Here is a 55,531-nt window from a genome sequence, read left to right as displayed (position 1 = left end):
TTCTCGTGGTCGATCTTGGCGGTGCCGAAGGTCTCCACGAACAGACCCACCGGCTCGGCCTTGCCGATCGCGTACGCGACCTGCACCTCGCAGCGCGAGGCGAGACCCGCGGCGACGACGTTCTTGGCCACCCAGCGCATCGCGTACGCCGCCGAACGGTCCACCTTGGACGGGTCCTTGCCGGAGAAGGCGCCGCCGCCGTGCCGGGCCATGCCGCCGTACGTGTCGATGATGATCTTCCGGCCGGTCAGGCCCGCGTCGCCCATCGGGCCGCCGATCTCGAAGCGACCGGTCGGGTTGACCAGGAGACGGTAGTTCTCCGTGTCGAGCTTGATGCCCTCGTCCAGCAGCGCCTTCAGCTCCGGCTCCACGACGAACTCGCGGACGTCGGGGGCGAGCAGGGAGTCCAGGTCGATGTCGCTCGCGTGCTGGGAGGAGACGACGACCGTGTCGAGGCGGACGGCCTTGTCGCCGTCGTACTCGATGGTGACCTGCGTCTTGCCGTCGGGGCGCAGGTAGGGGATGGTGCCGTTCTTGCGGACCTCGGACAGGCGCTTGGCCAGCCGGTGCGCCAGGAAGATCGGCAGCGGCATCAGGGTGGGCGTCTCGTCGGACGCGTACCCGAACATCAGGCCCTGGTCACCGGCACCCTGACGGTCCAGCTCGTCCTCGTCGCCCTCGACCCGGGACTCGTACGCCGTGTCGACGCCCTGGGCGATGTCCGGCGACTGCGCGCCGATCGACACCGAGACACCACAGGAGGCGCCGTCGAAGCCCTTCTTGGAGGAGTCGTAACCGATCTCGAGGATCTTGCTGCGGACGAGGGTCGCGATGTCCGCGTAGGTCTTGGTGGTGACCTCGCCGGCCACGTGCACCAGGCCGGTGGTGATCAGCGTCTCGACGGCGACCCGGGAGGTCGGGTCCTCCTTGAGCAGCGCGTCGAGAATGGTGTCGCTGATCTGGTCAGCGATCTTGTCGGGGTGACCCTCGGTCACGGACTCCGAGGTGAACAGGCGACGGGACACAACGCTCCCTGGGGTTGCAGCGGCTGCTGGCTGATCATGGGCGGACGGGCTCGGGGGCTGCGCCCGGCTCCGTCCGAGAACAGTTTATCGGTCGTACTCGGCCAAGGGCCTCCCTGTCTCGCCTCTCGGGAGGGCCGTGACCTGCGGCACGGGCATTCTGCCCAATGCACCGGCGCCTTGACCAGGGTCGCCACGCCCGTGTGGCAGAGGTTTGAGGGGACCGAGAAGCGAATGACACATTCACGTGAGGCGCTCCGCCACCAGGTCCCAGACGATTTCGGCCAGATGCTCCTTCGGGCCGTGGGGTACGGGCGTCTCGCTGCCGTCGGCGCCCAGCACCACCGCCTCGTTCTCCTCGGAGCCGAAGGTCTTGCGTTCCCCCACCTCGTTGACGACGAGCAGGTCGCAGCCCTTGCGCGCGAGCTTGGCCCGCCCGTTGGCGAGGACGTCGTCGGTCTCGGCGGCGAAGCCGACGACGAGCTGTCCGGGCCGGGCGCGGTCGGCGGAGATCTCCGCGAGAATGTCCGGATTCCGTACGAGGACGATGGGATCGGGGTCCCGGTCGTCCTTCTTCTTGATCTTCCCGGTCGCATAGGTCTCCGGCCGGAAGTCGGCGACCGCGGCGGCCATGACGACCGCGTCGGCCTCCGCCGCGGCCTTCAGCACCGCCTCGCGCAGCTGTACGGCGGTGCCCACCTGGACGACGTCGACGCCCGCCGGGTCGGGCAGGCCGGTGTTGGCGGCGATCAGGGTGACCCGGGCACCGCGGGCGGCGGCGGTGCGGGCCAGGGCGTAGCCCTGCTTGCCGGAGGAGCGGTTGCCGAGGAAGCGCACGGGGTCGAGCGGCTCGCGGGTGCCGCCGGCGCTGACGACGACGTGCCGGCCGACGAGGTCGGGCTCCGTCACGCCCCGGGCGAGGACGCGGCGGCAGACCTCGAAGATCTCGGCGGGGTCGGGGAGCCGGCCCTTGCCGGTGTCGACACCGGTGAGACGGCCGACGGCGGGCTCGATGACGACGGCGCCGCGGAGGCGCAGCGTGGCCACGTTCTCCTGGGTGGCCGGGTGCTCCCACATCTCGGTGTGCATCGCGGGTGCGAAGACGACCGGGCAGCGGGCGGTCAGGAGCGTGTTGGTGAGCAGGTCGTCCGCCAGGCCGTGGGCGGCCCTGGCCAGCGTGTCCGCGGTCGCGGGGGCGACGACGACCAGGTCGGCGTGCTGTCCGATACGGACGTGCGGGACCTCGTGGACGTCGTCCCAGACCTCGGTGGAGACGGGGTTGCCGGAGAGGGCGGACCAGGTGGCGGCGCCGACGAAGTGCAGCGCGGAGGCGGTGGGGACGACGCGGACGTCGTGGCCCGACTCGGTGAACCTGCGCAGCAGCTCACAGGCCTTGTAGGCGGCGATGCCGCCGCTGACCCCCAGCACGACCTTGGGCTTGTCCACCGTCTCTCCCCGGCTCGGCAACGTACGGGTCCATCACACACCACAGGCCCGACAGTCGCGCTGCCGGGCCTGTGGAAAAGCCAACTGCAATGTGAAAGTACTACTGCGCGGGGCCCTCGACGGCCTCGGACGTCAGCAGACCCGCGTTGATCTCGCGCAGGGCGATCGAGAGCGGCTTCTCGTGCACGTGGGTGTCGACGAGCGGACCGACGTACTCGAGGAGGCCCTCGCCGAGCTGCGAGTAGTACGCGTTGATCTGGCGGGCACGCTTGGCCGCGTAGATCACGAGGCTGTACTTCGAGTCGGTGGCCTCGAGGAGCTCGTCGATCGGCGGGTTGATGATGCCCTCGGGCGCGGAGATGGAAGAGGACACGCTCTACCTTCCGATGGATGGGAAAGAATCAGTGCGGATGATCACACCTGAACGATCAGGCACGATCACACGACATCCATCAAGGCTAGCAGCTCGCGCGCCACGTCCTCGACGGAGGTGTTGACCAAGGTCATGTCGAACTCCGGCTCGGCCGCCAGTTCGACCTTCGCCGCGTCGAGGCGACGCTCGATCACCTCGGGCGGCTCGGTGCCACGTCCCGTGAGCCTGCGTACGAGCTCCTCCCAGGAGGGAGGAGCCAGGAACACCAGCTGGGCGTCAGCCATCGACTCCCGGACCTGCCGGGCCCCCTGGAGGTCGATCTCCAGCAGGACGGGCTCACCCGCCTCCAGGCGCTCCAGCACGGCCGTACGCGGCGTGCCGTAGCGGTTGCCGGCGAACTCGGCCCACTCCAGCAGCTCTCCGTTGGCGATCAGCTTGTCCATCTCCTCGTCGGTGACGAAGAAGTAGTGGACTCCGTGCCTCTCGCCCGGGCGGGGTCTGCGGGTCGTCGCCGACACCGAGAGCCAGACCTCGGGGTGTTCCTTGCGCATATGGGCGACGACCGTGCTCTTGCCGACCCCGGAGGGGCCGGAGAGCACGGTCAGCCGCGGACGTTCACTCATGCAGCGATTATTCCAGCAATCCCGGAGTGCCCGGGACTCCCGGTCCGGAGGTTCCGGACCTCAGGAGCCGGTGCTGCCGAACTCACGCTCCAGGGAAGCGATCTGGTTGGAACCGAGACCGCGCACACGGCGGCTCTCGGAGATGCCGAGTCGCTCCATGATCTGCTTGGCGCGGACCTTGCCCACGCCCGGCAGGGACTCGAGCAGCGCGGAGACCTTCATCTTGCCGATGACGTCGTTCTCCTGGCCCTGCTTGATGACCTCGTGCAGGGAGGCGCCGGAGTGCTTGAGTCGATTCTTGACCTCGGCCCGCTCCCGGCGAGCCGCGGCGGCCTTTTCGAGCGCGGCTGCGCGCTGTTCAGGGGTAAGGGGCGGAAGAGCCACGCCTACGTCACCTCGGATGTCGAACTGTCGGATACGGACCGGTGAGGAACCTAGTCGCCCCACACCTGGGGAGCCACGAGCAACACGCTCGCCCGGTGACTCTCGTCGGAGACTAGCGGCCAACTCCGCCAGAGTCAGCGAGAACAGCGGAAAAGTCCTGGTCAGCCTCCGCCAGGCCGGACATTTAGGACATAATGCCCCGGATTTGAGGATGTATTCAGACTCAAGCGGGCCTCGAACCACTCGTCGGAGGACTCGATCGAGCGGCTCGAACACCCCTGACGGTGGTCAGGAGGCCGTCACAGCGGTCCGGATCTCGTCCGCGAAACGGTCCGAGACGGAACGCAGCGCGGCGACGTCCGGACCGTGCCGCAGCACACCCCGGCTGACGTTCGGGACGACGTTGCGGACGGCCGCGCCGAACACGCCGGGAAGATCGGCGGCTGTCGCCCCCTGCGCGCCGACTCCGGGCGCGAGGAGCGGGCCGTTGATGGCCAGGTCGTACGACGACAGGTCGCCCAGCGTGGCGCCGACGACCGCTCCGAACGACCCCAGGGGCTCCTCCCCGGTGTTCTCGGCCGCCAGGTGGCCCAGCATCGTCGCTCCGACGTTCCGGCCGTCCGCCCGGACCGCGTGCTGCACCTCGCCGCCCTCCGGGTTGGAGGTCAGGGCGAGCACGAACAGCCCCGAGCCGCTCTCGCGCGCGAGGGCGATCGCCGGCGAGAGCGAGCCGTAGCCGAGGTACGGCGAGACGGTCAGCGCGTCCGAGAACAGCGGGGAGTCCTTGCGCAGGAAGGCCTCGGCGTACGCGGCCATGGTGGAGCCGATGTCGCCGCGCTTGGCGTCCATCAGGACGAGTGCGCCGGCCGCCCGGGCCTCCTCCACGGTCCTCTCCAGTACGGCGACGCCCCGGGACCCGAACCGCTCGAAGAACGCGCTCTGCGGCTTGACGACGGCGACCCGGTCGGCGAGCGCCTCCACGACCGTGCGGCTGAACCGCTCCAGGCCCGCCACGTCGTCGTTCAGGCCCCACTCGGTGAGCAGGGAGGCATGCGGGTCGATGCCGACGCACAGCGGCCCACGCTCGTCCATGGCGCGGCGCAGCCGGGCGCCGAAGGGCTCGTACGAGGTCATACGGTCTTCCTCACGTCGGCGCCGACCGCGTCGGCGAGGGTGGCGTAGGGACTCGTGCGCAAGCGGGCGACGAGTCCCTTGTGAATGGCCCGGCTCCAGAAGGGCCCCTGGTAGACGAACGCGCTGTAGCCCTGCACGAGGGTGGCCCCGGCGAGGATGCGCTGCCAGGCGTCCTCGGCGTTCTCGATGCCGCCGACGCCCACCAGGGTGATGCGGTCGCCCACGCGCGCGTAGAGGCGGCGCAGCACCTCCAGGGAGCGCGCCTTCAGGGGTGCGCCGGACAGGCCGCCCGTCTCCTTCACGAGGGTGGGTTCGGATCTCAGACCGAGGCCCTCGCGCGCGATGGTGGTGTTGGTGGCGATGATCCCGTCCAGGCCGAGCTCGACGGCCAGGTCGGCGACGGCGTCCACGTCCTCGTCCGCCAGGTCCGGGGCGATCTTCACCAGGAGCGGCACGCGACGGCTGCGCACCACCCGGTCCGCGGCCTCGCGGACGGCGCTCAGCAGGGGCCGCAGCGCCTCGGTGGCCTGCAGGTTGCGCAGGCCGGGCGTGTTCGGCGACGAGACGTTCACGACCAGGTAGTCGGCGTACGGCGCCAGACGCTCGGTCGACTTCACGTAGTCGTCGGCCGCCTCCGCCTCCGGGACGACCTTGGTCTTGCCGATGTTGACGCCCACGACGGTCCTGAAGACCGGCTCACGGGCCGCCAGACGGGCCGCCACGGCCAGCGAGCCCTCGTTGTTGAAGCCCATGCGGTTGATGAGCGCCCGGTCCTTCACGAGCCGGAACAGCCGCTTCTTGGGGTTGCCCGGCTGGGCCTCCCCCGTCACCGTGCCGATCTCGACGTGGTCGAAGCCGAGCATCGACATGCCGTCGACGGCGACGGCGTTCTTGTCGAAGCCGGCGGCGAGCCCGAAGGGGCCGTGCATGCGCAGCCCGAAGGCCTCGGTGCGCAGCTCCTTGTGGCGGGGGGCCAGGGCGGCGGCGACGAAGGTGCGCAGCACGGGAACGCGGGCGGCGAGGCGGATCCAGCGGAAGGCCAGGTAATGGGCCTGCTCCGGGTCCATCCGTGTGAAAACCAGACGGAAGAAAAGCTTGTACATCTCAGGCGTGTCCTCGGATGGGTCCTCATACAGAGGGGGACACCGTTTCCGGTGTCCCCCTCGTCGGCTGCTAGTCGCGGGCCGCGGTCAGGTGCTCCGCGTGTTCCTGGAGCGAACGGACGCCCACGTCACCGTGGTTGAGGGCGTCGATGCCCTGGACGGCCGCGGCGAGCGCCTGGACCGTCGTCAGGCACGGGACCGACCGCGCCACGGCCGCCGTACGGATCTCGTAGCCGTCGAGGCGGCCGCCGGTGCCGTACGGGGTGTTGACGATGAGGTCGACCTCGCCGTCGTGGATGAGCTGGACGATGGTCTTCTCACCGTTCGGGCCGGTGCCCTCGAACTGCTTGCGCACCACCGTGGCCTTGATGCCGTTGCGCTTGAGGACCTCTGCCGTGCCGGAGGTGGCGAGCAGCTCGAAGCCGTGCGCCACCAGCTCGCGCGCCGGGAAGATCATCGAGCGCTTGTCGCGGTTGGCGACCGAGATGAACGCGCGGCCCTTGGTGGGCAGCGGGCCGTAGGCGCCGGCCTGCGACTTGGCGTACGCCGTGCCGAAGACCGAGTCGATGCCCATGACCTCACCGGTGGAGCGCATCTCCGGGCCGAGGACGGTGTCGACGCCGCGTCCCTGGATGTCCCGGAAGCGCGACCAGGGCATGACCGCCTCCTTGACGGAGATCGGCGCGTCGAGCGGGAGCTCGCCGCCGTCACCGTTGGCCGGAAGCAGACCCTCCGCCCGCAGCTCGGCCACGGTCGCGCCGAGGGAGATACGGGCGGCGGCCTTGGCGAGCGGCACCGCGGTCGCCTTGGAGGTGAAGGGGACCGTACGGGACGCGCGCGGATTGGCCTCCAGGACGTACAGGATGTCGCCGGCCAGCGCGAACTGGATGTTGATCAGGCCGCGCACGCCGACCCCGCGCGCGATGGCCTCCGTCGAGGCCCGCAGCCGCTTGATGTCGAAGCCGCCCAGTGTGATCGGCGGCAGCGCGCAGGCCGAGTCGCCGGAGTGGATGCCGGCCTCCTCGATGTGCTCCATGACGCCACCGAGGTAGAGCTCCTCGCCGTCGTACAGCGCGTCGACGTCGATCTCGATGGCGTCGTCGAGGAAGCGGTCGACCAGGACCGGCCGGGAAGGGCTGATCTCGGTCGACTCGGCGATGTAGGTCGCGAGCCGGGTCTCGTCGTAGACGATCTCCATGCCGCGCCCGCCGAGGACGTACGACGGCCGCACGAGGACCGGATAGCCGATCTCGTCGGCGATGGCCTTGGCCTCGGCGAAGGTGGTGGCGGTGCCGTGCTTGGGGGCCGGCAGGCCCGCCTCGGCGAGCACGCGTCCGAAGGCGCCGCGGTCCTCGGCGGCGTGGATCGCCTCCGGGGAGGTGCCGACGATCGGCACGCCGTTGTCCTTGAGGGCCTGCGAGAGGCCGAGCGGGGTCTGGCCGCCCAGCTGGACGACGACACCGGCCACCGGGCCGGCCTGCTGCTCGGCGTGGACGATCTCCAGCACGTCCTCGAGCGTCAGCGGCTCGAAGTACAGGCGGTCGGAGGTGTCGTAGTCCGTGGAGACGGTCTCCGGGTTGCAGTTGACCATCACGGTCTCGTACCCGGCGTCGCTCAGCGCGAAGGAGGCGTGGACGCAGGAGTAGTCGAACTCGATGCCCTGGCCGATGCGGTTCGGACCGGAGCCCAGGATGATCACGGCCGGCTTCTCGCGCGCCGCGACCTCCGTCTCCTCGTCGTAGGAGGAGTAGAAGTACGGCGTCTTCGCCGCGAACTCGGCGGCGCAGGTGTCCACCGTCTTGTAGACCGGACGGATGCCCAGCGCGTGCCGCACCTCGCGCACGACGTCCTCGCGCAGGCCCCGGATCTCGCCGATCTGCTGGTCGGAAAACCCGTGCCGCTTGGCCTCTGCCAGCAGGCCGGGCGTGAGCTCCACCGCCTCGGCCAGCTCGTCGGCGATCTCCTTGATCAGGAAGAGCTGGTCGACGAACCAGGGGTCGATCTTCGTGTACTCGAAGACCTCCTCGGGCGTGGCGCCCGCGCGGATGGCCTGCATGACGGTGTTGATCCGGCCGTCGGTCGGGCGGACCGCCGCCTGCAGCAGCTGTCCCTTGTCGCCGGGCTCGCCGACGAAGGTGAACTGGCTGCCCTTCTTCTCCAGCGAGCGCAGCGCCTTCTGGAAGGCCTCGGTGAAGTTGCGGCCGATGGCCATGGCCTCGCCGACCGACTTCATGGTGGTGGTCAGCGTGGAGTCGGCCTGCGGGAACTTCTCGAAGGCGAATCGCGGGGCCTTGACGACCACGTAGTCGAGCGTGGGCTCGAAGGACGCCGGGGTCTCCTGGGTGATGTCGTTCGGGATCTCGTCGAGGGTGTAGCCGACGGCGAGCTTGGCGGCGATCTTGGCGATCGGGAAGCCGGTCGCCTTGGAGGCGAGGGCCGAGGAGCGCGACACGCGCGGGTTCATCTCGATGACGATCACGCGGCCGTCCTCGGGGTTCACCGCGAACTGGATGTTGCAGCCGCCGGTGTCGACGCCGACCTCGCGGATCACGGCGATGCCGATGTCCCGCAGGATCTGGTACTCGCGGTCGGTGAGCGTCATCGCGGGCGCGACGGTGATGGAGTCGCCGGTGTGCACGCCCATGGGGTCGAAGTTCTCGATGGAGCACACGACCACGACGTTGTCGTGCTTGTCGCGCATCAGCTCCAGCTCGTACTCCTTCCAGCCGAGGATGGACTCCTCCAGGAGCACCTCGGTGGTCGGCGAGAGGGTGAGGCCCTGGCCGGCGATGCGGCGCAGCTCCTCCTCGTCGTGCGCGAAGCCGGAGCCGGCGCCGCCCATGGTGAAGGACGGGCGGACGACCACCGGGTAGCCGCCGAGGGTGTCAACGCCCGCGAGGACGTCGTCCATGGAGTGGCAGATGACCGAGCGGGCGGACTCGCCGTGCCCGATCTTCTGGCGGACGGCCTCGACGACCAGCTTGAACTGGTCGCGGTCCTCGCCCTTGTGGATCGCCTCGACGTTGGCGCCGATCAGCTCGACGCCGTACTTGGCCAGGACGCCGTTCTCGTCCAGCGAGATGGCCGTGTTGAGGGCCGTCTGGCCGCCCAGCGTGGGCAGGAGGGCGTCGGGCCGCTCCTTGGCGATGATCTTCTCCACGAACTCCGGGGTGATCGGCTCGACGTAGGTGGCGTCGGCGATCTCCGGGTCGGTCATGATCGTCGCCGGGTTGGAGTTCACCAGGACGACCCGCAGGCCCTCGGACCGCAGGACGCGGCAGGCCTGGGTGCCGGAGTAGTCGAACTCGGCGGCCTGGCCGATGACGATCGGGCCGGAGCCGATGACCAGGACGGACTGGATATCGGTGCGCTTAGGCACGCTGGCCCTCCATCAGGGTTACGAAGCGGTCGAACAGGTACGCGGCGTCGTGCGGGCCGGCGGCCGCTTCGGGGTGGTACTGGACGCTGAAGGCAGGCTGGTCGAGCAGTTGCAGACCCTCGACCACGTCGTCGTTGAGGCAGACGTGGGAGACCTCGGCACGCCCGAACTTCGTCTCGCTGACCTTGTCGAGCGGCGCGTCGACGGCGAAGCCGTGGTTGTGCGCGGTGACCTCGACCTTGCCGGTCGTACGGTCCTGCACGGGCTGGTTGATGCCCCGGTGGCCGTACTTCAGCTTGTAGGTGCCGAAACCGAGGGCGCGGCCCAGGATCTGGTTGCCGAAGCAGATGCCGAACAGCGGCGTCCTGCGCTCCAGGACGGCGGTCATCAGCTCGACCGGCCCGTCGGCGGTGGCCGGGTCGCCGGGCCCGTTGGAGAAGAAGACCCCGTCGGGGTTGACGGCGTAGACCTCGTCGGCGGTGGCCGTGGCGGGCAGAACGTGCACCTCGATGCCGCGCTCGGCCATGCGGTGCGGGGTCATGCCCTTGATGCCGAGGTCGATCGCGGCGACGGTGAACTTCTTCTCGCCGACCGCCGGGACGACGTAGGCCTCCTGGGTGGCGACCTCCTCGTACAGCGAGGCGCCCTTCATGTGGGGCTGGGCCTGCACGCGCGCGAGGAGCTCGTCCTCGGCGGCGATCGCGTCCCCCGAGAAGATCCCGGCGCGCATGGAGCCGCGTTCGCGCAGATGGCGGGTGAGGGCGCGGGTGTCGATGCCGCTGATGCCCACGACGCCCTGCGCGAGAAGTTCGTCGTCCAGGGAGCGCTTGGCGCGCCAGTTGGACGGCACGCGGGCGGGGTCGCGGACGACGTAGCCGGAGACCCAGATCCGCTTGGACTCGTCGTCCTCGTCGTTCCAGCCGGTGTTGCCGATCTGCGGGGCGGTCGCGACGACGATCTGGCGGTCGTACGACGGATCGGTGAGAGTCTCCTGGTAGCCGGTCATGCCGGTCGAGAAGACCGCCTCGCCGAAGGTCACCCCCACGGCCCCGTAGGCGCGGCCGCGGAAGGTCCGGCCGTCCTCCAGGACGAGTACGGCGGGAACCCGGGTGGCTCCCCTGGTGGAGGTTGTCATCGTGCGCCTTCCGTCTTGTTGATCATCTGGTTCAGCGTGTCGACCCACTCGGTGTGCTCGGCCGCGTGGTCCGAGCGGAACCCTGAGTCGATCAGCCTCTCGCCGTGCGCCCACGTGACCACGAGCAGGCCGCCCTCGGTCAGCACCTTGCCGGCGATGCCCTTGTCGAGCCGGGCCTCGCGCAGCTGCGTCAGCGGGACGAAGAAGTCGGTCGCGCCGGGGCGTACGACGTCCAGTCCCGCGTCCGTCAGGGTGAGCTCGACCCGGCTGCGGGTGCCGAGGCCGTGCGCCACGATGCGGTCGAGCCACTGGCCGGCGGTCGTGGAGCCGTGGTAGCGGCCGCTCATCGTCAGTCTCGCCTCGCCGGGCTCCTCCGGCGACGCGGGCAGTTCGGGGATGTCCCCCTGGAGCGTGCCGCGCCATTTCCAGCCCTCGCGCATCAGCCAGTAGACGAGCGCGACGAAGAGGGCGAGGCCGACCAGCCAGCCGACGCGCGCGGCCCAGTCGGTGACCTGGGCCGACTTCTTCTCGGCGGCGAGTGAGGCGGCGAGCAGGGTTACTGGTGTCACGTGAGCTTCCCGTCGACGAGCGTGGCCTTGCCCCGGAGCCACGTGTGCGTCACACGGCCCGGCAGCTCACGCCCCTCGTACGGGGTGTTCCGGCTGCGCGAGGCGAAGCCCGCGGGGTCCACCGACCCACGGTATGCCGTGTCGACGAGCGTGAGGTTGGCGGGCTCACCAGCCGAGACGGGACGCCCGTGTCCCTGCGCCCGCCCGATCCGCGCGGGCTTGAAGGACATGCGCTCGGCGACCCCGGCCCAGTCCAGCAGGCCCGTCTCCACCATGGTCTCCTGCACCACTGACAACGCGGTCTCCAGGCCCACCATCCCCATGGCGGCCGCGGCCCACTCGCAGTCCTTGTCCTCGTGCGGGTGCGGGGCGTGGTCGGTGGCGACGATGTCGATCGTGCCGTCGGCCAGCGCCTCGCGCAGGGCCAGCACGTCGCGCTCGGTGCGCAGCGGCGGGTTGACCTTGTAGACCGGGTTGTAGGTGCGCACCAGCTCGTCCGTGAGGAGCAGGTGGTGCGGGGTGACCTCGGCGGTGACGTCGATGCCGCGGGACTTGGCCCAGCGGACGATCTCGACCGAGCCCGCGGTCGACAGGTGGCAGATGTGCACGCGGGAGCCGACGTGCTCGGCGAGCAGGACGTCCCGGGCGATGACCGATTCCTCGGCCACCGCCGGCCAGCCCCCGAGCCCCAGCTCGGCGGAGACGATCCCCTCGTTCATCTGGGCGCCCTCGGTCAGCCGCGGCTCCTGCGCGTGCTGCGCGACGACCCCGCCGAAGGCCTTCACGTACTCCAGGGCGCGCCGCATGATCACCGCGTCGTCGACGCACTTGCCGTCGTCCGAGAAGACGGTGACCCCGGCGGCCGACTCGTGCATGGCGCCCAGCTCGGCGAGCTTCCTGCCCTCCAGGCCGACGGTCACGGCGCCGATGGGCTGTACGTCGCAGTAGCCGTGCTCCTGGCCGAGCCGGTAGACCTGCTCGACGACACCGGCGGTGTCGGCGACCGGGAAGGTGTTGGCCATGGCGAAGACGGCCGTGTAGCCGCCGCTCGCGGCCGCGCGCGTACCGGTCAGCACGGTCTCGGAGTCCTCGCGTCCCGGCTCGCGCAGATGCGTGTGCAGGTCGACGAGGCCGGGCAGCAGCACCTTGCCGTCGGCCTCGACGACCTCCGCCCCCTCGGCCGACAGCCCGATGCCGACCGCCTCGATGACGGCGCCGTCGATCAGGACGTCCTGCGCCTCGCCGCCGAGCACCTTCGCGCCACGGATCAGGATCTTGCTCATCTGTCTTACTTCTCCTCGATACGGGCGTGGGTGACGGCGGGCTCGGCGCCGCCGAGCAGCAGGTACAGGACGGCCATCCGGATGGAGACTCCGTTTGCGACCTGCTCGACGACGGTGCAGCGGTCGGAGTCGGCGACCTCGGCGGTGATCTCCATGCCGCGGACCATCGGACCGGGGTGCATCACGATGGCGTGCTCCGGCATCCGCGCCATGCGGTCGCCGTCGAGGCCGTAGCGGCGCGAGTACTCGCGCTCGGTCGGGAAGAAGGCCGCGTTCATGCGCTCGCGCTGGACCCGCAGCATCATCACCGCGTCGGACTTGGTGAGCGTGGAGTCGAGGTCGTACGACACCTCGCAGGGCCAGGTCTCGACGCCGACCGGCACCAGGGTGGGCGGGGCGACCAGGGTGACCTCGGCGCCGAGCGTGTGCAGCAGGTCGACGTTGGAGCGGGCGACCCGGCTGTGCAGGATGTCACCGACGATGGTGATGCGCCGGCCGGACAGGTCCTGCCCGAGCCCGGCGTCCCGGCCGACGAGCCGGCGGCGCATGGTGAACGCGTCCAGCAGGGCCTGGGTGGGGTGTTGGTGGGTGCCGTCGCCGGCGTTGATGACGGCGGCGTCGATCCAGCCGGAGTTGGCGAGGCGGTAGGGGGCGCCGGAGGCGCCGTGCCGGATGACCACGGCGTCGACGCCCATGGCCTCCAGGGTCTGGGCGGTGTCCTTCAGGGACTCGCCCTTGGAGACGCTGGAGCCCTTGGCGGAGAAGTTGATGACGTCGGCCGAGAGGCGCTTCTCGGCGGCTTCGAAGGAGATACGCGTGCGCGTGGAGTCCTCGAAGAAGAGGTTGACGATCGTACGGCCGCGCAGGGTCGGCAGTTTCTTGATCGGCCGGTCCGCGACCCGGGCCATCTCCTCGGCGGTGTCGAGGATCAGGACGGCGTCGTCGCGGGTGAGGTCGGCGGCCGAGATGAGATGACGCTGCATCTGTCAGGCTCCGTAAGGCAGTTCAGGATTCGGGAGATTCCGGGCAGATCAGGGCACGCCGAACGGAGGCGTGCCAAGCGGCCGCTACTGGGTCTGCTTCGCGCCGAGCAGCACGGTGTCGCGACCGTCCTCCTCGGCGAGCTGGACCTTGACCGTCTCCCGCAGCGACGTGGGGAGGTTCTTGCCGACGTAGTCGGCGCGGATGGGCAGTTCGCGGTGGCCCCGGTCGACCAGGACCGCCAGCTGCACCGCGCGCGGGCGCCCGACGTCGTTCAGGGCGTCGAGGGCGGCTCTGACGGTCCGGCCGGAGAACAGCACGTCGTCGACGAGGACGACCAGCTTGCCGTCGATGCCGTCACCGGGGATCTCGGTGCGGGCCAGCGCACGCGGCGGATGCATGCGCAGGTCGTCGCGGTACATGGTGATGTCGAGCGAACCGCACGGGATCTTGCGGTCGGTGATCTCCTCGAGCTTGGCGGCGAGCCGCTGGGCGAGGAAGACGCCTCGGGTCGGAATGCCGAGCAGCACCACGTCGTCGGCGCCCTTGGCGCGCTCGACGATCTCGTGGGCGATGCGGGTCAGTACCCGCGCGATGTCAGGGCCTTCGAGCACGGGCCGGGCATCGGACGCCGGAATCCCGGACGTGTCCTGCGTGTCCATACGAAACGGACCTCCTTCTCCGCCTCACGGGACGGACCTTAAAGGACGTCGGATTTGCGCCATCCACGGTAGCAGGCCTCCACGACACGCCTGATCACCCCCCTGGCCCAATCGGCCACCGCTACCACGGAAGAGTCGGGGTGGACCATTCGGCTTGACGCAGAAGAATCACGCTGCGTAACCTCACAGTGAGTTACCAGACGCGCGGCCGCGGAACCTCCGCAGCCGCGTCGACACAGTGTCCGGGGAGCTATATGTCCAGCGAATACGCCAAACAGCTCGGGGCCAAGCTCCGGGCCATCCGCACCCAGCAGGGCCTTTCCCTCCACGGTGTCGAGGAGAAGAGCCAGGGACGCTGGAAGGCGGTCGTGGTCGGTTCGTACGAGCGCGGTGACCGCGCGGTGACCGTACAGCGTCTTGCCGAACTGGCGGATTTCTATGGCGTTCCCGTCCAGGAGCTGCTGCCGGGCACCACGCCGGGCGGCGCGGCCGAGCCGCCGCCGAAGCTGGTCCTCGACCTGGAGCGGCTGGCCACCGTGCCGGCCGAGAAGGCGGGGCCCCTGCAGCGCTACGCTGCCACGATCCAGTCGCAGCGCGGTGACTACAACGGCAAGGTGCTCTCGATCCGCCAGGACGACCTGCGCACACTCGCCGTCATCTACGACCAGTCGCCCTCGGTCCTCACCGAGCAGTTGATCAGCTGGGGCGTACTGGATGCCGACGCGCGTCGCGCGGTGGCCTCCCACGAGGAGGGCTGAGCCGCACGGCTCCTCAGCAGAAACGTGCCGCCGGGGTGGCCGGGACTTCAGGTTCCGGCCACCCCGGCGGCTTTCTCAGCCTCTCGGAGGCCGCTTCGGCCCCGGAACGCCAGGGGGCCCGCAGCAGTCACGCTGCGGGCCCCCTGGCGATGCCGTACCTCTGTCACGCCTCTTCGCGGCGCAGCGAGGGCTTGAGCTCCTTGAGCCGGCCCAGCAGGCCGTTGACGAACGCCGGTGACTCGTCCGTGGAGAACTCCTTGGCGAGCTGCACCATCTCGTCGAGGACCACGGCGTCCGGGACCTCGTCGACCCAGATCAGCTCGTAGGCGCCCAGGCGAAGGATGTTGCGGTCCACGACCGGCATGCGGTCCAGCGTCCAGCCGACCGAGTACTGCGCGATCAGCTCGTCGATCCGCTTCGCCTGCTTGGCGTAGCCCTCGATCAGCTGCATCGTGTACTCGCTCACCGGCGGCTGCCGTGGGTCGTCCCGGGAGAGCCGGATCCAGTCCGCGAGGACCGTCAGGACGTCGACTCCGCGCTGGTCGCCTTCGAAGAGGATCTGGAAGGCGCGCTTGCGGGCCGTGTTGCGGGCGGCCACGGTTAGCTGTTCACCCGGCCGAGGTAGTCGCTGGTACGGGTGTCGACCTTGATCTTCTCACCGGTGGTGATGAAGAGCGGGACCTGGATCTGGTGGCCGGTCTCCAGGGTCGCGGGCTTGGTGCCGCCGGTGGAGCGGTCACCCTGCAGGCCCGGCTCGGTCTCCTGGACGACGAGTTCGACGGCGGCCGGCAGCTCGACGAAGAGCACCTCGCCCTCGTGCTGGGCGACGGTGGCGGTGAAGCCCTCGATGAGGAAGTTGGCGGCGTCGCCGACGGCCTTGCGGTCGACCATCAGCTGGTCGTAGGTCTCCATGTCCATGAAGACGAAGTACTCGCCGTCCATGTACGAGAACTGCATGTCGCGCTTGTCGACAGTGGCCGTCTCGACCTTGACGCCGGCGTTGAAGGTCTTGTCGACGACCTTGCCCGAGAGCACGTTCTTGAGCTTGGTGCGCACGAAGGCCGGGCCCTTGCCGGGCTTGACGTGCTGGAACTCGACGACGGACCAGAGCTGGCCGCCTTCGAGCTTGAGCACAAGGCCGTTCTTGAGGTCGTTCGTGGAAGCCACGGTTGCGGAATCTCCTGGACTGACGTGGACGACCCCGGCGCACGCACGTTGCCTATAGTGCGAGCAGCTCCTTGGTCGTGATGGTGAGTAGCTCGGGTCCGCCGTCCGCCTCGGGGCGGACGACGAGCGTGTCATCGATCCGGACGCCGCCCCGGCCCGGGAGGTGGACCCCCGGTTCGACGGTGACCGGCACGCAAGCGTCCAGTTTACCCATGGCTGAAGGGGCCAGCTGCGGGTCCTCGTCGATTTCGAGTCCGACACCGTGGCCGATCAGCGGGGGCAGGCCCTGGGTGTACCCCGCGGAGTCCAGCACCTGCCGAGCCGCCCGGTCCACGTCACGGTGGGCGGCTCCCGGCGCCAGCGCCTCGCGTCCGGCGCGCTGAGCGGCGAAGACGAGGTCGTAGAGCTGGATCTGCCAGTCGGCGGGTGAGGTGCCGATGACGAAGGTGCGGCCGATCTCGCAGCGGTATCCGCGGTAGGTCGCCCCGAGGCAGACGGAGAGGAAGTCGCCCTCCTCGACCCGGCGGTCGGTGGGGCGGTGGGCGCGACGGCCGGCGTTGGGGCCGGTGGCGACGGAGGTGGGGAACGCGGGGCCGTCGGCGCCGTGGTCGACGAGACGGCGTTCCAGTTCGAGGGCGAGGTGGCGTTCGGTGCGGCCGACGAGGATGGACTCCAGGAGCTCGCCCAGGGCCTGGTCGGCGATCTCGGCGCCGATGCGGAGGCAGGAGATCTCCTCCTCGTCCTTGACGACCCTGAGCTGCTCGACCGCGCCGCCGATGTCCGCGAGGCGGAGCCTTGGTACGACCGAGCGGAGTTCGCGGTGGCGGGCGACGGTGAGGTGGTGTTCCTCCAGGGCGAGGGAGTCGATGCCCTGTGCCTTCGCGAGACCGGCGGCGGCCACCGCGGGATCGCCGGGGCCGGGCAGGGCTTGGAGCCTGAGGTTGTCGTCGGGACGCCCGTCGGTCGAGCGCTCCTCGTAGGGGCGGACCAGGACGTCCTCGCTCCTGCCCAGCAGGAGGACGGCGCCCCGGGGGGCGGGGCCCGCGAGGTAGCGGACGTTGGCGGGGCGGGAGACGATCGCTGCCGCGTTGCCGGCGGCGTTGCACTGCTCCCTTAGCCGGTTTCGGCGGATCGCGTACATCTCTGACATGAGATGAGCGTAGGAGGGGTGGGCGATTTGTGCCGGTTGGGAGGGTGCCGTTCGGGGGATCGGGTGCCGGGGAGAGAGGCAGGGCATCCGCTCGTCCCCGGTCTACCAGTTCGGGGGGCTCGCGATCGAGCGGGCCAGGACGTCGTCCAGGACCCGGGCCGTCTGGGGGATGTCCAGCTGGCTGTTGTCGATGATCGGCAGGCCCGAGCCGTACCAGCCCGCCATGCGGCCGTGGATGCGGGCCACCTCCTCGTCGGTGAGGCGGCGGTTGCCCGAGCGTTCGGCGTTGCGTTCCAGGACGATCTCGAGGCCGGGGAGGAGGACGACCGGCAGGAGACCGGGGCCCACGTGGCGCTTCCAGCCGCCGAGGCCGACCACCGGGCGGTCGGGGAAGACGGCGTCGTCGAGGATGCAGGAGATGCCGTTGGCCAGGAAGTTGCGGGCGGCGAAGCCGCAGGTGCGGCGGGCGAGCCGGTACTGCGCCTCGGAGTTGTCGTTCCAGCCGGACTGGGGGTTGGCGAAGCCGGAGCGGACCCATTCGCGGACGTCGTCGAGGCTGATGTGGGCCGTGGGCACGCGCCGGTGGTCGGCCCAGTACTTGGCGACGCTGGTCTTGCCTGCGCCCGCGGGCCCGATCAGCAGCACGGCGAGCGTCGTGCCAGTGGGGTCGGGGGCCGTCGCCGTGGTGGGCGGGGCGCTGGGTACGGCGACCGGGGCACCGGGGGGCAGCGGGACATGGCCCGTGGTGTCCGGCGGCGGTGGCGCGTGGTGCGGGGCCGGGGGGATCGGGGCCGCAGGTGCTCCGGGGAAGGCCGGGGCGGGGGGTGGCGGAGGAACGGGGGCCGAGCCCTGGTGCGGGCCCGGGTGGCTCGGGTGCTGTGCGGCCGGTGGCCGGCCGGCGGCCGGTCCCTGCCCCGGCTGGTGGGGCGGCGGCAGCGGAGAACCCACTGCGTGCTGCATCCGGTGCCACTCCGTCTCATCAGGCAAATTGGCGCTGGCAGCGGGGTGGCACCCCGCTCCCTACCGAACGGTACCGTCCCCGGCCGCCGTTTGGTGAACGGCCGGGGGCGGTGTGAAGTGCCCTTATGGGCAAGGCACATAGGACGGATGGTGCGTGGGGAGACTTACTCGCCCACTTCGCCGTACGCGGCCAGCAGCACGGCCGGGTCGGGTCCCTCCAGGACGGTCGGCTTGGCGAGGCCGTCCAGGACGATGAAGCGCAAAAGGTCGCCGCGAGACTTCTTGTCGACCTTCATCGTCTCCAGCAGCTTGGGCCACTGGTCGTAGCGGTAGTGGAGGGGGAGGCCGACGGATTCCAGGATCGTACGGTGGCGGTCCGCCGTCGCGTCGTCCAACCGGCCCGCCAGACGGCCGAGTTCGGCGGCGAAGTGCATGCCGACCGCGACCGCGGCACCGTGCCGCCACTTGTAGCGCTCGTTCTTCTCGATGGCGTGGCCGAGCGTGTGGCCGTAGTTGAGGATCTCCCTGAGACCCGCTTCCTTCAGGTCCGAGGAGACCACCTCTGCCTTGACGCGGATCGAGCGCTCGATGAGCTCGGCGGTGTGCGGACCGGCCGGGGTGCGGGCGGCCTCCGGGTCGGACTCGATGAGCTCGAGGATCACCGGGTCGGCGATGAAGCCCGCCTTGATGATCTCGGCGAGTCCGGAGACGTAGTCGTTGACCGGGAGGGAGTCGAGGGCCGCCAGGTCGCACAGGACACCGGCCGGTGGGTGGAAGGCGCCCACCAGGTTCTTGCCCTCGGCGGTGTTGATGCCGGTCTTGCCTCCGACGGCCGCGTCCACCATCGCCAGGACGGTGGTGGGGACGGCGATCCAGCGCACACCGCGCAGCCAGCTCGCGGCGACGAATCCGGCCAGGTCGGTGGTCGAGCCACCGCCCACGCCCACGATGACGTCGGTGCGGGTGAACCCGGACTGGCCGAGTGCCTTCCAGCAGTAGGCGGCGACCTCGGCGGTCTTGGCCTCCTCCGCGTTGGGCACCTGGATGGCGACGGCCTCGTAGCCCTGCTCGGCCAGGTCGGCGCGCAGCGCGTCACCGGTCTCGGCGAGCGCCTCGGGGTGGATCACGGCCACCCGCCTGGCCTTCTCCCCCACCAACCCGGCCAGCTCGCCCAGCAGTTGACGGCCCACCAGAACCTCGTACGGGTCGCTGCCCGCGCTCCCGCCGACCTGGATCCGGGTGACTGCCTCGCTCATGCCTGCTTCAACTCCAAAGCGTCCAGGACGACTTCAGTGACTTCTTCGGGTGTACGGCCGTCGGTGGCCACCACCACCGTGGCGACCTCCTCGTACAGGTGCCGCCGGGCCTCCATCAGCTCGCGCCACTGCTTGCGCGGGTTGACCGCGAGCAGCGGACGGGCCGCGTTCAACCCGGTGCGCTTGACCGCCTCCTCGACGTCCATCGAGAGGTAGACCACCCGCTGCCCGGCCAGCAGCGCGCGGGTGTCCGCGTCCAGGATCGAGCCGCCGCCCAGCGCCAGCAGCCCCTCGTGCTCGCCGAGCGCCCGGTGCACGGCCGCCTTCTCGATCGCCCGGAAGACCGGCTCGCCCTCGTCGACGAAGATCTCCGCGATGCTGCGGCCCTGCTCGGCGACGATGTCGTCGTCCGTGTCCCGGTAACCCACCCCGAGCCGCCCGGCCAGCAGTTGCCCGACGGTGGACTTGCCCACGCCCATCGGACCGACCAGGACGAGAAGCGGCCCGCTCACCGGATGGCCAGGTTGTCGAGGTAGGAGCGCACGTTGCGGCTGGTCTCGGCCACGCTGTCACCGCCGAACTTCTCCGCCACCGCGTCCGCCAGCACCAGCGCCACCATCGCCTCGGCGACGATGCCGGCCGCCGGGACGGCCGAGACGTCGGAGCGCTGGTGGTGCGCCTGTGTCGCCTCGCCGGTGGCCACGTCCACCGTCTTCAAAGCCCGCGGCACGGTCGCGATCGGCTTCATCGCCGCCCGCACCCGCAGCAGCTCACCGGTGGACAGACCACCCTCGGTGCCGCCGGAACGGCCCGAGACTCGCCGGATGCCCTCCGGCGTGCCCACGATCTCGTCGTGCGCCTTCGAACCCGGCACCCGCGCCAGCTCGAACCCGTCGCCGACCTCGACGCCCTTGATCGCCTGGATGCCCATCAGCGCACCCGCCAGCCGGGCGTCCAGCCTCCGGTCCCAGTGCACGTGCGAGCCCAGCCCCACCGGCACCCCGTAGGCCAGCACCTCGACGACACCGCCGAGGGTGTCGCCGTCCTTGTGGGCCTGGTCGACCTCCGCGACCATCGCCTTGGAGGTGTCCGCGTCCAGACAGCGCAGCGGGTCGGCGTCCAGCCTCTCCACATCCGCCGGCGTCGGGTACGCGCCCTGCGGGGCCTTCACCGAGCACAGCTCCACGACATGGCTGACGATCTCGATGCCGGCCGTCTCCTTCAGGTACGACCGGGCCACCGCGCCCAGCGCCACCCGCGCCGCCGTCTCCCGCGCCGAGGCACGCTCCAGGATCGGGCGGGCCTCGTCGAAGCCGTACTTCTGCATGCCCGCCAGGTCGGCGTGACCGGGCCGAGGACGGGTCAGCGGGGCGTTGCGGGCCAGCCCGGCGAGGATCTCGGGGTCGATGGGGTCGGCCGCCATGACCTGCTCCCACTTGGGCCACTCGGTGTTGCCCACCATGACCGCGACCGGCGAGCCGAGGGTCAGACCGTGCCGCACACCGCCGAGGAAGGTGACCTCGTCACGCTCGAACTTCATGCGCGCACCGCGTCCATAACCGAGCCGGCGCCGGGCCAGGTGGTCCGCCACCATCTCCGTGGTGATCGGCACACCGGCGGGAAGACCCTCCAGCGTCGCCACGAGTGCGGGACCGTGGGACTCCCCCGCGGTCAGCCAGCGCAACCTGCTCAACGGTGCTCCTCAGTGCTCGCGCCCTGGTACTGCTGCGTACGCGCGTCCTCGCGTACGGCGACGGCGCGACCAGGTGCGCGGATCTGGCCCGCCACCTCCGATCCTCCCACGTCCCGGGGACGGCTCAGATCCGAGTCCGGCAGACGGACAGATCAGGCCGGTCGGGCGGCCTCCCGCATCGCGGCCAGCGGAGAGCGCGGGTCACCGGTGAACTGGTGGAACTGGAAGACGGCCTGGTGCACCAGTAGGTCGAGGCCGCTGAGCACCTGCCCGCCGCGGTCCCGCCAGGCGGCGGCGAGCGGGGTGGGCCAGGGGTCGTACAGGACGTCGAAGAGCGTGCCGACCCGGTCGGGGAGCGACGCGGCGAGCTGGTCGGTGCCTCCGGCGGGCGTCGTCGAGATCACCAGGGGCGCCTCGAAGGCCCGTACCGCCTCGGCCCAGTCCGCCGGGCGGACCTGCACACCGAGCCTGCTGCCCCACTGCCGCATCTCGTCGGCGCGCCGCTCGCTGCGCACGTACACGGTGACCTCACCGCTGCACAGCCTGGCCAGGGCCGCGAGGGCCGAGGACGCGGTGGCCCCGGCGCCGAGAACGGCCGCCGACTCGACCTTCTCCACGCCCCGCTCCTCCAGGGCGGCGATCAGGCCCGGGATGTCGGTGTTGTCGCCGACCTTCCGCCCGTCCGGACGGAAGACCACGGTGTTGACGGCCTCCACCGAGGCCGCCGTGTCGGTCATCTCGTCCAGCAGCGGGATGACCGCCCGCTTGAGCGGCATGGTCAGTGACAGCCCGGCCCACTCGGGACCGAGCCCGCCGAGGAAACCGGGCAGCGCGGCCTCGTCGATCTCGAACCTGTCGTACGACCAGTCGTCCAGGCCCAGCGCCCGGTACGCCGCGGTGTGCAGCCGGGGCGAGAGGGAGTGGGCGATGGGCGAGCCGAGCACGGCCGCCCGGTGGGGTGTTGCCATCAGTTCTTGTTCCTCGACGCGTTGAACTCCTGGACCAGCCTGTCGTGCTCGGCCAGCGTCTTGGTGAACTTGCTGGTCTTGCCGTCCAGGGAGATGAAGTAGTACCAGCCGTCGTGCGTCGGGGCGAGCGCGCCCTTGATCGCCTCCTCGCCGGGGTTGTCGATCGGGCCGGGCGGCAGTCCCTTGACGTAGTACGTGTTGTACGGGTTGTTGTACTTGCGCAGCTCGGCGATGCTCAGGTCGATCTTGCTCTGGTTCTTGACGTAGTTGTACGTCGAGTCGAACTCCAGCGAGCCGTAGGTCTCGGGGTTGCCGGGCTTGAGACGGTTGTAGACGACCTCGGCCATCTTGCGGAAGTCATCGTGGCTCGTGCCCTCGGCCTGTACCAGGCTCGCCACGGTGAGCAGCTGCCAGGGGCTGTCGAGGCCGAGGCTCTTGGCCTTGCTCCGCAGACCCAGTTCCTCGTACTTGTCGTTGGCCCGGGTGACCATGTCCTTCAGGACGGCCTCGGGCTTCTGGCCCTTGCTGACCGCGTAGCTGGACGGGTAGAGGAACCCTTCCAGCGGATCCTTGAGATTGGGGTGGTTCAGCGCCCAGGAGGGCAGGCCGAGCTTCTTGTAGTCCTGCTTGGCGATCTTCGCCGTGGTGCCGTCGGTGACACCGAGACGCGCGTCGATCAGCTTGTAGACGGACGCGTTGCGCGTACCCTCGGCGATGATCAGGTTGCTGCGGCTCTTCGGGCTGAGCATCAGTTCGACCGCGCTGGCGGCCGACATCTGCTTCTCGAGCGTGTAGACGCCGTCCTGGATCTTCTTGCCGTCGGGGTTCGACTGCTGCGCCGAGACGAAGGCGTCGACGCTTTTGACGACACCCGCCTCCTTGAGCTTCTGCCCGATCACATAGCCGCCGGCACCCTTGGGGATGACGACCGTGACCTGGGCGCCGTCACCCTGGCCCGCGTAGTCCGGCGCCGGGCCGAAACGATTTTGGTAGAACTGCCAGCTGAAATAGCCGACACCGGCGGCACCGCCGCCGAAGACCAGCACGAGGACGAGACAGGCGACGCCGTTGCGGCTCTTCTTCTTCGGCTTCTTGCCGCCGCGGCCCTTGCGACCCTCACCCGGGTCGACGTCCTCGTCCGCCTCGTCCGCCTCGCCGTCGCCGTCACCGGCGAAGAAGGCGTGTTCTCCCTGGTCGGGGCCCGGGTCCCAGTCGGTCTGCGGTGGTTCGGGCTCCACCTGGCGGCGGCTCGGCGGCTCGGGCGGGGGGTAGGCGTCCTGGGTGCCGTAGTAGTCGGGCTGCTCGCCGCCGTACCCGGCGGACGCCTGCTGGGCATAGGGGTCCTGGGGGTCCGTGTACTGGACATGCGTATGCGTGCCCTGGCCCCAGGCCTGCTGGTCGTACGACTGCTGCTGTCCCTGACCCGCGTAGTACTGCTGGTCGTACTGCTGGTCGTACTGCTGGTACTGCTGCGCCTGATCGTAGTGGGCCTGCTCGCCCTCGCCCCAGCCGCCGTCGTAGTACTGCTGCTGCTGCTGCGGCTGCTCCGGATAATGCTGCGGCTGGCCGCCGTAGGGGGACTGCTGGCCCGCGTGGGCCTGCTGTCCACCCCATCCGTCGTCCCCGTACAACGGGTCCTCCGGATGCCACGGTTCGGAGCCTTGGCCCCGGCCATACTCAGTCATCAAACCCCTAGAGCCGCGAGGCGGGGCGCGATCACGTGGCCTTCGTCGGGCCCGCTCACCGTTCCGCCTCTTTCTGTGCACCGGCTGTTCGAATCAGCGGCGCAGTCGCGCGGAACGTTACCGTATCGCGATCAGATGACCACTTCGACGCCCTCGCCGGGCGCTTTACCTGACACCCGTTCGGATTCCAGGGCTTGCTGGAGGATGATCACAGCGGCTGCCTGGTCGATCACCGAGCGGCCCTTCTTGGCCTTCACCCCTGAGGCGCGCAGTCCCTGACTGGCCGTCACCGTGGTCATCCGCTCGTCGACCAGACGGACCGGGACGGGCTTGATGCCCTTGGCCAGCTCCTGGGCGAAGGCCCGAACCTTTACCGCGGCCGGTCCCTCGCCCCCCTTGAGGGAGCGCGGGAGTCCGACGACGACCTCGATCGGCTCGTACTCCTCGACCAGCTGACGCAGCCGGCGGTGGGCTGCCGGGAGGTCACGGCCGGGGACCGTCTCCACCGGGGTGGCGAGGATCCCATCGGGGTCGCAGGAGGCGACCCCGATCCGGGCGTCCCCGACGTCGATGGCGAGCCGCCGGCCTCTGCGCATGGTCACTTCGCCGTGTCCGTGACCAGCCGCTCGACCGCGTCGACAGCCTCGCCGATGGCGGCCGGGTTCTGGCCGCCGCCCTGGGCGACGTCCGGCTTGCCGCCACCGCCGCCGCCGAGGGTCTTGGCGGCGGTGCGCACCAGGTCACCGGCCTTCAGACCCCGCTCGCGGGCGGGTTCGTTGGTGGCGATGACGGTGAGGGGCTTGCCGTTGTTGACCGTGAAGAGGGCCACCACGGCGGCCCGTCCGCCCTGGATGCGGCCGCGGACGTCGAGGACCAGCTTGCGCAGGTCGTCGGGGGTCGTACCGTCCGGGACCTGCCCCGTGACGACGGCGATGCCGCGGATGTCCTTGGCGGATCCGGCGAGACCGGCGGCGGCCTGGAGCACCTTCTCGCCGCGGAACTTCTCGATCTCCTTCTCGGCGTCCTTCAGCTTGCCGAGCATGGCGGAGACCTTCTCCGGAAGCTCCTCGGGACGGCCCTTGATCAGCTCCTGGAGCTGGGCGACGACCGTGTGCTCGCGGGCGAGGAAGTTGTAGGCGTCGACGCCGACCAGGGCCTCGATACGGCGGACACCGGAACCGATCGACGACTCGCCGAGCAGCTTCACCAGGCCCAGCTGGGAGGTGTTGTGGACGTGCGTGCCGCCGCACAGCTCCTTGGAGAAGTCGCCGATGGTCACCACGCGCACCCGCTCGCCGTACTTCTCGCCGAACTCGGCGATGGCGCCCTGCTTCTTGGCCTCGTCGATGCCCATGATGTCGGCGCGGACGTCGAGGTCGCGGGCGAGGACCTCGTTGATCTTCTGCTCGACGTCGGTCATCACGGCCGTCGGGACGGCGGAGGGCGAGCCGAAGTCGAAGCGGAAGCGGCCGGGCTGGTTCTCGGAACCGGCCTGGGCGGCCGTCGGGCCGAGCGCGTCGCGCAGCGCCTGGTGGGTGAGGTGGGTGGCCGAGTGGGCGCGGGCGATGGCCGTCCGGCGGCGGGCGTCGATGGAGGCGTGGGCCTTTGCGCCGACCGTCACCTCGCCGACCTGGACGACGCCCTTGTGGACGTAGACGCCAGGGACCGGCTTCTGGCAGTCGCGGACCTCGATGACGGCACCGGTGTCGACCTTGATGCGGCCGGTGTCGCCGATCTGGCCGCCGCCCTCGGCGTAGAAGGGGGTGCGGTCGAGGACGATCTCGACCTCGTCGCCCTCGGTGGCGGCCGGGGAGGAGGCGCCGTCGACGAGGATGCCGACGATCGTGGACTCGCCCTCGGTGTCGCTGTAGCCGATGAAGTCGGTCTCACCGACCTTGTCGGCGATCTCCCGGTAGGCGCCCGCGCCGGCGTGGCCGGTCTTCTTGGCCTGGGCGTCGGCCTTGGCGCGCTCCCGCTGCTCCTTCATCAGGCGGCGGAAGCCCTCCTCGTCCACGGAGAGGCCCTGTTCGGCGGCCATCTCCAGGGTGAGGTCGATCGGGAAGCCCCAGGTGTCGTGGAGCAGGAACGCCTTGTCACCGGCGAGGACCGTGCCACCGGCCTGCTTGGTCTCGGTGACGGCCGTGTCGAGGATGTTGGTGCCGGCCTTCAGCGTCTTGAGGAAGGCGTTCTCCTCGGCGAGCGCGACCTTCTCGATGCGCTCGCGGTCGGTGACCAGCTCCGGGTACTGCTGGCCCATCATGCCGATCACGGTGTCGATCAGGTCGAGCACGACCGGGCCGGTGGCGCCCAGCAGCCGCATGTTGCGGATGGCGCGGCGCATGATGCGGCGCAGGACGTAGCCGCGGCCCTCGTTGCCCGGGGTGACGCCGTCGCCGATGAGCATGACGGAGGTGCGCATGTGGTCGGTGACCACGCGCAGGGAGACGTCCGAGGCGTGAGCGTCGCCGTAGGCGACACCGGTCAGCTCGGTGGCCTTGTTGATGACGGCCATGGAGGTGTCGATTTCGTACATGTTCTGCACGCCCTGCAGAATCATCGCGAGTCGCTCCAGGCCGAGGCCCGTGTCGATGTTCTTGCTGGGGAGCTCGCCGAGGATCTCGAAGTTGTCCTTGCCGATGCCCTCGCCGCGCTCGTACTGCATGAAGACGAGGTTCCAGATCTCCACGTACCGCTCGTCGTTGACGGCGGGGCCGCCCTCGACGCCGAACTCGGGGCCGCGGTCGTAGTTGATCTCGGAACAGGGGCCGCAGGGCCCGGGGACGCCCATGGACCAGTAGTTGTCCTTCATGCCGAGGCGCTGGATGCGCTCCTTCGGCACCCCGACGACCTCGTGCCAGATGCGCTCGGCCTCGTCGTCGTCCTTGTAGACGGTGATCCACAGGCGGTCGGGCTCCAGGCCGTAACCGCCCTTGTCCTGGGGCGTGGTGAGCAGCTCCCAGGCGTACTTGATGGCGCCTTCCTTGAAGTAGTCGCCGAAGGAGAAGTTGCCGCACATCTGGAAGAAGGTGCCGTGCCGGGTGGTCTTGCCGACCTCCTCGATGTCCGGCGTGCGCACGCACTTCTGGACGCTGGTGGCACGGTCGAAGGGCGGCTTGACCTCACCCAGGAAGTAGGGCTTGAAGGGCACCATGCCAGCCGGGACGAGGAGCAGAGTCGGGTCGTCCGCGATGAGCGACGCCGAAGGGACGACGGTGTGCCCGCGCTCCTCGAAGAAGCTCAGCCAGCGGCGGCGAATCTCGGCCGACTCCATCAGTGGTCCTCATTCCGGTTGTACGAGTTGTTCGAGTACGTCTGGTACGTCGAACCGTCGACGTACTTCGGGTTGTTGCGGTTCTCGATGGCGGCGTACCGCCGGGGCGCGGGGAGCTCGGGGGCCGCGTTGATGCCGAGGGCCTCGCCCAGCTCCTCCTCCCGCCGGGCCATGTTGTCGCGGACGTCCAGCGCGAAGCCGACCGCGCGGTCCTTGATGCGGTGACCGGCCTCGAGCGCCTTGTTGGCCGCGCCGACCGCGAGGTTCTCGGGGGTCAGCTGCTTCAGCTTGCGGTTGACCTTGGTGGTGGCCCACACACCGGCGGCGACGCCCGTGCTGAACCAGAACGTACGGCGGAACATCGCTAGGTCTCAGTCCTTCTTCCGCTTGCCCCGCCGCGACGCCGGGACGGTCCGGCCCACGATCACGGTACGCCGGGACTCCTTGGCGGGCACGTCCTCGCGGCGGGCTCCCAGGGCCCGGCGGACGCCGTAGCCGAAGGCGGCGACCTTGACCAGGGGGCCGCCGAAGGTGGAGGCGACGGTGGTGGACAGGGCGGAGGCGTTGGAGGTGACCTCCTGGACGTCGGTGGCGATCGCGTCGACCCGGTCGATCTGGGTCTGCGCGGAGCGCACCGCCGCGGAGGCGTCGGCCAGCAGGGGGACGGCCTGGTCGGTCACGTCCGCCACCAGCTTGGTGGTCGCCCTGAGCGTCTGGGCCAGTCTCGCCAGCGCCACGGCGAGGAAGGAGACCAGGATCGCCCAGAACACGGCCACCAGGATCCCGGCCACCTCACCACCGGACACCACGCGCACCCGCTCCCTGAACTTGCTCTGAACATCGGAACCATTGGAAAAGCAGTGGACCGAGCCTATCGCGCCGGGCGCGGCGCTCCGTACCGGATTCCGAGGGGCGCGCTGCCGAGTTGCGCTCGGTGATTGTACGGACTGAACACGACTCAGTACGCTCCGTATTCCATGCGGGATCATCAGTGCGGCGACAGCCCGGTCCTCGGCAATCTGCCCCTGGAGCTCGACGCGTTCGTGGGGCGCTCGGCCGAACTCGCCGGGCTCGCACGGGCACTCGACGCCGCGCGGCTGGTGACGGTGACCGGCGCCGGCGGAGTCGGCAAGTCGCGGCTGGCGGCCCGGACCGCGGCACGGCGCGCGCCGCGCGACGGGGTGTGGCGGGCGGAGCTGGCGCCGGTGCGCGACCCGGAGTTCGTCGACCACGCGGTCGTGGAGGCGCTGGGCCTGACGGATCACACGACACGGCTGCCGCGCGAGACGCTGCTCGCGCATCTCGCCGAGCGCCAACTCCTCCTCGTTCTCGACGGGTTCGAGCATCTCGTGGAGGCGTGTGCCGAGCTGGTGGGCGAGTTGCTGCGCGAGGTGCCGGGGCTCAGGATCCTCGCGGTGGGGCGCCGGCCGCTGGCCGTGGCGGGAGAGCAGGTGTTCCCGCTGGAGCCGCTCGGCGAGGACGACGCGGTGGAGCTGTTCACCGAGCGAGCGGCCCTGCAGGGCGTGCGGGTCACGGACGAGCAGGACGTACGCGCGCTGTGCCGCCGCCTCGACGGCATCCCACTGGCGGTCGAGCTGGCGGCCGGGCGGCTGCGGGCACTGTCCCCGGGGCGGTTGCTGGAGCGACTCGACGACCGGTTCCGGCTGCTGACCGGTGGCGGCCGGGACGCACTCCCCCGGCATCGGACGCTGCGGCTGGCGGTCGGCTGGAGCCATGAACTGTGCACACCGCGGGAGCGGTTGCTGTGGTCGCGGCTGTCGGTGTTCGCCGGACGGTTCGACCTGGAGGCGGTCGAGTACGTGTGCGCTGGGCACGGTCTGGACGCCGACGACGTCCTCGAGGTACTGACCGAGTTGCTCGCGCAGTCAGTGCTCGCACGCGAGGAGACGCCGGCTGGGGTGCGCTACCGGATGCTCGACACCGTGCGGGCGTACGGCGCCGAGTGGCTGGAGGCGACCGGGGACGCGGCCCGGCTGCGGCGGCGGCACCGGGACTGGTACCTGGGGCTGGCGACCTGGTGCGAGCTGGACTGGTTCTCGCCGCGTCAGGCCGAGGTGGCCGCGCGGGTGGAGGTGGAGCTGCCGAATCTGCGCCGCGCGCTGGAGCACTGCCTGAGCGAGCCGGAGGAGGCGCATCTGGGCCATTACCTCGCGGGCTCGCTGTGGTTCTGCTGGGCGGGCGGCTGTCGGAGGGCCGGCACTGGCTGGAGCAGGTCGTCCGGCTGGACTCGGGCCACGACCAGTCCCGGCTGAAGGCGCTGGGGGTGCTCGGCTATGTGGCGATCCTGCAGGGCGACACGGTGTCCGCGCTGGCCGCGCTCCAGGAGTGCCGTGAGGAGGCGGAGCGCTCCGGCGACCCTACGGCGGTGGCCTACGCCGAGCACCGCACCGGCTGTCTGGCCCTGGTCACGGACGACATGGCCCGCGCGGAGGCGCTGCTGCGCTCGGCGCTCGATCGCTACCACGGGATCGGCGAGCTCAACAGCAACGTGCTGATGGGCCAGGTCGAGCTGGCGATGACCCGCGCCTCCAGGGCGATCTGCCGGGCGCGGTGCGGTTGTGCGAGGACGTGCGCCGGGTGTGCGAGGACCACGGCGAGCGGTGGACCCGCTCCTACGCGCTGTTCGTGCTGGCGTACGCGGCCTGGGCCGACGGCGACCTCGAGCGGGCCCGGGCCCTGCTGACCGAGTGTCTGGGCAGCGCCCACGCCTTCCACGACCTGCTCGGCTCGGTGCTGGCGGTGGAGCTGCTGGCGCTGGTCACGGTGGTGGAGGGCGACGCCGCGGAGGCGGCGGTGCTGCACGGGGCGGCGGGCCGGATGTGGCGGTCGGTGGGGCTGCCGCTGTTCGGCTCGGCGTACTTCAACGCCCCGCACGAGCTGTGCGAGGCGACGGCCCGGGAGCGGCTGGGCGACGCGCGCTACGAGGAGTGCGTACGGGAAGGGGCGCGGCTGGTGCGGGAGGCGGCGGTGTCCCGGGCGCTGGAGCGGCCGCTGGGCGCCCTGCCCGCACCGCGCGGACCGGTGCGGCACACGACGGCGGGCGTGCTGACGCAGCAGCCCGCCGCCTCCCGCGCCCACAAGGGCGGGGAGACGGCGGGCTGAGGTGGTGCTACGGCCTGCCGGTGATCAGCGGGCGTAGTACTCGACGACGAGCTGCTCGTCGCAGATGACCGGAACTTCCTTGCGGTTCGGCTCGCGGTCCAGGCGGAACGCCAGGGCCTTGAGGTTCACCTGCAGGTAGCGCGGGGTCTCGCCGTCGGGGGCGAAGCCACCCTCGCGGGCGATCTGGAAGAGGGTCTTCTCGCGGCTGCGCTCGCGGACCATCACGACGTCGTCGGGACGGACGCGGAACGACGGCTTGTCGACCTTCTGGCCGTTGACCTCGATGTGGCCGTGAACGACCATCTGACGGGCCTGGTAGATCGTGCGGGCGATGCCCGAACGCAGCACCAGGGCGTCGAGACGGCGCTCGAGCTCCACGATCAGGGCCTCACCGGTCTTGCCCTGCACCTTGGAGGCACGCTCGTAGGCACGGACCAGCTGGCGCTCGGAGATGTCGTACTGCGCGCGCAGACGCTGCTTCTCCAGCAGACGGACCTTGTAGTCCGAGTTCTGCTTGCGGCCACGGCCGTGCTCACCCGGCGGGTAGGGGCGGGCCTCGAAGTACTTGACGGCCTTCGGGGTCAGCGCGATGCCGAGGGCACGCGACTTCTTGACCTTGGGGCGGGACTGGTTCGCCACTGTCTCTTTCTTCCTTCTGATATTCGGCTTGTCAGGGTTAGGGGAGGTCGCATCCGCAGCCGGGGAATCCCGCCTGGTCCGTTACCGGACCGGGTGGGCAGCCGCTCCCCTGGTCTGGGCACATACGTGCAGCACGCGAGTGGCCCACCGACCGGTCCCGTCCTGCGACGAGTGGTGGTGGGCTGCCCGCGACACCGTTCGACGGTGCGCGACGCTCCTGGAACCCGCTGGGGGTTCCGGCCTGCTGTCCCGCTCTGACTGCGCGGGACTCGGCACTCCGACGGATTCTACAGGGTGCTCAGGACCGCCTCCGACCGAGGTGCTTCCTGGTCCACTCGACGGCGTCCGCGTACCGCGCCTCGGCTCCGTGCCGGGTCGGGGTGTAGTACTCGCGGTCCTTGACGGTGTCCGGGGCGTACTGCTGCTCGGCGATGCCCTCGGGCAGGTCGTGCGGATAGACGTACCCCTGCGCGTGCCCGAGCTTGGCGGCGCCCTTGTAGTGCCCGTCGCGCAAGTGCGGCGGCACCTGGCCCGCCAGTCCCTTGCGTACGTCGTCCAGGGCGGCGCCGATCGCGGTGGTCGCGGCGTTGGACTTCGGGGCCAGGGCGAGGGCGATGGTGGCGTGGCTGAGGGTGAGGGCGGCCTCGGGGAAGCCGATCATGGCGACGGCCTGGGCGGCGGCGACCGCGATCGGCAGCGCGTTCGGGTCGGCCAGGCCGATGTCCTCGCTCGCGGAGATCATCAGGCGGCGGGCGATGAACCGGGGGTCCTCGCCGGCCTCGATCATGCGGGCCAGGTAGTGCAGGGCGGCGTCGACGTCCGAGCCCCTGATGGACTTGATGAGGGCGCTGGCGACGTCGTAGTGCTGGTCGCCGTCGCGGTCGTACGTGACGGCCGCCCGGTCGACGACCTCCTCCAGGGTCGTCAGCGCGATCTCCGTCTCGCCCTTGTCCAGGGCGGCCCCCGCGGCCGCCTCCAGGGCGGTCAGGGCGCGGCGGGCGTCGCCGCCGGCGATGCGCAGGAGGTGGTCCTCGGTGTCCTCGGGGAGGGTGACGACGTCCTTCAGGCCCCGCTCGTCGCCGAGCGCCCGCTTGAGCAGGCCCCGGATGTCGTCGTCGGTGAGCGGTTCGAGGGTGAGGAGCAGGGAGCGGGACAGCAGCGGGGAGATCACCGAGAAGTACGGGTTCTCGGTGGTGGCCGCGATCAGGGTGACCCAGCGGTTCTCGACCGCGGGGAGCAGGGAGTCCTGCTGGGCCTTGCTGAAGCGGTGGATCTCGTCCAGGAAGAGGACGGTCTCCTTGCCGTATCCCCCGGTGGCGCGGCGGGCGCCGTCGATGACGGCGCGGACCTCCTTGACGCCCGCGGTGATCGCCGACAGCTCGACGAAGCGCTTGTTGGTGGCCTTGGAGACGACGTACGCCAGAGTCGTCTTGCCCGTGCCGGGCGGGCCCCAGAGGATCACCGAGGACGGTCCGGCCGGGCCGCCCGCGCCCTCGCCGACCAGGCGGCGCAGGGGTGAACCGGGCTTGAGCAGGTGCTGCTGGCCCACCACCTCGTCGAGGGTGCGCGGGCGCATCCGTACCGCCAGGGGGCTTCCTGCCGGATCCTTCTCCTGGCGTTCTTCTGCGGCGGCGGTGAACAGGTCGGGCTCCACGCTGAAACCCTAAATCACCGCACTGACAACGCGGCCGGCGATGTCAGCTGGTCCAGAAGTCCCACCAGCGCGTGAGGACCAGCATGCCGATGATGCCGATGTGCAGCACGGGCATGACCCAGGTGAACTCGCCGAAGAAGCTCTTCAGCCAGCGGGGGGTCGGCAGGAAGTCGTTGCGGATGTTGAAGGAGGTGACGTACCAGAACATGGTGATCGTGGCGACCCAGGCCAGCGAGCACCACAGGCACAGGGCGTTGATCCGGTACAGGGACTGGAACTGCAGCCAGGTGCAGAAGCCCACGCCGAAGAGCGTGCCGAAGTTGAAGGCCAGCCAGTACCAGCGGGGGAAGCGGGCGCGGGCCAGCAGGCTCATGCCGACGCAGATGACGATGCCGTAGCAGACCAGGCCGAGCATCGGGTTGGGGAACCCGAAGGCGGCTGCCTGCTTGGACTCCATCACGCTGCCGCAGGAGACGACCGGGTTGAGGCTGCAGCCCGGGGTGAAGGTCTTGCCCTCGACCTTGGCCTCGAGAAGCTTGAACTTGTCGATCGTGATGACCCACGCGGCCAGCAGGCCGGCCGCCCCGGTGATGATCAGCAGCAGGGCGAGGGCACGGCTGCCGCCGAGCGTGCGCGTCCCGGGGGCCGCGCTGTTCGGCTCGGGCTCGGTGGAGACGTCTTTGACTGTGGTCTTGCTCATCACGTCGATTCCGTCTGCTGGGGAGGGGGACGTTCTTCGGGCAGGGGCCATTGTGCCGCACCGGGGCCCCTGTCCACCGTTCGGTGGACATAAGGAAGTACGCACGGTCGTCCCGGTGCGTTCGGTTCCGGACGATGCTCGACGGCATGACAGCACACGCGTACGAACTCGTGGTGGATGTCCGGGGGCTGCGCAAGCGGTACGGGGACGTCACCGCGGTGGACGGCGTCGATCTCGGCATCCGGCGCGGTGAGGTGTTCGGCCTGCTCGGACCCAATGGCGCGGGCAAGAGCACGACGGTGGAGATCCTCCAGGGCAACCGCTCCCGGGACGGGGGCGAGGTGTCCGTGCTCGGTTCGGATCCGGAGACCTCCACGCGCGCGTGGAGGTCCCGTGTGGGAATCGTCTGGCAGGACGAATCCGCGCCCGCGGAGTTGACGGTCCGCGAGACCGTACGGCACTTCGCCCGCTACTACCCGAGGCCGCGCGACCCGGAGGAGGTCATCCGCCTGGTGGGTCTGGAGGCGAAGTCGGACAGCCGGATCAAGGCGCTGTCGGGCGGTCAGCGCCGACGGCTGGACGTGGCGCTGGGTGTGATCGGCGACCCCGAACTGCTGCTTCTGGACGAGCCGACGACCGGCTTCGACCCGGCGGCCCGGCGGCAGTTCTGGGACCTGATCAGGCTGCTCGCCGAGGAGGGCACCACCATCCTGCTGACCACGCACTACCTGGAGGAGGCGGAGGCCCTCGCCGACCGGCTCGCGATCGTCTCGCGCGGCCGGGTCGTCGCCGAGGGCGAACCGGCCGCCCTGCGGGGGCGTCACGGCACGGAGGCCACCGTCGAGTGGACCGAGCCGGACGGCGTCACGCGCACGGAGCGCACGCACACGCCGACCCGGACGGTCGCCGAACTGACGCACCGCTTCGACGGCGAGATCCCGGGCCTCAGGGTGACCCGCCCCACGCTGGAGGACGTCTACCTCCGGCTGACCGGACAGGAGGACGCGCGATGACGACGACCACCGTGCGGAGCCGGACCGAGGCGCCCGCGGAGCGGCTGCCCGGGGCGTGGGGTCTGGGGGTGCGGCGGGGCGGGCTGGAGATCAGGCAGTTCTTCCGGCAGCGCGACCAGGTGGTGTTCTCCTTCTGCTTCCCCGTCGTCTTCCTGTTCCTGTTCGCGTCGATCTTCCGCGACGGCGTGCCCGGCACCGGGGTCAACGCCTCGCAGCTGTACGTGCCCGCGATGATGGCCTCCGGCATCATGTCGACGAGTTTCCAGTCGCTGGGCATCTCGATCGCCGTCGAACGGGACGAGAAGGTGCTGCGCCGGCTGGGCGGGACGCCGATGCCGCCGTCCGCCTACTTCCTGGGCAAGATCTGGCTGGTGCTGTTCACGGGGGTGGTGGAGACGGCGATCCTGCTGCTCGTCGGCACCAGCCTGTACGACGTCGATCTGCCCACCGACGCCTCCCGGTGGTTCGACTTCGCCTGGATCTTCGTGCTGGGGCTGACCGGGTGCGCGCTGCTCGGCATCGCGATCAGCTCGGTGCCCAGGTCGGCGAAGAGCGCCAGCTCGGTGGTCGTCCTGCCGTTCCTGGTGCTGCAGTTCATCTCCGGCGTGTACATCTCCATCGACACCCTTCCGAACTGGATGCTGAACATCGGTGCCCTGTTCCCGCTGAAGTGGCTGTGCCAGGGGCTGCGCGGCGTGTTCCTGCCGGACTCCGCGAAGGTCCTGGAACAGACGGGAAGTTGGGAGTTCGGGAAGGTCGCGCTGGTGCTGGCCGCCTGGTGCGTCGGAGGATTGGTGCTGTGTCTGCTGACGTTCCGCTGGAAGGACCGGCGCACGGGATGACCCTGCCGGGTGCCGCGCCGGAGGCGCACGCCTGGGACCGCTCGGTCCGGCTCTGGGATCTGTACTTCGCCCTCGCCTGGGTGGTCACGGTCGTCTTCGTGCTGGGCGCGGGGCAGCAGAGCTGGGCCGCACGACTGGTCGCGGTCGGGCTGCTCGTCCCGCTGGTGCCGCTGTACGTGGGGGTGGGCCGGGCGCTGATCCAGGAGGATCCGCCGGAGCAGGGGCGGGCGCTGCGCTATCTGGCCCTGGCGATGGCGCTGTTCCTGCCGTCGGCGATCCTGGTCGACGAGACGCGGCTGGTGGCGTTCGCGCTGATCCCGCAGTGCTTCATGACCCTGCGCATGCGCTGGGCCCTGGTCGCCGTGTCCTTCATCAACCTGGCGCCGGTGGTGGGCTGGGCCCTGCTGCGGCGGCCGAGCGGCGAACAGGTCTTCGCCAACTTCCTGTTCTCCGGGATGATGCTGGTCTTCTCGATCGTGATCGGCAGCTGGATCATCCGCATCATCGAACAGAGCGTGGAGCGGGCCGAGTTGATCGCCGAGCTGGACGCCAGCCGGCACGAGGTCTCCCGGCTGTCGGCCGCCCATGGCGCCCTCGCCGAGCGGGAGCGCATGGCCCGGGAGATCCACGACACCCTCGCACAGGGCTTCACCAGTCTGGTGATGCTGATCCAGGCGGTGGAGGCCGAACTCGACCACGACCTCCCGCAGGCCCGCCGCCACCTCGCCCTGATGGACGAGACCGCCCGGCAGAACCTCGCCGAGGCCCGTGCCCTGGTCGCCGGGACCGCCCCCGCCGACCTCGACGGCGCGTCCCTGCCGGACGCCCTCAGCCGCCTCGCCGCCCGCCACGAGGCGACGCTGGTGGTGACCGGTCCGGTACGGCCGCTGCCGGCCGGCCCCGAGGTCGTGGCGCTGCGCTCCTGCCAGGAGGCCCTCGCCAACGCCCGTAAGCATGCCGGGAGTTCAGCGGTGGTGGGTATCGCGCTGACCTACGCCGACGACACCCTGACCCTCTCCGTGCGGGACGACGGCCGCGGATTCGACCCCGGCACCCCGTGCGCCGGCTACGGCCTCGCGGGGCTGCGCGCCCGGGCCACCGAGGTCGGCGGCAGCGCACGGATCCGCAGTGCGCCGGGCGACGGCACGACGGTGACCGTCAGCCTGCCCATCTCGCCCGTGAGGAGCGCTCGATGATCCGGATCGTCCTCGCCGACGACCATCCCGTCGTACGGGAGGGTCTGCGGGCAATGCTCAGCGCCGAGCCGGATCTGGAGGTGGTCGCCGACGCGGCGAACGGGCCGCGGGCGGAGGCGCTGGCAGCCGAACTGCAGCCCGACATCGTCCTGATGGACCTGCGGATGCCCGGCGGCGGGGGCGTCGACTCGATCGTGCGGATGAGCGAGGCAGGTCTGCCGTGCCGAGTGATCGTCCTGACGACGTACGAGACGGACCGGGACATCCTGCGCGCGGTCGAGGCGGGCGCGGCGGGCTATCTGCTCAAGGACATGCCGCGCGGCGAACTGGCGGAGGCGATACGGGCGGCGGCGCGCGGCGAGACGGTCCTCGCCCCGTCGGTGGCGGCCCGCCTGGTGGACCGGCTCCGCGCCAGGCCGGAGCGCCCAAGGCTCTCGGAACGGGAGACGTCCGTACTGGGGCTGGTCGCGGAGGGCTGCACGAACGCGGAGATCGGCCGACGCCTGTTCATCGGCGAGTCGACGGTGAAGACCCATCTGCTGCGCGCATTCGCCAAACTCGGCGTCACCGACCGCACAGCCGCCGTCACCCACGCAATCCGCCACGGGCTCCTCGACCAATGACAGACACCACCAGCCCAAGAAATGCCGAGAGGGGACAGCGCCCCCCAACTGCCGCCTGATGGCGGCGAGTTGAGGGAACACCAAGGGGCCGTCCTAGCCGAGCCGTGACTCCAGTTCCGCCACGATCTCGTTCACGCCGATCGCCGTCTGCTCGCCCGACTCCATGTCCTTGAGCTGGACGACGCCCTCGGCGAGGTCGCGCTCGCCGGCGACGATCGTGTAGCGGGCGCCACTGCGGTTGGCGTTCTTCATGGCGCCCTTGAGCCCCTTGGCGCCGTAGGAGAAGTCGGCCGCGATGCCGAGCTTGCGCAGCTCGGTGACCTTCGCGAACAGGATCCGGCGGGCCTCCTCCCCCAGCGGCACCGCGAACACGCTGGTGGTGGAGGGCAGTTCGAGCTCGACGCCCTCGGCCTCCAGCGCCAGGACCGTGCGGTCGACGCCGAGGGCCCAGCCGACGGACGGCAGCGCGGGGCCGCCGATCATCTCCGACAGTCCGTCGTAACGGCCGCCGCCGCCCACCGCGGACTGCGAGCCCAGACCGTCGTGGACGAACTCGAAGGTCGTACGGGTGTAGTAGTCCAGCCCGCGGACCAGCTTCGGGTCGTCCTCGAAGGCCACGCCCGCGGCGGTGATCAGCTCGCGGACCTCCTCGTGGTACGCCTTGCAGGCGTCGCAGAGGTAGTCGCGCAGGAGCGGGGCGTCACCCAGCTGCTTCTGGACCGACTCACGCTTGTCGTCCAGGACGCGCAGTGGGTTGATCTCGGCCCGGCGCAGGGTGTCCTCGTCCAGGTCCAGCCCGCGCAGGAAGTCCTGCAGCGCGGCCCGGTACACCGGCCGGCACTCCTTGTCGCCCAGGCTGTTGAGCAGGATCCGGAAGTCGCTCAGGCCGAGCGAGCGGTACGCCTGGTCGGCGAGGATGATCAGCTCGGCGTCGAGGGCCGGGTCCTCCGCACCGATCGCCTCGGCGCCGACCTGGGAGAAGTGCCGGTAGCGGCCCTTCTGGGGGCGCTCGTAGCGGTAGTACGAGCCGGAGTACCAGAGTTTGACCGGCAGGTTGCCCAGCTTGTGCAGGTTGGCCTCGAGTGCCGCGCGCAGCACGGACGCCGTCCCCTCGGGACGCAGCGCCAGCTTGTCGCCGCCCTTGGTCTCGAAGGCGTACATCTCCTTCGTCACGATGTCGGTCGACTCACCGACACCGCGCGCGAAGAGCTCCACGCTCTCGAAGCCGGGCGTCTCGATGTAGCCGTAGCCGGAGTTGCGCAGGGGCGCGGCGATCGCCTCGCGGACCGCCAGGTACTTGGCGCTGTCGGGCGGGATCAGGTCGTACGTGCCCTTGGGGGCCTGAAAGGTGCTCACGGAAGTCTCTCGTCACATTCCTCGTCGGGGAGCGTCGACATCCGCTCCCGGGCCGGCGGCCACCTGCCGCAGATAGGGGTTGGTGGCACGCTCCTGGCCGATGGTCGTCTGGGGGCCGTGGCCGGACAGCACCACGGTCGAGTCGTCGAGCGGCAGGCACACACGGGCCAGCGAGTCGAGCATCTCGGCCATGTCACCGCCGGGCAGGTCGGTGCGTCCGATGGAGCCGGCGAAGAGCAGATCCCCGGAGAAGAACACGGAAGGGATGTCCGTGGTCTCGGGCATCTGGAAGGTCACCGACCCCTTGGTATGGCCGGGCGCGTGCGCGACGGAGAACTCCAGACCCGCGAGCGCCAGCTTCGCGCCGTCGGTCAGCTCCCTGACGTCGTCCGGCTCCCCCACGGTCAGCTCGCCCATCAGCGGCATTCCGATGGAACGGCCGAGCGCTTTTTCCGGGTCCGCCATCATGTAGCGGTCCTCGGGGTGGATCCACGCGGGGACGTCGTGCGCGCCGCACACCGGGACGACCGAGGCCACATGGTCGATGTGGCCATGGGTGAGGACGACTGCGACGGGCTTGAGCCGATGCTTCTTCAGCGCTTCCTCGACGCCTTGGGCGGCCTGGTGGCCGGGGTCGATGATCACGCACTCCTCACCGGCGGCCGGGGCGACGAGATAACAGTTCGTCCCCCAGGCCCCGGCGGGGAACCCGGCAATGAGCACGATCGTCCTTCGTGGTGTCGATTACGGGCGGCTGCAGCTGCTGTCAACGAATGGCTACAGCTGTCGTCAGAGCCTACCGGCGCTGCCGAATCCTCAGCGAACCCATATACGGTACGGGGCACACGCAGGCGCTCGGCTCACCAGACGCACGCGTCCCAGTCGGCGTAAGAGACGCATGAGGAGAAAACCCCGTGGTCACCCAGGAACAGCGGAAGCGGCAGCTCGCGCGGGAGAAGTTCTTGCGGCAGCAGCAGCGGCGCACGGAGGCGCGGCGCAAGGCGCGCATGCGCAACTCGGTGATCGCGTCGGTGCTCGGCGTGATCCTGATAGGCAGCGTCGCGATCTACACGACCGGGGTCCTGAAGGACGACAAGAAGGCGAACGCCAGCTCCGAGACCACCCCGAGCGCGGCTCCGACCAGCAAGGCCCCGGACCCGTGCGCGAAGCCGGCCGAGGGCTCGGTGAAGAAGCTGAGCTGGAAGAAGGAGCCGACGACGACCATCGACACGTCGGCGAAGTACACGATGAAGCTCGCCACGACGTGCGGTGACATCGACATCGCGCTGAAGACCTCGGCGGCCCCGCACACCGTGAACTCGTTCGACTTCCTGGCGTCGAAGGGCTTCTTCGACCACACCAAGTGCCACCGGCTCACCACCAACGGCATCTACGTGCTGCAGTGCGGCGACCCGACGGGCAGCGGCAGCGGCGGTCCCGGCTACACGATCCCGGACGAGAACCTCAAGGACAAAAGCCTGAAGGGCGGGGTCTATCCGGCGGGCACGGTCGCGATGGCGAACACCGGCCAGAAGCACACCGGCGGCAGCCAGTTCTTCCTCGTCTACCAGGACAGTCAGCTTCCCCCGAGCTACACGCCTTTCGGTACGATTTCAGCCTCGGGCCTGAAGGTTCTGAAGAAGATCGCGGCCGCCGGCGAGAGCACGGGCCAGGGCGACGGGGCGCCCAACGCGACCGTCGTGATCAACAAGGCAACGGTCACCAAATCCTGATCGCGTCGGGACCGTATCCCGACCCCGAGGTGCGAAATTTCGGTCGCGCGGGATGCGGACAGGCAACCCGCCGGTCGCCTATGTTGGCCGTGACGAAACTGTGGACGATGCCCGGGGGTACTGAAGCCCTCCGCAGGCATCATGTGGAGGAGGCGCTGTGAGCAGCGACCCGTGGGGCCGCGTCGACGAGACGGGGACCGTGTACGTGCGTACGGCCGACGGCGAGCAGGTCGTCGGTTCCTGGCAGGCGGGCTCCCCCGAGGAGGCGCTGGCCTATTTCGAGCGCAAGTACGAGGGCCTGGTTGTGGAGATCGGCCTCCTCGAGAAGCGAGTGAAGACGACCGACCTGTCCGCGAAGGACGCGCAGACGGCGATCGACCACATCCGCGAGCAGGTCGACGCGCATCACGCGGTCGGCGATCTGGACGCCCTGCGGCAGCGGCTGGACAAGCTGGTCGAGACGGTCGAGGCGCGGCGCGAGGAGCGCAAGCAGCAGCGGGCCAAGCAGTCGGACGAGGCCCGGCACGCCAAGGAGGCTCTGGTCAGCGAGGCGGAGCAGCTGGCGCAGTCCGACCAGTGGCGGGCGGCGGGTGAGCGGCTGCGGGCGCTGGTGGACACCTGGAAGGGTCTGCCGCGGCTGGACCGCAAGTCGGACGACGAGCTGTGGCACCGGTTCTCGCACGCCCGCTCGGCCTTCTCCAAGCGCCGCAAGGCGCACTTCGCGTCGCTGGACGCGCAGCGCGAGGAGGCCCGCAAGGCCAAGGAGCGGCTGGTCTCCGAGGCCGAGGCGCTGTCCGGTTCGACGGACTGGGGTCCGACGGCCGCGCGCTACCGCGAGCTGATGACGGAGTGGAAGGCCGCGGGCCGCGCCCAGCGCGAGCACGAGGACGATCTGTGGAACCGCTTCCGCGGCGCCCAGGACGTGTTCTTCGCCGCCCGCAGTTCGGTCTTCGCGGAGCGGGACGCCGAGCAGTCCGAGAACCTGAAGCTCAAGGAGGAGCTGGCCGAGGAGGCCGAGAAGATCCTCCCGGTGACCGATCTGAAGGCAGCCCGGGCCGCCTTCCGCTCGGTCAACGAGCGCTGGGAGGCCATCGGCCACGTCCCGCGCGACGCGCGCCCCAAGGTCGAGGGCCGGATGCACGCGGTGGAGCGGGCGATCCAGGAGGCCGAGGAGGCCGAGTGGCGCCGCACCAACCCGGAGGCACGCGCGCGTGCCGAGGGGCTGACCGGCCAGCTCCAGGCCGCCGTGGACAAGCTCAAGGGCCAGATCGAGCAGGCGCGCGCCCAGGGCAACACCGCCAAGGCCGACAAGCTCCAGCGCGAGCTGGAGGGCCGCCAGGCCCTGCTGGACCAGGCCCTGAAGGGTCTGCAGGAGTTCGGCGGCTGACCGACCCGCCCTGCGAGCTGTGAAGGGGCCCCGCACCGGCCGGTGCGGGGCCCGTTCGTCGTATGCGCTGCGTATGCCCTACGACCTGCGGGCCGAGGTCACCCGGTAGACGTCGTAGACGCCCTCGACGCCTCGTACGGCCTTCAGGACGTGCCCGAGGTGCTTCGGGTCGCCCATCTCGAAGGTGAAGCGGGAGGTGGCGACGCGGTCGCGAGAGGTCTGGACGGCCGCGGAGAGGATGTTGACGTGCTGGTCGGACAGGACACGGGTGACGTCCGACAGCAGCCGGGAGCGGTCCAGCGCCTCGACCTGGATGGCGACCAGGAAGACCGAGGACTGGGTGGGCGCCCACTCGACGTCGAGGATGCGCTCCGGCTCCCGGGACAGTGACTCCACGTTCACACAGTCGCTGCGGTGAACCGATACGCCACTACCCCGGGTGACGAAGCCGATGATCGGGTCGCCGGGGACGGGCGTACAACAGCGGGCCAGCTTGACCCACACGTCCTCGACGCCCTTGACGATGACGCCCGGGTCCGCGCTGGAGCGCCGCTTGCGGCGACTGCGGGTCGGCGGGACCGACTCGTCGATCTCCTCGGTGGCCGCCTCCTCGCCGCCGAGCGCGGAGACCAGCTTCTGCACGACATTCTGCGCGGAGACATGCCCCTCGCCGATCGCCGCGTACAGCGCGGAGATGTCCGGGTAGCGCATCTCGTGCGCGAGGGTGACCAGCGAGTCGCCGGTGAGGATGCGCTGGATCGGCAGGTTCTGCTTGCGCATCGCGCGGACGATGGCGTCCTTGCCCTGCTCGATGGCCTCGTCGCGGCGCTCCTTGGAGAACCAGGCCCGGATCTTGTTGCGGGCGCGCGGCGACTTGACGAAGCCGAGCCAGTCCCGGGACGGTCCGGCGCCGGCCGCCTTGGAGGTGAAGACCTCCACCAGGTCACCGTTGTCGAGGGTCGACTCCAGCGGTACGAGCCTGCCGTTGACCCGCGCTCCTATCGTCCGGTGGCCGACCTCCGTGTGGACCGCGTAGGCGAAGTCCACCGGGGTGGCACCCGCGGGGAGCGCTATGACGTCGCCCTTCGGGGTGAAGACGAAGACCTCGTTGCGGGACAGGTCGAAGCGCAGGGACTCCAGGAACTCGCCAGGGTCCTCGGTCTCCTTCTGCCAGTCGAGCAGCTGGCGCAGCCACGCCATGTCGTTGAGGTGGTCGTCCTTCTTGCCGGCCTTGGGCACGTCGGTACGCACCTTGGAGGCGCCGGCGACGGCCTCCTGCTTGTACTTCCAGTGCGCGGCGATGCCGTACTCGGCGCGGCGGTGCATGTCGAAGGTGCGGATCTGCAGCTCGACCGGCTTGCCGTTGGGGCCGATGACCGTCGTGTGCAGCGACTGGTACATGTTGAACTTGGGCATCGCGATGTAGTCCTTGAACCGGCCGGGGACCGGGTTCCATCGCGCGTGCACGGTGCCGAGGGCCGCGTAGCAGTCCCGGACGGTGTCGACCAGGACGCGGATGCCGACGAGGTCGTAGATCTCCGCGAAGTCGCGGCCTCGTACGATCATCTTCTGGTAGACGCTGTAGTAGTGCTTCGGGCGGCCGGTGACGGTCGCCTTGATGCGGGCCGCGCGCAGGTCCTGCTGCACCTCGTCGGTCACTATGGCCAGGTACTCGTCACGCTTCGGTGCCCGCTCGGCCACCAGCCGTACGATCTCGTCGTACATCTTGGGGTAAAGGATCGCGAAGGCGAGGTCCTCCAGCTCCCACTTGATGGTGTTCATGCCCAGGCGGTGGGCGAGCGGCGCGTAGATCTCGAGGGTCTCGCGCGCCTTCTTCTCCTGCTTCTCGCGCTTGAGGTAGCGCATGGTGCGCATGTTGTGCAGCCGGTCGGCGAGCTTGATGACCAGGACGCGGGGGTCCTTGGCCATGGCCACGACCATCTTGCGCACGGTCTCGGCCTGCGCGGCCTCGCCGAACTTGACCTTGTCCAGCTTGGTGACGCCGTCGACGAGCAGGGCGACCGAGTCGCCGAAGTCGCGGCGCAGCTGGTCGAGGCCGTACTCGGTGTCCTCGACGGTGTCGTGCAGCAGGCCCGCCATCAGGGTGGCCGGATCCATGCCCAGCTCGGCGAGGATCGTGGTCACCGCGAGGGGGTGCGTGATGTACGGGTCGCCGCTCTTGCGCTTCTGGCCGCGGTGCCAGCGCTCGGCGACCTGGTAGGCGTTCTCGATCTGGCGGAGAGTGCCCGTCTCGATCTTCGGGTCGTTGCTGCGCACTATCCGCAGCAGCGGCTCCAGGACCGGGTTGTAGGGGTTGGAGCGCTGGACGCCGAGGCGGGCGAGGCGGGCACGGACACGGTTGGAGGAGCCGGAGCGGGCGGGCTGGCCGCTGTTGGGCCGGACCGCGGGCGCCTGGGTCTGCTCGGGCGGGGCCGGCTTGGGGCGCGACTGATCGGCCGACTTGTCGACAGGGGCCGACTGGGCATGCTCGACCGGCCCGGCGCTGTCGTTCGTCGGGTGCGATGCGCTCGGCGCGGGCTTGGCCGCGGCTGCCGAGGCGGACTCGGGCTTGGCGGCGGTCAGGTGCTGGGCCTCGTCTGGCAAGAGGACTCCTCGTGCGCGATCCGGGTCCCCGGTCAGGCTCCGGAGGACCCATGGTAGCGATCCTGTGTCTCAGGATCGCCTGCAGACCGATGTGAGGCCGGTCTACCCGCGTAACACATGACGCCGCCCCCGGATTCCCAGGCCCCGCATCGGCATCCGGGAGGCCTTTTCCTAAAAGTCACCAATTACACAGAGCGGAAAAATCAGGGCTATTAATGCTGTTGACTCGAACATCTGCCGCCACCTAAGATCCACTTCGACCAAGAAGCGGAAGAAATTGACCTATTCCGCCTCTGAACAAAAAGAAACGGGATAAGCATGAGGATTCTCGGAAAGACAGTGGCGGCTGCGGCTCTGGCAGTGGGCCTGAGTGCGGCTTTCGCGCTCCCCGCCCAGGCGGCGACCGCGGCCCCCATGTCGACGCACCGGGGCAGCTCGGGTTGCTTCAACTGGTCCTGGGCGGACGGCACCACCACGACCACCATCTACTACCACAACACGTGCAGCACGACGCAGCACCTGTGCGTGTGGTGGAAGGACGGCCAGGAGAACAACCTGCACCGCATCACCGCCGCCGGCGATGCGAAGGGTCACCTCAAGGAGCCCGGCACCATCATCAGCGATGACATCGAGGACTGCTGATTTCGCCATCGGGCGGATTGCATAAATAGCAGGTAAGAAAATGATCCAGCCCCGAGTGCGCATTCACGTCGCACTCGGGGCTGGATCATTTTGCGAAATTTTGCTCAGACGGTGAGCACGGCCTCCAGGGGAGCACCCTCGAGAGCGGGTTCCAGACGAGCCCGGCCGCCCAGGAACCCCAGCTCCATGAGGACGGCGAGACCCGCGACCTCGGCACCCGCCCGGCGGATGAGCTGGAGGGACGCCTCGGCGGTACCGCCGGTGGCGAGGACGTCGTCGACGACCATGACGCGGTCGGCCGCGGAGAGGTCCTCCGCGTGCACCTCGATCTCGGCGGAGCCGTACTCCAGGTCGTACGCCTGGCTGAGGGTCGCTCCGGGGAGCTTGCCCGCCTTGCGTACGGGGATGAAGCCGAGTCCGGCCCGCACGGCGACCGGGGCGCCGAGGATGAAGCCGCGGGCCTCCAGGCCGACGATCTTCGTGGCCCCGCTGCTGACCGCGATGGCGGCCAGCGCGTCGGTGAGCACCGTGAAGGCCGCGGGGTCCGCCAGGAGCGGCGTGATGTCCTTGAACGTCACGCCCGGCTCCGGGTAGTCCGCCACGTCACGGATACGGCTGAGCAGTAGCTCCTCGACGTCGGTCATCGCCGCTTCCCCGAGGGTCGGCCGCGGCCCCGGTTGCGGGACGCGGGCTGGTTGCGCGGTCCGACGACGGCCGGGGTCGCGTCCTCCGGCTCGTCCTGGCCGAGGCGCGCCCCGGCCAGTTCCTCCTCCGCGGCGGCCTGGGCGCGCTTGGCCAGGACGCGCTTCTTCAGGGCCTTCATCTGCGGCTCGGCCTCCTTGAGGTCGGCGACGAGCGGCGTGGCGATGAAGATCGAGGAGTAGGCACCGGCAGCGAGGCCGACGAACAGCGACAGCGAGATGTCGTTGAGCGTGCCCGCGCCGAGGAAGCCGCCGCCGATGAACAGCAGGCCCGCGACCGGCAGCAGCGCGACGACCGTGGTGTTGATCGAACGGACCAGGGTGCCGTTGATCGAGTGGTTGGCGATGTCGCTGTAGGTGAAGCGGGTCTGCTTGGTGATGTCCTTCGTCTGCTCCTTGAGGCTGTCGAAGACGACGACCGTGTCGTAGAGCGAGTAACCGAGGATTGTCAGCAGACCGATGACCGTGCCTGGCGTGACCTCGAAGCCGACCAGGGCGTAGATACCGGTCGTGATGGTGATGTCGTGGATCAGCGCGACGAGGGCCGCGACCGCCATTCGCCACTCGAAGGCGATCGCCAGGTAGATCACCACGAGGACCATGAAGATGCCGAGGCCCTCCCAGGCCTTGTTGGCGATCTGGTCACCCCAGCTCGGGCCGACCAGGTCGGCCGCGATGGACTCGGGAGACATGTTCATGTCCTTGGCCAGCTCGGCCTTGGTCGCGTCCGACTTCGCGGTGTCCATACCGGCGATCTGGATGCGCAGGCCGCCGGTGCCGAGCTTCTGCACCACCGCGTCGTGACCGGCGGCCTCGGACGCGTAGGTCTCGGCCTGGGCCACCGAGATGCTGGTCTTCTCGGTGGTGAAGACGGCGCCGCCGCGGAAGTCGATGCCCATGTTCAGGCCGCGCACCGCCAGGCCGACGATGGCCGTGATGGTGATCAGGATCGAGATGCCGTACCAGATCTTGCGCTTGCCGACGAAGTCGTAGCTGATCTCGCCGCGGTGGAGTCGGGCGCCGAGGTTGCCGAGTTTCGACATCGCTCACGCTTCCTTCGGGTCGACGGGACCGGCAACGGGGCCGGAGGGACGGCGGGTGCGGCGCAGGGGCGCCTTGGCGCCCAGGCCCTTCGGGTCGAGCCCCGACCACTTGTGGCCGTTCGCGAAGAACTTCCGTCGGGCGAGGAGCGTCATCAGCGGCTTGGTGAAGAGGAAGACGACGACCACGTCGAGCACGGTGGTCAGACCGAGCGTGAACGCGAAGCCCTGGACCTTGCCGACGGTCACGATGAACAGCACGGCGGCGGCCAGGAACGAGACGAAGTCGGAGACCAGGATGGTGCGCCGGGCGCGCGGCCAGGCCCGTTCGACGGCGGGGCGCAGGGAGCGGCCTTCGCGGATCTCGTCCCGGATTCGTTCGAAGAACACGATGAACGAGTCCGCGGTGATGCCGATCGCGACGATCGCGCCACAGACGGCCGGGAGGTTCAGCGCGAAGTGGATCGTGGGGCCCAGCAGCGACATGATCACGTAGGTGAGGATCGCGGACACCAGCAGCGAGGGGATCGCGACGACCGACAGACCGCGGTAGAAGGCCAGCAGGTAGATGACCACCAGGCCGAGGCCGATCGCACCGGCGATCAGACCGGCGTGCAACTGCTCACCGCCGAGCGCGGCGGTCACGGTGGTCACGCTCTGCTCCTTGAAGGAGAGCGGGAGCGCGCCGTAGGACAGCATGTTGGCGAGGCCCTGGGCCTCCTGCTGGGTGAAGCTGCCGGTGATCTCCGCGTTGCCGCCGGTCAGTGCCTCCGAGACGCGCGGGTCGGAGACGACGTTGCCGTCGAGGACGATCGCGAACTGGTTCTGCGGGCTCTGGTTCTTGGCCAGCTGACCGGTGATGTCGCCGAACTTCTTGGCGCCCTTGGAGGTGAACTCCATCGTGACGGTCCAGCCGGCGGCGGACTGGGTGTTGAAGACGGCCTGGGCCTTCTTCACGTCCGTGCCGTCGACGCCCGCGGGGCCGAGGATGTACTTCTGCCACTGCCCCTGCGAGTTCTTGCCACAGGCGACGGTGGGGTCGCTGGCCTTGGCGCTCTTGCCGGCGGTGGTCTGAGCCGTCTTCTTGGTGCAGTCGAGGGCGGCGTACTGCGCCTGCAGCTTGGCGGCCGCGTCACTGGCCGCGGAGCTGCCGCTCGCCGACGGGGAGGGGCTGGACGACGCCTTCGCGCTGGACGAGGCGGTGGCACTCGGCGTCGAGTCCGCCTTCAGCGCGTCGGTCACGGCGCGCCCCTGCGAGGTGGCGGTCGCGGAGGGGCTCGCGGAGGAGGACGAGGTCGCCTTCGGCTTGCCGGTCGCCTTGCCCGAGGGGCTGCTCGAGGCGCTCGGCGACGGGCTGGCCGTGGCGGCACCGCTGGACACCTCGGTGGCGAGCACCGGGCGGAAGTACAGCTTGGCGGTGGTGCCGACCTGCTGGCGCGCTTCCTCGGAGTTCGTGCCCCTGGGGATGTTGACGATGATGTTGCTCGTGCCCTGGGTCTGGACCTCCGTCTCGGACACGCCCAGACCGTTGACACGGCGGTTCATGATGGCGACCGCGGTGTCCATGTTGGTCTTGTTGATCGCGTTGGGCTGGCCCGGCTCGTTCTCCGCCTGAAGCGTGATGCTCGTGCCACCGGCAAGGTCGATACCGAGACGTGGGGTGGTGTTGCCGGAGCCGAACATCGCTCCGGTCAGTCCCACGATGGCGATCAGGATGAGGGCCAGCGAGCGCCCTGGCTTGCTCTGGGCGCTCGCGCTCCGGCCCTTTTTAGGTGCTGCCACCTTCTCGTACTCCCTCTCGGGCCGCCCCGCGCCCGGTCGGCGTGGTGGCGGCCATGACATGGTGTCGGGATCCCCGTGTGCGAGACGCACACGTCCCGGGGCGCGGGAGGTCGGCCACGCGCCCTCTGGACGTGGCTACTTCGACTCGGAGTCGCCGTCGGTCTTCTTCGGCTCCTCGTCCGGCTTCGCCTCGGCGGCGACGGGCTCGTCGGCCGGTTCCTCGGGCGCGTCCTTCTTGCCGAGGTCGACGGACTTGTCGTCGGAGGCGGCGGCAGCTTCGTCGGCGGAGTCGTCGGTCTCGGTGAGGGAGGAGGCGTCGTCCGGGACGACGTCGGAGTCGGACTTGAGGTCGTGCTCGATGCCGTGCACGATGCGGTTGTACTCGTCGTCGCTGAGCACGGAACCGATGGCGTTCTTCGCGAAGAGGAGCTCGACACCGGGACCGGCGTCGAGGAGGACCGTGTCCTCGTTGACCTCCTTGACCGTCGCGTACATCCCCCCGATCGTGCGGACGCCGCTGCCGGGCTGCATCTCGTTGCGCATGTTCGCGGCCTGCTGCTGCTTGCGCTTGGCCGAGCGGGTCATGAGGAACATGGCCCCGATGAGCACGATGAACGGGAGGAGCATGGTGATATTCACGGGACGGAATTTCCTTCGCACGACCGCGGCGGACGGCGGCCTGATGGATGGGGGTATGTATACCGCCGACAAAGGCGGCATCGGCGGAGTCTAAGCGAGTCCGCGCGCATGGAACAACGCTCAGCATGGCACCTGGGTTCCTGACCCGGCCAATGCCCGCGCCGTCACAATGGCATCACGTCCCGAACAGGTCCTGTTGTCCGTTTCCCGCAGTAGCCGAGCGCGGTGGCGTGAGGCCGAGATGCGCCCATGCGGCGGGCGTGGCGACCCGGCCGCGGGGGGTGCGGGCGAGCAGTCCCTCCCGTACGAGGAAGGGCTCGGCCACTTCCTCCACGGTCTCGCGCTCCTCCCCCACCGCGACGGCGAGGGTCGACAGGCCGACCGGGCCGCCGCCGAAAAGCTTCAGCAGTGCCTCCAGCACACCGCGGTCGAGGCGGTCGAGGCCGCGGGCGTCGACCTCGTACACCGCGAGGGCCGCGGCCGCGATGTCCCGGGTGATGATTCCGTCGGCCTTGACCTGGGCGTAGTCCCGCACGCGGCGCAGCAGGCGGTTGGCGATACGGGGCGTGCCGCGGGAACGGCCGGCGATCTCGGCGGCGCCGTCGGCCTGGATCTCCACGTCGAGGAGGTTCGCCGAGCGGTGGATGACGCGCTCCAGCTCGGCGGGCTCGTAGAACTCCATGTGCGCGGTGAAGCCGAAGCGGTCGCGCAGCGGGGGCGGCAGCAGGCCCGCGCGCGTGGTGGCGCCGACCAGGGTGAAGGGGGGCAGGTCGAGCGGGATGGCGGTGGCGCCGGGGCCCTTGCCGACGATGACGTCGACACGGAAGTCCTCCATCGCCATGTACAGCATCTCCTCGGCGGGCCGGGACATCCGGTGGATCTCGTCGAGGAAGAGGACCTCGCCCTCCTGGAGGGAGGACAGGATCGCGGCCAGGTCGCCGGCGTGCTGGATGGCGGGGCCGGAGGTGATGCGGATCGGGGCGCCCATCTCGGCAGCGATGATCATCGAGAGGGTGGTCTTGCCGAGGCCGGGGGCGCCGGAGAGCAGCACGTGGTCGGCGGTGGCGCCCCGCGCGCGGGCGGCTCGCAGGACCAGGTCGAGCTGTTCACGCACCTTCTCCTGGCCGATGAACTCGCCCAGGTCCTTGGGGCGCAGGGCGGCCTCGACGGCCTGGTCCTCACGGTCGGCGACAGAGTCCACCAGCCGCTCGGGGGCGGGGGTGTCGGTGGTGTCGTCCCAGTTCATGGAGTGTGCCTCGGGTCTCGTGGGTCTTCCGGCGGGCGCGGTGGTCGGCGGTTCAGCGGGCGCGGTTGAGGGTCTGCAGGGCGGCCTTCAGCAGCTGGCCGACCTGCGGGCTGCCTCCGGCCGCCTCCGCCTGCGGGGTCACGGCGGCCACCGCCTCGTCGGCCTCCCGGGTGGCGTACCCGAGGCCGATGAGGGCGGCGTGCAGCTGGTCGCGCCAGCCCTGGCTGACCGGAGCGCCGATCGCGGGGGCGCCGATGGGCTCGCCGAGCCGGTCCTTGAGCTCCAGCAGCAGCTTCTGGGCGCCCTTCTTGCCGATGCCGGGGACGGCGATCAGTGCCTTCTCGTCGCTGGTGGCGACCGCTCTGCGCAGGGCGTCCGGGCTGTGCACCGCCAGCATCGCCTGGGCCAGGCGAGGGCCGACTCCGCTCGCCGTCTGCAGCAGCTCGAAGACCTGACGCTCGTCGTCGTCCACGAAGCCGTACAGCGTGAGCGAGTCCTCGCGTACGACCAGGGAGGTGGCGAGCTTGGTCTGCTGGCCCATGCGCAGTCCGGACAGGGTGTTGGGCGTGCACTGGACGGCGATGCCGATCCCGCCGACCTCCACCACCGCGGAGTCGGGGGCGAGGGCGGCGACCGGGCCGCTGACGAAGGCGATCATGCGGGGCGGCCTTTCGTTGCTTTGGCTGCGTGCTGGGCGACGGCCTGCTGGAGGCGGTTCTGGGCGGGGGCGCGCCAGATGTGGCAGATGGCGAGCGCGAGGGCGTCCGCCGCGTCGGCCGGTTTCGGGGGCGCGTCGAGCCGGAGCAACCGCGTCACCATGGCGCCGACCTGGGCCTTGTCGGCGCGTCCGGTGCCGGTGACGGCGGCCTTGACCTCGCTCGGCGTGTGCAGGGCGACGGGGATGCCACGGCGGGCGGCGCAGAGCATGGCGACGGCACTGGCCTGGGCGGTGCCCATCACGGTGCGGACGTTGTGCTGGCTGAACACCCGTTCCACGGCGACGAATTCGGGCCGGTGTTCGTCCAGCCAGGCCTCGATGCCCTGCTCGATCGCGACGAGACGGTGCCCCAGCTCGGCGTCCACGGGCGTGCGCACGACACCGACGCCGACCATGGTGAGCGGCCGCCCCGCGACCCCCTCGACGACGCCGACACCGCACCGGGTCAGCCCGGGGTCCACCCCCAGTACGCGCACCGCGCCCTCCCCTCGATCCCTTTCGATCGCCTGTTTGTGCAGGCTATCGGGTGCCACCGACAACGGCCGACATGGCGACGGGCCGACGGGGCGTGTCCCGTCGGCCCGTTGAGCCGTTGCGTCCGCTCAGCTCGCGGCGGCGTTACGCGTCGACCTTCTCCATGACCTCGTCGCTGACGTCGAAGTTGGCGAAGACGTTCTGCACGTCGTCGCTGTCCTCGAGCGCGTCGATCAGCTTGAAGATCTTCTTGGCGCCCTCCTCGTCCAGCTCGACCTGCATGGTCGGGACGAAGTTGGCCTCGGCGGAGTCGTAGTCGATCCCGGCGTCCTGGAGGGCCGTGCGGACCGCGACCAGGTCGGTGGCCTCGCTGAGCACCTCGAAGGACTCGCCCAGGTCGTTGACCTCCTCGGCGCCCGCGTCCAGCACGGCGGCGAGGACGTCGTCCTCGGTGAGCTCGCCCTTGGGGACGATCACGACGCCCTTGCGGTTGAACAGGTACGACACCGAGCCCGGGTCGGCCATGGAGCCGCCGTTGCGGGTCATGGCGACGCGGACGTCGGAGGCGGCGCGGTTGCGGTTGTCGGTGAGGCACTCGATGAGCACCGCGACGCCGTTCGGGCCGTAGCCCTCGTACATGATCGTCTCGTAGTCGGCGCCACCGGCCTCGAGGCCGCCGCCGCGCTTGATCGCCGAGTCGATGTTCTTGTTCGGGACCGACTGCTTCTTGGCCTTCTGAACGGCGTCGTACAGGGTCGGGTTGCCCTCGAGATCGACACCGCCCATCCGCGCCGCGACCTCGATGTTCTTGATCAGCTTCGCGAAGAGCTTGCCGCGCTTGGCGTCGATCACGGCCTTCTTGTGCTTCGTCGTGGCCCATTTAGAGTGGCCGGACATCTGCCTGTCTCCTTCGCGTAACCCATCTCTGCAACGAACGCCAGGAATCCTACTAGGACTCCGTCGCCCGGTTCGCGTGCACCATGTCGACGAACAGGCGGTGCACCCGGTGGTCGCCGGTCAGTTCCGGGTGGAACGACGTGGCGAGCGCGTTGCCCTGGCGGACGGCGACGATGTGGCCGTCGTGCTCGGCGAGCACCTCGGTCTCGGCGCCGACGGACTCCACCCAGGGGGCGCGGATGAACACGCCCTCTACAGGATCGCCCTCGACGCCCCGGACGTCGACCGCCGCCTCGAAGGACTCGTTCTGCCGTCCGAAGGCGTTGCGGCGCACGATCATGTCGATGCCGCCGACGGTCTCCTGGCCCGAGCGCGGGTCGAGGATCTTGTCGGCGAGCATGATCATGCCCGCGCAGGTGCCGTAGACGGGCATTCCGGCACGCACGCGCGCGCGGAGGGGCTCCATCACGCCGAAGAGGACGGCCAGCTTGGAGATGGTGGTGGACTCGCCGCCCGGGATGACGAGGCCGTCCACCTCGGCGAGTTCCTCGGGGCGCCTGACCGGCCTGGCCACGGCGTCGGCCGCGGCCAGGGCGACGAGGTGCTCCCGTACGTCGCCCTGGAGGGCCAGGACGCCTATGACAGGGGCTTCAGTGCTCATGGGGGTGCTTACCAGCCGCGGTTGGCGTAGCGCTCGGTCTCGGGGAGGGTGTCGCAGTTGATGCCGACCATGGCCTCGCCGAGGTTGCGGGACGCGTCCGCGATGATCTTCGGGTCGTCGTAGAAGGTGGTCGCCTTGACGATGGCGGCGGCGCGCTTGGCCGGGTCCCCGGACTTGAAGATGCCGGAGCCGACGAAGACGCCCTCGGCACCGAGCTGGCGCATCAGCGCGGCGTCGGCGGGGGTGGCCACGCCACCGGCGGAGAACAGCACCACCGGGAGCTTGCCGAGCTCGGCGACCTCCTTGACCAGCTCGTAGGGGGCGCGCAGCTCCTTGGCGGCGGCGTACAGCTCGTTGTTGTCGCAGCCGCGCAGCTTGGCGATCTCGCCCTTGATCTGGCGCAGGTGGCGCACGGCCTCGACGACGTTGCCGGTGCCGGCCTCACCCTTGGAACGGATCATGGCCGCGCCCTCGGCGATACGGCGCAGGGCCTCGCCCAGGTTGGTGGCACCGCAGACGAAGGGGGTCGTGAAGGCCCACTTGTCGGAGTGGTTGACCTCGTCGGCCGGGGTGAGGACCTCGGACTCGTCGATGTAGTCGACGCCGAGGGACTGCAGGACCTGGGCCTCGACGAAGTGGCCGATGCGGGACTTGGCCATGACCGGGATGGAGACGGCCTCGATGATGCCCTCGATCATGTCCGGGTCGGACATACGGGCCACGCCGCCGTCCTTGCGGATGTCGGCCGGGACCCGCTCAAGGGCCATGACGGCGACGGCGCCCGCGTCCTCGGCGATCTTCGCCTGCTCCGGGGTGACGACGTCCATGATCACGCCGCCCTTGAGCTGCTCGGCCATGCCGCGCTTCACGCGCGCGGTGCCGGTCTCGGGGGCCTGGTTTTCGGAGAGCGAGCTGGACACGGATGACCTCACTGAAGTGAAAGAGGGTTGCTGCAATCATCGAGGAAAAGGGATTGGGCCAGTCCACAGCAAGGGCCAATGGGAAGCCGGTGGATCCTTTTGTGCCGGAAGCGGCTATGCGGCCCGGTCGGCGAGGGCCGGCGGCGGTTCGTCGTCCATCTCGAAGGCCATCGGGAAGGGGGCGTGACCGGCCAGCCGGAACCAGCGCACCTTGCGGTGCTCGCGCAGTCTGCGGGCCGCGCCGACCGCGTCGTTGTGGAAGCGCCGGGCCATCGGGACCCGGCGGACGGCCTCGGTGAGTTCGTGGGTGGCCGCGTCGCCGCCGGGGGCCCCGCGGACCGCGTCGACCTGGGCCGGCTCGCCGAAAACCGCCCGCAGCGCCTGGCTGAGCTCGCTCTCGGCGACCTCCCGCTGCTCCTCCTCGGCCTGCCGGGCCGCGTGCGCGGCCTCGTACAGGACGATGGAGGCGGCGGGGTCCAGCACGCCGGAGGTGGCCAGCTCCTGGGCCACGGACGCCCTGCGCAGCAGCTGCGCGTCGAGGGCGGCCCGGGCGGCGTCGATCCGGGAGTGCAGCCGGTCCAGACGGCCGGCCGTCCAGCTCAGGTACAGCCCGATCGCGAACAGGACGGCAAGAATCCAGATCAGGGTTACGGTCACGGCCGCACACGTTACCGCCGACCGCACCCGCGCCCGACGGCCGCCTCACGACAACGCCGCCCCCGTCAGGAACGCCCGACGCGCCCCTGGTCTGCCACGGCCCGGCCCCTTGGCTTGCCGCTACCGGGCAGAAGGGGCTCGATCTTCTGCCACTGCGCATCCGTCAGTTCGTGTCGCCGCACGATGCAAGGCTGCTGCCCGGCCGACCACGAGATCCACCCGGCCAACCAAGAGCCATCAGAAGCGGCCTAGTCCTGGCCTAGTCCCGCGCCAGCCCGAACCGTGCCCGCAGTCCCGGCCCCCGGTCGTCCTCCGCCGCCGCCACCGCCGCCGCGCCCGCCGTCACCGTCTCGTAGACCGAGAGGATGTCCGCGCCGACCGTCGACCAGTCGAAGCGGCGTACGTGGACGCTGCCGCGTACGCGCAGTTCGGCGAGGCGGTCCGGGTCCCCCAGGAGCCGTACCGCCGCCTCCGCCAGGGCCTCGGGGTCCTCGTTGGTGAAGAGTTCGCCCGCCGCGCCCTGGTCGAGCACCTGAGCGAAGGCGTCCAGGTCGGCGGCGAGGACGGGGGCGCCCGCCGACATCGCCTCGACCAGGATGATCCCGAAGCTCTCGCCGCCGGTGTTGGGGGCGACGTACAGGTCGATGCTGCGCAGGAAACGCGCCTTGTCCTCGTCGCTGATCATGCCGAGGAACTCCACCTGCGAGCGGAACTCGGCGGGCAGCAGTTCCAGCGCCTCCTCCTCGTCCCCGCGCCCGGCGACCAGCAGCCGCGTCTGCGGGCGGGCCGCGAGGATGCCCGGGAACGCCTTCATCAGCACCGGCAGGCCCTTGCGCGGCTCGTCGATGCGCCCGATGAAGCCGATCGTGTCGCCCTGCCACTCGGGCTTGGGTGCGGCCTTGGCGAAGAAGTCGACGTCGACGCCGTTGGGGATGACCACGGCGTCGCCGCCGAGGTGCTCGACGAGGGTGCGGCGGGCGTACTCGCTGACGGCGATCCGCGCGCTGATCTTCTCCAGGGCCGCCTGGAGGATCGCGTACGCGGCGATCATCGCCTTGGAGCGCGGGTTGGAGGTGTGGAAGGTGGCGACCATCGGCCCCTGCGCCGCCCAGCAGGTCAGCAGCCCGAGCGAGGGTGAGGTCGGCTCGTGGATGTGGACCACGTCGAACGCGCCGTCGTGCAGCCAGCGCCGCACCCGCGCAGCGCTGAGGAAGCCGAAGTTCAGCCGGGCGACCGAGCCGTTGTACGGCACCGGGACCGCGCGGCCGGCCGAGACGACGTA

Annotated in this window: 52 protein-coding genes and 1 pseudogene (1 of these 53 cut by a window edge); 9 read left to right on the top strand and 44 right to left on the bottom strand. The window is 70.1% G+C overall.

The features are described 5' to 3' along the window. From metK to pyrR, 13 genes are all read right to left on the bottom strand, one after another. On the bottom strand, positions 1–1,025 hold a 1,025-nt coding region (gene metK / locus ABZZ74_RS14215; protein WP_356764501.1), incomplete at its 3' end, for a methionine adenosyltransferase. A 240-nt stretch (positions 1,026–1,265) separates the two neighbouring features. Next, on the bottom strand, positions 1,266–2,468 hold the full coding sequence (gene coaBC / locus ABZZ74_RS14210) for a bifunctional phosphopantothenoylcysteine decarboxylase/phosphopantothenate--cysteine ligase CoaBC (protein WP_356764499.1): 1,203 nt from the start codon (positions 2,466–2,468) through the stop codon (positions 1,266–1,268). 100 nt (positions 2,469–2,568) lie between these two features. Further along, a complete protein-coding gene (rpoZ, locus tag ABZZ74_RS14205) occupies positions 2,569–2,841 on the bottom strand; it encodes a DNA-directed RNA polymerase subunit omega (protein ID WP_003988945.1) in 273 nt (90 codons plus the stop codon). A gap of 65 nt (positions 2,842–2,906) precedes the next feature. Then, entirely contained in the window at positions 2,907–3,464 is a 558-nt protein-coding gene (gmk, locus tag ABZZ74_RS14200; RefSeq protein ID WP_133044851.1) for a guanylate kinase, read from the bottom strand. Between the two features lie 60 nt (positions 3,465–3,524). Beyond that, complete coding sequence (locus tag ABZZ74_RS14195) at positions 3,525–3,848, bottom strand: integration host factor (RefSeq protein WP_003977346.1); 324 nt, start codon at positions 3,846–3,848, stop codon at positions 3,525–3,527. A 288-nt stretch (positions 3,849–4,136) separates the two neighbouring features. Then, entirely contained in the window at positions 4,137–4,982 is an 846-nt protein-coding gene (gene pyrF / locus ABZZ74_RS14190) for an orotidine-5'-phosphate decarboxylase (protein ID WP_356764496.1), read from the bottom strand. Next, entirely contained in the window at positions 4,979–6,085 is a 1,107-nt protein-coding gene (locus ABZZ74_RS14185) for a quinone-dependent dihydroorotate dehydrogenase (protein WP_356764494.1), read from the bottom strand. The genes pyrF and ABZZ74_RS14185 overlap by 4 nt, the downstream gene beginning before the upstream one ends. A 70-nt stretch (positions 6,086–6,155) precedes the next feature. Next, the gene (carB, locus tag ABZZ74_RS14180; RefSeq protein ID WP_356764492.1) at positions 6,156–9,464 is read right to left on the bottom strand and encodes a carbamoyl-phosphate synthase large subunit; all 3,309 of its coding nucleotides are present in this window, start codon (positions 9,462–9,464) and stop codon (positions 6,156–6,158) included. After that, on the bottom strand, positions 9,457–10,599 hold the full coding sequence (carA, locus tag ABZZ74_RS14175) for a glutamine-hydrolyzing carbamoyl-phosphate synthase small subunit (protein WP_356764490.1): 1,143 nt from the start codon (positions 10,597–10,599) through the stop codon (positions 9,457–9,459). The genes carB and carA overlap by 8 nt, the downstream gene beginning before the upstream one ends. Next, positions 10,596–11,168 (bottom strand): hypothetical protein, encoded by a 573-nt coding sequence (locus ABZZ74_RS14170; protein ID WP_356764488.1) that lies wholly within the window; start codon positions 11,166–11,168, stop codon positions 10,596–10,598. Before ABZZ74_RS14170 ends, carA begins: the two co-directional genes overlap by 4 nt. Further along, on the bottom strand, positions 11,165–12,451 hold the full coding sequence (locus ABZZ74_RS14165; RefSeq protein WP_356764486.1) for a dihydroorotase: 1,287 nt from the start codon (positions 12,449–12,451) through the stop codon (positions 11,165–11,167). The genes ABZZ74_RS14170 and ABZZ74_RS14165 overlap by 4 nt, the downstream gene beginning before the upstream one ends. 5 nt (positions 12,452–12,456) lie before the next feature. After that, positions 12,457–13,434: an aspartate carbamoyltransferase catalytic subunit gene (locus ABZZ74_RS14160; protein WP_356764484.1), complete on the bottom strand. Its 978-nt coding sequence runs from the start codon at positions 13,432–13,434 to the stop codon at positions 12,457–12,459. Between the two features lie 84 nt (positions 13,435–13,518). After that, positions 13,519–14,094, bottom strand: coding sequence for a bifunctional pyr operon transcriptional regulator/uracil phosphoribosyltransferase PyrR (gene pyrR / locus ABZZ74_RS14155; protein ID WP_133044859.1), 576 nt, complete (start codon positions 14,092–14,094; stop codon positions 13,519–13,521). A 254-nt stretch (positions 14,095–14,348) separates the two neighbouring features. Between pyrR and bldD the strand changes: the two genes are divergently transcribed. Then, positions 14,349–14,852 (top strand): transcriptional regulator BldD, encoded by a 504-nt coding sequence (gene bldD, locus ABZZ74_RS14150; protein WP_030166512.1) that lies wholly within the window; start codon positions 14,349–14,351, stop codon positions 14,850–14,852. 163 nt (positions 14,853–15,015) lie between these two features. On the opposite strand, the gene nusB is transcribed toward bldD, so the two are convergent. The 13 genes from nusB to ABZZ74_RS14085 all read right to left on the bottom strand — a co-directional run bounded on the left by nusB (position 15,016) and on the right by ABZZ74_RS14085 (position 27,817). Beyond that, complete coding sequence (gene nusB / locus ABZZ74_RS14145; RefSeq protein ID WP_356764481.1) at positions 15,016–15,450, bottom strand: transcription antitermination factor NusB; 435 nt, start codon at positions 15,448–15,450, stop codon at positions 15,016–15,018. A gap of 2 nt (positions 15,451–15,452) precedes the next feature. Beyond that, entirely contained in the window at positions 15,453–16,019 is a 567-nt protein-coding gene (efp, locus tag ABZZ74_RS14140) for an elongation factor P (protein WP_020117452.1), read from the bottom strand. A 52-nt stretch (positions 16,020–16,071) separates the two neighbouring features. After that, positions 16,072–17,169 (bottom strand): aminopeptidase P family protein, encoded by a 1,098-nt coding sequence (locus tag ABZZ74_RS14135; protein WP_356764479.1) that lies wholly within the window; start codon positions 17,167–17,169, stop codon positions 16,072–16,074. A gap of 102 nt (positions 17,170–17,271) precedes the next feature. Continuing rightward, positions 17,272–18,129, bottom strand: coding sequence for a Pro-rich N-terminal domain-containing protein (locus tag ABZZ74_RS14130; RefSeq protein WP_356764477.1), 858 nt, complete (start codon positions 18,127–18,129; stop codon positions 17,272–17,274). 164 nt (positions 18,130–18,293) lie between these two features. Next, positions 18,294–19,385, bottom strand: coding sequence for a 3-dehydroquinate synthase (aroB, locus tag ABZZ74_RS14125; protein WP_133044863.1), 1,092 nt, complete (start codon positions 19,383–19,385; stop codon positions 18,294–18,296). Further along, positions 19,382–19,897, bottom strand: a complete 516-nt coding sequence (locus tag ABZZ74_RS14120; RefSeq protein ID WP_356764474.1) for a shikimate kinase — start codon at positions 19,895–19,897, stop codon at positions 19,382–19,384. Before ABZZ74_RS14120 ends, aroB begins: the two co-directional genes overlap by 4 nt. Then, entirely contained in the window at positions 19,894–21,078 is a 1,185-nt protein-coding gene (aroC, locus tag ABZZ74_RS14115; RefSeq protein WP_356764472.1) for a chorismate synthase, read from the bottom strand. The genes ABZZ74_RS14120 and aroC overlap by 4 nt, the downstream gene beginning before the upstream one ends. Positions 21,079–21,230: 152 nt before the next feature. Then, positions 21,231–22,046 (bottom strand): shikimate dehydrogenase, encoded by an 816-nt coding sequence (locus ABZZ74_RS14110; protein WP_356764470.1) that lies wholly within the window; start codon positions 22,044–22,046, stop codon positions 21,231–21,233. Further along, positions 22,046–23,731 carry an endolytic transglycosylase MltG gene (mltG, locus tag ABZZ74_RS14105; RefSeq protein ID WP_356764468.1) on the bottom strand — a complete coding sequence of 562 codons (1,686 nt, stop codon included), beginning with the start codon at positions 23,729–23,731 and terminating at the stop codon, positions 22,046–22,048. Before mltG ends, ABZZ74_RS14110 begins: the two co-directional genes overlap by 1 nt. A 131-nt stretch (positions 23,732–23,862) precedes the next feature. Continuing rightward, positions 23,863–24,327, bottom strand: coding sequence for a Holliday junction resolvase RuvX (gene ruvX / locus ABZZ74_RS14100; protein ID WP_356764516.1), 465 nt, complete (start codon positions 24,325–24,327; stop codon positions 23,863–23,865). Between the two features lie 2 nt (positions 24,328–24,329). Beyond that, a complete protein-coding gene (gene alaS / locus ABZZ74_RS14095; protein WP_356764466.1) occupies positions 24,330–27,002 on the bottom strand; it encodes an alanine--tRNA ligase in 2,673 nt (890 codons plus the stop codon). Continuing rightward, positions 27,002–27,364 carry a hypothetical protein gene (locus tag ABZZ74_RS14090; protein WP_356764464.1) on the bottom strand — a complete coding sequence of 121 codons (363 nt, stop codon included), beginning with the start codon at positions 27,362–27,364 and terminating at the stop codon, positions 27,002–27,004. Before ABZZ74_RS14090 ends, alaS begins: the two co-directional genes overlap by 1 nt. Before the next feature lie 9 nt (positions 27,365–27,373). Further along, positions 27,374–27,817 (bottom strand): DUF948 domain-containing protein, encoded by a 444-nt coding sequence (locus ABZZ74_RS14085; RefSeq protein WP_133044871.1) that lies wholly within the window; start codon positions 27,815–27,817, stop codon positions 27,374–27,376. Positions 27,818–27,979: 162 nt separating this feature from the next. Here ABZZ74_RS14085 and ABZZ74_RS14080 point away from each other — a divergent pair. Continuing rightward, a pseudogene (locus ABZZ74_RS14080) lies at positions 27,980–30,125 on the top strand (AAA family ATPase). Between the two features lie 24 nt (positions 30,126–30,149). Here ABZZ74_RS14080 and rpsD read toward each other — a convergent pair. From rpsD to ABZZ74_RS14065, 3 genes are all read right to left on the bottom strand, one after another. Then, positions 30,150–30,764: a 30S ribosomal protein S4 gene (gene rpsD / locus ABZZ74_RS14075; RefSeq protein WP_208781099.1), complete on the bottom strand. Its 615-nt coding sequence runs from the start codon at positions 30,762–30,764 to the stop codon at positions 30,150–30,152. A 298-nt stretch (positions 30,765–31,062) separates the two neighbouring features. Beyond that, positions 31,063–32,418, bottom strand: coding sequence for a replication-associated recombination protein A (locus tag ABZZ74_RS14070; protein WP_356764462.1), 1,356 nt, complete (start codon positions 32,416–32,418; stop codon positions 31,063–31,065). A gap of 43 nt (positions 32,419–32,461) precedes the next feature. After that, positions 32,462–33,118, bottom strand: coding sequence for a vitamin K epoxide reductase family protein (locus ABZZ74_RS14065; protein WP_356764460.1), 657 nt, complete (start codon positions 33,116–33,118; stop codon positions 32,462–32,464). Positions 33,119–33,264: 146 nt separating this feature from the next. Between ABZZ74_RS14065 and ABZZ74_RS14060 the strand changes: the two genes are divergently transcribed. The 4 genes from ABZZ74_RS14060 to ABZZ74_RS14045 are packed head-to-tail and all read left to right on the top strand — an operon-like array spanning position 33,265 to position 36,792. Next, a complete protein-coding gene (locus ABZZ74_RS14060; protein ID WP_356764458.1) occupies positions 33,265–34,131 on the top strand; it encodes an ABC transporter ATP-binding protein in 867 nt (288 codons plus the stop codon). Next, entirely contained in the window at positions 34,128–34,973 is an 846-nt protein-coding gene (locus ABZZ74_RS14055) for an ABC transporter permease (RefSeq protein ID WP_356764456.1), read from the top strand. Before ABZZ74_RS14060 ends, ABZZ74_RS14055 begins: the two co-directional genes overlap by 4 nt. Next, positions 34,970–36,169, top strand: a complete 1,200-nt coding sequence (locus ABZZ74_RS14050) for a sensor histidine kinase (protein WP_356764454.1) — start codon at positions 34,970–34,972, stop codon at positions 36,167–36,169. Before ABZZ74_RS14055 ends, ABZZ74_RS14050 begins: the two co-directional genes overlap by 4 nt. Continuing rightward, the gene (locus ABZZ74_RS14045) at positions 36,166–36,792 is read left to right on the top strand and encodes a response regulator transcription factor (RefSeq protein ID WP_356764452.1); all 627 of its coding nucleotides are present in this window, start codon (positions 36,166–36,168) and stop codon (positions 36,790–36,792) included. Before ABZZ74_RS14050 ends, ABZZ74_RS14045 begins: the two co-directional genes overlap by 4 nt. Positions 36,793–36,885: 93 nt before the next feature. Here the strand turns inward: ABZZ74_RS14045 and hisS are convergent, their stop codons facing one another. Next, positions 36,886–38,148, bottom strand: a complete 1,263-nt coding sequence (gene hisS / locus ABZZ74_RS14040; RefSeq protein WP_356764450.1) for a histidine--tRNA ligase — start codon at positions 38,146–38,148, stop codon at positions 36,886–36,888. A 12-nt stretch (positions 38,149–38,160) separates the two neighbouring features. Further along, positions 38,161–38,871, bottom strand: a complete 711-nt coding sequence (locus tag ABZZ74_RS14035; RefSeq protein ID WP_208781107.1) for an MBL fold metallo-hydrolase — start codon at positions 38,869–38,871, stop codon at positions 38,161–38,163. Positions 38,872–39,062: 191 nt separating this feature from the next. Between ABZZ74_RS14035 and ABZZ74_RS14030 the strand changes: the two genes are divergently transcribed. Both ABZZ74_RS14030 and ABZZ74_RS14025 read left to right on the top strand, forming a co-directional pair. Further along, a complete protein-coding gene (locus tag ABZZ74_RS14030) occupies positions 39,063–39,881 on the top strand; it encodes a peptidylprolyl isomerase (protein WP_356764447.1) in 819 nt (272 codons plus the stop codon). A gap of 157 nt (positions 39,882–40,038) precedes the next feature. Beyond that, positions 40,039–41,268 carry a DUF349 domain-containing protein gene (locus ABZZ74_RS14025; RefSeq protein ID WP_133044882.1) on the top strand — a complete coding sequence of 410 codons (1,230 nt, stop codon included), beginning with the start codon at positions 40,039–40,041 and terminating at the stop codon, positions 41,266–41,268. Positions 41,269–41,346: 78 nt separating this feature from the next. Here ABZZ74_RS14025 and ABZZ74_RS14020 read toward each other — a convergent pair whose 3' ends face one another. After that, positions 41,347–43,872: a bifunctional (p)ppGpp synthetase/guanosine-3',5'-bis(diphosphate) 3'-pyrophosphohydrolase gene (locus tag ABZZ74_RS14020; protein ID WP_356764445.1), complete on the bottom strand. Its 2,526-nt coding sequence runs from the start codon at positions 43,870–43,872 to the stop codon at positions 41,347–41,349. Positions 43,873–44,190: 318 nt separating this feature from the next. Between ABZZ74_RS14020 and ABZZ74_RS14015 the strand changes: the two genes are divergently transcribed. After that, positions 44,191–44,514 (top strand): hypothetical protein, encoded by a 324-nt coding sequence (locus ABZZ74_RS14015; protein WP_356764443.1) that lies wholly within the window; start codon positions 44,191–44,193, stop codon positions 44,512–44,514. A gap of 104 nt (positions 44,515–44,618) precedes the next feature. On the opposite strand, the gene ABZZ74_RS14010 is transcribed toward ABZZ74_RS14015, so the two are convergent. The 12 genes from ABZZ74_RS14010 to ABZZ74_RS13955 all read right to left on the bottom strand — a co-directional run. Next, a complete protein-coding gene (locus ABZZ74_RS14010) occupies positions 44,619–45,158 on the bottom strand; it encodes an adenine phosphoribosyltransferase (RefSeq protein ID WP_356764441.1) in 540 nt (179 codons plus the stop codon). After that, entirely contained in the window at positions 45,155–46,258 is a 1,104-nt protein-coding gene (gene secF, locus ABZZ74_RS14005; protein WP_356764439.1) for a protein translocase subunit SecF, read from the bottom strand. The genes ABZZ74_RS14010 and secF overlap by 4 nt, the downstream gene beginning before the upstream one ends. Before the next feature lie 3 nt (positions 46,259–46,261). Continuing rightward, the gene (secD, locus tag ABZZ74_RS14000) at positions 46,262–48,037 is read right to left on the bottom strand and encodes a protein translocase subunit SecD (protein ID WP_356764437.1); all 1,776 of its coding nucleotides are present in this window, start codon (positions 48,035–48,037) and stop codon (positions 46,262–46,264) included. 135 nt (positions 48,038–48,172) lie between these two features. Continuing rightward, positions 48,173–48,676, bottom strand: a complete 504-nt coding sequence (yajC, locus tag ABZZ74_RS13995; protein WP_133044888.1) for a preprotein translocase subunit YajC — start codon at positions 48,674–48,676, stop codon at positions 48,173–48,175. A gap of 175 nt (positions 48,677–48,851) precedes the next feature. Next, entirely contained in the window at positions 48,852–49,922 is a 1,071-nt protein-coding gene (ruvB, locus tag ABZZ74_RS13990; protein ID WP_133044889.1) for a Holliday junction branch migration DNA helicase RuvB, read from the bottom strand. 52 nt (positions 49,923–49,974) lie between these two features. After that, a complete protein-coding gene (gene ruvA / locus ABZZ74_RS13985; protein WP_356764434.1) occupies positions 49,975–50,580 on the bottom strand; it encodes a Holliday junction branch migration protein RuvA in 606 nt (201 codons plus the stop codon). Further along, complete coding sequence (gene ruvC / locus ABZZ74_RS13980; RefSeq protein WP_356764432.1) at positions 50,577–51,116, bottom strand: crossover junction endodeoxyribonuclease RuvC; 540 nt, start codon at positions 51,114–51,116, stop codon at positions 50,577–50,579. The genes ruvA and ruvC overlap by 4 nt, the downstream gene beginning before the upstream one ends. 142 nt (positions 51,117–51,258) lie before the next feature. After that, complete coding sequence (locus ABZZ74_RS13975) at positions 51,259–52,011, bottom strand: YebC/PmpR family DNA-binding transcriptional regulator (protein WP_133044892.1); 753 nt, start codon at positions 52,009–52,011, stop codon at positions 51,259–51,261. Between the two features lie 52 nt (positions 52,012–52,063). Further along, entirely contained in the window at positions 52,064–52,672 is a 609-nt protein-coding gene (pdxT, locus tag ABZZ74_RS13970; RefSeq protein WP_208781058.1) for a pyridoxal 5'-phosphate synthase glutaminase subunit PdxT, read from the bottom strand. An 8-nt stretch (positions 52,673–52,680) separates the two neighbouring features. Further along, positions 52,681–53,592, bottom strand: coding sequence for a pyridoxal 5'-phosphate synthase lyase subunit PdxS (gene pdxS, locus ABZZ74_RS13965; protein WP_208781057.1), 912 nt, complete (start codon positions 53,590–53,592; stop codon positions 52,681–52,683). Between the two features lie 114 nt (positions 53,593–53,706). Beyond that, on the bottom strand, positions 53,707–54,249 hold the full coding sequence (locus ABZZ74_RS13960) for a hypothetical protein (RefSeq protein WP_356764429.1): 543 nt from the start codon (positions 54,247–54,249) through the stop codon (positions 53,707–53,709). 259 nt (positions 54,250–54,508) lie between these two features. Further along, positions 54,509–55,531: the 3' portion of a glycosyltransferase family 4 protein gene (locus ABZZ74_RS13955; protein WP_356764427.1), read on the bottom strand. Its footprint extends 147 nt past the window's final position; only the last 1,023 of its 1,170 coding nucleotides appear in the window; its start codon lies beyond the right edge, outside the window; its stop codon occupies positions 54,509–54,511.

It is taken from the genome of Streptomyces sp. NPDC006476, assembly GCF_040612015.1.
GTDB classification, from domain to species: domain Bacteria; phylum Actinomycetota; class Actinomycetes; order Streptomycetales; family Streptomycetaceae; genus Streptomyces; species Streptomyces griseorubiginosus_B.
The sequence above is the reverse complement of the archived record's forward strand: the minus strand, read 5'-3'. Positions and strand labels throughout refer to the sequence as shown.

Bases quoted from the DNA above. Each gene is read 5' to 3' on its own strand.
- gmk (WP_133044851.1), bottom strand. From the start codon at position 3,464: ATGAGTGAACGTCCGCGGCTGACCGTGCTCTCCGGCCCCTCCGGGGTC.
- ABZZ74_RS14135 (WP_356764479.1), bottom strand. From the start codon at position 17,169: ATGTCAGAGATGTACGCGATCCGCCGAAACCGGCTAAGGGAGCAGTGC.
- mltG (WP_356764468.1), bottom strand. From the start codon at position 23,731: ATGACTGAGTATGGCCGGGGCCAAGGCTCCGAACCGTGGCATCCGGAG.
- ABZZ74_RS14055 (WP_356764456.1), top strand. From the start codon at position 34,128: ATGACGACGACCACCGTGCGGAGCCGGACCGAGGCGCCCGCGGAGCGG.
- ABZZ74_RS14045 (WP_356764452.1), top strand. From the start codon at position 36,166: ATGATCCGGATCGTCCTCGCCGACGACCATCCCGTCGTACGGGAGGGT.
- ABZZ74_RS14110 (WP_356764470.1), bottom strand. From the start codon at position 22,046: ATGGCAACACCCCACCGGGCGGCCGTGCTCGGCTCGCCCATCGCCCAC.
- secF (WP_356764439.1), bottom strand. From the start codon at position 46,258: ATGTCGAAACTCGGCAACCTCGGCGCCCGACTCCACCGCGGCGAGATC.
- ABZZ74_RS14130 (WP_356764477.1), bottom strand. From the start codon at position 18,129: ATGCAGCACGCAGTGGGTTCTCCGCTGCCGCCGCCCCACCAGCCGGGG.
- bldD (WP_030166512.1), top strand. From the start codon at position 14,349: ATGTCCAGCGAATACGCCAAACAGCTCGGGGCCAAGCTCCGGGCCATC.
- pdxT (WP_208781058.1), bottom strand. From the start codon at position 52,672: ATGAGCACTGAAGCCCCTGTCATAGGCGTCCTGGCCCTCCAGGGCGAC.
- pyrF (WP_356764496.1), bottom strand. From the start codon at position 4,982: ATGACCTCGTACGAGCCCTTCGGCGCCCGGCTGCGCCGCGCCATGGAC.
- ruvA (WP_356764434.1), bottom strand. From the start codon at position 50,580: ATGATCGCCTTCGTCAGCGGCCCGGTCGCCGCCCTCGCCCCCGACTCC.
- ruvX (WP_356764516.1), bottom strand. From the start codon at position 24,327: ATGCGCAGAGGCCGGCGGCTCGCCATCGACGTCGGGGACGCCCGGATC.
- ABZZ74_RS14165 (WP_356764486.1), bottom strand. From the start codon at position 12,451: ATGAGCAAGATCCTGATCCGTGGCGCGAAGGTGCTCGGCGGCGAGGCG.
- ABZZ74_RS14050 (WP_356764454.1), top strand. From the start codon at position 34,970: ATGACCCTGCCGGGTGCCGCGCCGGAGGCGCACGCCTGGGACCGCTCG.
- ABZZ74_RS13975 (WP_133044892.1), bottom strand. From the start codon at position 52,011: ATGTCCGGCCACTCTAAATGGGCCACGACGAAGCACAAGAAGGCCGTG.
- pyrR (WP_133044859.1), bottom strand. From the start codon at position 14,094: ATGGACACGCAGGACACGTCCGGGATTCCGGCGTCCGATGCCCGGCCC.
- carA (WP_356764490.1), bottom strand. From the start codon at position 10,599: ATGACAACCTCCACCAGGGGAGCCACCCGGGTTCCCGCCGTACTCGTC.
- ABZZ74_RS14160 (WP_356764484.1), bottom strand. From the start codon at position 13,434: ATGCAGCGTCATCTCATCTCGGCCGCCGACCTCACCCGCGACGACGCC.
- ABZZ74_RS14185 (WP_356764494.1), bottom strand. From the start codon at position 6,085: ATGTACAAGCTTTTCTTCCGTCTGGTTTTCACACGGATGGACCCGGAG.
- ruvB (WP_133044889.1), bottom strand. From the start codon at position 49,922: ATGAACTGGGACGACACCACCGACACCCCCGCCCCCGAGCGGCTGGTG.
- aroB (WP_133044863.1), bottom strand. From the start codon at position 19,385: ATGAGCGAGGCAGTCACCCGGATCCAGGTCGGCGGGAGCGCGGGCAGC.
- ABZZ74_RS14060 (WP_356764458.1), top strand. From the start codon at position 33,265: ATGACAGCACACGCGTACGAACTCGTGGTGGATGTCCGGGGGCTGCGC.
- ABZZ74_RS14015 (WP_356764443.1), top strand. From the start codon at position 44,191: ATGAGGATTCTCGGAAAGACAGTGGCGGCTGCGGCTCTGGCAGTGGGC.
- ABZZ74_RS14065 (WP_356764460.1), bottom strand. From the start codon at position 33,118: ATGAGCAAGACCACAGTCAAAGACGTCTCCACCGAGCCCGAGCCGAAC.
- alaS (WP_356764466.1), bottom strand. From the start codon at position 27,002: ATGGAGTCGGCCGAGATTCGCCGCCGCTGGCTGAGCTTCTTCGAGGAG.
- ABZZ74_RS14090 (WP_356764464.1), bottom strand. From the start codon at position 27,364: ATGTTCCGCCGTACGTTCTGGTTCAGCACGGGCGTCGCCGCCGGTGTG.
- ABZZ74_RS14010 (WP_356764441.1), bottom strand. From the start codon at position 45,158: ATGACCGACGTCGAGGAGCTACTGCTCAGCCGTATCCGTGACGTGGCG.